Origin of the sequence: Photobacterium proteolyticum, assembly GCF_001939735.1 — a bacterium.
GTDB lineage: Bacteria > Pseudomonadota > Gammaproteobacteria > Enterobacterales > Vibrionaceae > Photobacterium > Photobacterium proteolyticum.
In genome coordinates, this window is sequence record NZ_MJIL01000097.1 from 1 (window position 1) to 57671 (window position 57671).

58 protein-coding genes (1 of these 58 running past the window's edge) are annotated in these 57671 nt (G+C 46.9%); 28 read left to right on the top strand and 30 right to left on the bottom strand.

Annotation, left to right across the window (positions count from 1 at the left end):
- Positions 1-175: 175 nt before the first annotated feature.
- The 3 genes from BIT28_RS25385 to rsuA all read right to left on the bottom strand — a co-directional run bounded on the left by BIT28_RS25385 (position 176) and on the right by rsuA (position 2893).
- Positions 176-826 (bottom strand): DUF2913 family protein, encoded by a 651-nt coding sequence (locus tag BIT28_RS25385; protein ID WP_075767757.1) that lies wholly within the window; start codon positions 824-826, stop codon positions 176-178.
- Between the two features lie 8 nt (positions 827-834).
- Positions 835-2025 (bottom strand): Bcr/CflA family multidrug efflux MFS transporter, encoded by a 1191-nt coding sequence (locus BIT28_RS25390; RefSeq protein WP_075767758.1) that lies wholly within the window; start codon positions 2023-2025, stop codon positions 835-837.
- A gap of 172 nt (positions 2026-2197) precedes the next feature.
- Positions 2198-2893 (bottom strand): 16S rRNA pseudouridine(516) synthase RsuA, encoded by a 696-nt coding sequence (gene rsuA, locus BIT28_RS25395; protein WP_075767759.1) that lies wholly within the window; start codon positions 2891-2893, stop codon positions 2198-2200.
- A 279-nt stretch (positions 2894-3172) separates the two neighbouring features.
- On the opposite strand from rsuA, the gene BIT28_RS25400 reads away from it, so the two are divergent.
- Both BIT28_RS25400 and radD read left to right on the top strand, forming a co-directional pair.
- Complete coding sequence (locus tag BIT28_RS25400) at positions 3173-3667, top strand: GNAT family N-acetyltransferase (protein WP_075767841.1); 495 nt, start codon at positions 3173-3175, stop codon at positions 3665-3667.
- 219 nt (positions 3668-3886) lie between these two features.
- Positions 3887-5629: a DNA repair helicase RadD gene (gene radD / locus BIT28_RS25405; RefSeq protein WP_075767760.1), complete on the top strand. Its 1743-nt coding sequence runs from the start codon at positions 3887-3889 to the stop codon at positions 5627-5629.
- A 122-nt stretch (positions 5630-5751) separates the two neighbouring features.
- On the opposite strand, the gene BIT28_RS25410 is transcribed toward radD, so the two are convergent.
- Positions 5752-7920, bottom strand: coding sequence for a TonB-dependent hemoglobin/transferrin/lactoferrin family receptor (locus tag BIT28_RS25410; protein ID WP_075767761.1), 2169 nt, complete (start codon positions 7918-7920; stop codon positions 5752-5754).
- 403 nt (positions 7921-8323) lie between these two features.
- Here BIT28_RS25410 and rplY point away from each other — a divergent pair, with 403 nt between their 5' ends.
- Complete coding sequence (rplY, locus tag BIT28_RS25415) at positions 8324-8602, top strand: 50S ribosomal protein L25 (protein WP_075767762.1); 279 nt, start codon at positions 8324-8326, stop codon at positions 8600-8602.
- Positions 8603-8676: 74 nt separating this feature from the next.
- On the opposite strand, the gene BIT28_RS25420 is transcribed toward rplY, so the two are convergent.
- Positions 8677-8937 carry a DUF1289 domain-containing protein gene (locus BIT28_RS25420; protein ID WP_075767763.1) on the bottom strand — a complete coding sequence of 87 codons (261 nt, stop codon included), beginning with the start codon at positions 8935-8937 and terminating at the stop codon, positions 8677-8679.
- A gap of 303 nt (positions 8938-9240) precedes the next feature.
- Between BIT28_RS25420 and BIT28_RS25425 the strand changes: the two genes are divergently transcribed.
- A complete protein-coding gene (locus tag BIT28_RS25425) occupies positions 9241-9552 on the top strand; it encodes a hypothetical protein (protein WP_075767764.1) in 312 nt (103 codons plus the stop codon).
- 84 nt (positions 9553-9636) lie between these two features.
- Here BIT28_RS25425 and BIT28_RS25430 read toward each other — a convergent pair whose 3' ends face one another.
- A complete protein-coding gene (locus BIT28_RS25430) occupies positions 9637-12015 on the bottom strand; it encodes a DNA polymerase II (RefSeq protein WP_075767842.1) in 2379 nt (792 codons plus the stop codon).
- Between the two features lie 59 nt (positions 12016-12074).
- Complete coding sequence (locus BIT28_RS25435) at positions 12075-12848, bottom strand: nucleotidyltransferase domain-containing protein (RefSeq protein ID WP_075767765.1); 774 nt, start codon at positions 12846-12848, stop codon at positions 12075-12077.
- A 334-nt stretch (positions 12849-13182) separates the two neighbouring features.
- Between BIT28_RS25435 and BIT28_RS25440 the strand changes: the two genes are divergently transcribed.
- Both BIT28_RS25440 and BIT28_RS25445 read left to right on the top strand, forming a co-directional pair.
- On the top strand, positions 13183-14754 hold the full coding sequence (locus BIT28_RS25440) for an EAL domain-containing protein (protein WP_075767766.1): 1572 nt from the start codon (positions 13183-13185) through the stop codon (positions 14752-14754).
- Positions 14736-15062, top strand: a complete 327-nt coding sequence (locus BIT28_RS25445) for an HI1450 family dsDNA-mimic protein (protein ID WP_075767767.1) — start codon at positions 14736-14738, stop codon at positions 15060-15062. Before BIT28_RS25440 ends, BIT28_RS25445 begins: the two co-directional genes overlap by 19 nt.
- 88 nt (positions 15063-15150) lie before the next feature.
- Here the strand turns inward: BIT28_RS25445 and emrD are convergent, their stop codons facing one another.
- Both emrD and BIT28_RS25455 read right to left on the bottom strand, forming a co-directional pair.
- A complete protein-coding gene (gene emrD, locus BIT28_RS25450) occupies positions 15151-16359 on the bottom strand; it encodes a multidrug efflux MFS transporter EmrD (protein WP_083652159.1) in 1209 nt (402 codons plus the stop codon).
- Between the two features lie 306 nt (positions 16360-16665).
- On the bottom strand, positions 16666-17577 hold the full coding sequence (locus tag BIT28_RS25455) for a LysR family transcriptional regulator (protein ID WP_075767768.1): 912 nt from the start codon (positions 17575-17577) through the stop codon (positions 16666-16668).
- Positions 17578-17689: 112 nt separating this feature from the next.
- On the opposite strand from BIT28_RS25455, the gene BIT28_RS25460 reads away from it, so the two are divergent.
- The 5 genes from BIT28_RS25460 to BIT28_RS25480 all read left to right on the top strand — a co-directional run bounded on the left by BIT28_RS25460 (position 17690) and on the right by BIT28_RS25480 (position 21603).
- Positions 17690-18061 carry a nuclear transport factor 2 family protein gene (locus tag BIT28_RS25460; RefSeq protein WP_075767769.1) on the top strand — a complete coding sequence of 124 codons (372 nt, stop codon included), beginning with the start codon at positions 17690-17692 and terminating at the stop codon, positions 18059-18061.
- 269 nt (positions 18062-18330) lie between these two features.
- A complete protein-coding gene (locus tag BIT28_RS25465) occupies positions 18331-19161 on the top strand; it encodes a phosphate ABC transporter substrate-binding protein (protein WP_075767770.1) in 831 nt (276 codons plus the stop codon).
- A gap of 6 nt (positions 19162-19167) precedes the next feature.
- Positions 19168-20034: a PstC family ABC transporter permease gene (locus BIT28_RS25470; RefSeq protein ID WP_075767771.1), complete on the top strand. Its 867-nt coding sequence runs from the start codon at positions 19168-19170 to the stop codon at positions 20032-20034.
- Entirely contained in the window at positions 20031-20891 is an 861-nt protein-coding gene (locus BIT28_RS25475; protein WP_075767772.1) for a PstA family ABC transporter permease, read from the top strand. The genes BIT28_RS25470 and BIT28_RS25475 overlap by 4 nt, the downstream gene beginning before the upstream one ends.
- A gap of 1 nt (position 20892) precedes the next feature.
- On the top strand, positions 20893-21603 hold the full coding sequence (locus tag BIT28_RS25480; RefSeq protein ID WP_075767773.1) for a phosphate ABC transporter ATP-binding protein: 711 nt from the start codon (positions 20893-20895) through the stop codon (positions 21601-21603).
- A gap of 75 nt (positions 21604-21678) precedes the next feature.
- On the opposite strand, the gene BIT28_RS25485 is transcribed toward BIT28_RS25480, so the two are convergent.
- The 8 genes from BIT28_RS25485 to BIT28_RS25520 form a co-directional block, all read right to left on the bottom strand.
- Entirely contained in the window at positions 21679-22278 is a 600-nt protein-coding gene (locus BIT28_RS25485; protein WP_075767774.1) for a GTP cyclohydrolase II, read from the bottom strand.
- A gap of 354 nt (positions 22279-22632) precedes the next feature.
- Positions 22633-22995, bottom strand: coding sequence for a hypothetical protein (locus tag BIT28_RS25490; protein ID WP_075767775.1), 363 nt, complete (start codon positions 22993-22995; stop codon positions 22633-22635).
- Between the two features lie 105 nt (positions 22996-23100).
- Complete coding sequence (locus BIT28_RS25495; RefSeq protein WP_175577616.1) at positions 23101-24372, bottom strand: alpha/beta fold hydrolase; 1272 nt, start codon at positions 24370-24372, stop codon at positions 23101-23103.
- A gap of 190 nt (positions 24373-24562) precedes the next feature.
- Entirely contained in the window at positions 24563-26623 is a 2061-nt protein-coding gene (locus tag BIT28_RS25500; protein WP_075767777.1) for a heavy metal translocating P-type ATPase, read from the bottom strand.
- On the bottom strand, positions 26620-26922 hold the full coding sequence (locus BIT28_RS25505) for a hypothetical protein (protein WP_075767778.1): 303 nt from the start codon (positions 26920-26922) through the stop codon (positions 26620-26622). Before BIT28_RS25505 ends, BIT28_RS25500 begins: the two co-directional genes overlap by 4 nt.
- A complete protein-coding gene (locus BIT28_RS25510; RefSeq protein ID WP_075767779.1) occupies positions 26912-27220 on the bottom strand; it encodes a magnetosome protein MamC family protein in 309 nt (102 codons plus the stop codon). Before BIT28_RS25510 ends, BIT28_RS25505 begins: the two co-directional genes overlap by 11 nt.
- A 6-nt stretch (positions 27221-27226) precedes the next feature.
- Complete coding sequence (locus BIT28_RS30085; RefSeq protein WP_245823887.1) at positions 27227-28003, bottom strand: YtxH domain-containing protein; 777 nt, start codon at positions 28001-28003, stop codon at positions 27227-27229.
- Positions 27996-28331 carry an HMA2 domain-containing protein gene (locus tag BIT28_RS25520; protein ID WP_083652161.1) on the bottom strand — a complete coding sequence of 112 codons (336 nt, stop codon included), beginning with the start codon at positions 28329-28331 and terminating at the stop codon, positions 27996-27998. The genes BIT28_RS30085 and BIT28_RS25520 overlap by 8 nt, the downstream gene beginning before the upstream one ends.
- Positions 28332-28484: 153 nt before the next feature.
- Between BIT28_RS25520 and BIT28_RS25525 the strand changes: the two genes are divergently transcribed.
- Entirely contained in the window at positions 28485-28844 is a 360-nt protein-coding gene (locus BIT28_RS25525) for an HMA2 domain-containing protein (protein ID WP_075767780.1), read from the top strand.
- 20 nt (positions 28845-28864) lie between these two features.
- Here the strand turns inward: BIT28_RS25525 and BIT28_RS25530 are convergent, their stop codons facing one another.
- Entirely contained in the window at positions 28865-29275 is a 411-nt protein-coding gene (locus BIT28_RS25530; protein WP_075767781.1) for a hypothetical protein, read from the bottom strand.
- A 365-nt stretch (positions 29276-29640) separates the two neighbouring features.
- Between BIT28_RS25530 and BIT28_RS25535 the strand changes: the two genes are divergently transcribed.
- Positions 29641-30546, top strand: coding sequence for a manganese-dependent inorganic pyrophosphatase (locus tag BIT28_RS25535; RefSeq protein ID WP_075767782.1), 906 nt, complete (start codon positions 29641-29643; stop codon positions 30544-30546).
- A gap of 357 nt (positions 30547-30903) precedes the next feature.
- Here BIT28_RS25535 and BIT28_RS25540 read toward each other — a convergent pair whose 3' ends face one another.
- Together BIT28_RS25540 and cydH are read right to left on the bottom strand one after the other, a co-directional pair.
- Positions 30904-32124, bottom strand: coding sequence for a patatin-like phospholipase family protein (locus tag BIT28_RS25540; protein WP_175577614.1), 1221 nt, complete (start codon positions 32122-32124; stop codon positions 30904-30906).
- 105 nt (positions 32125-32229) lie between these two features.
- Positions 32230-32319, bottom strand: coding sequence for a cytochrome bd-I oxidase subunit CydH (gene cydH, locus BIT28_RS29400; RefSeq protein ID WP_139310520.1), 90 nt, complete (start codon positions 32317-32319; stop codon positions 32230-32232).
- A 145-nt stretch (positions 32320-32464) separates the two neighbouring features.
- Between cydH and BIT28_RS25545 the strand changes: the two genes are divergently transcribed.
- The 6 genes from BIT28_RS25545 (at position 32465) to panP (ending at position 38781) form a co-directional block, all read left to right on the top strand.
- Positions 32465-33067 (top strand): hypothetical protein, encoded by a 603-nt coding sequence (locus tag BIT28_RS25545; protein ID WP_075767783.1) that lies wholly within the window; start codon positions 32465-32467, stop codon positions 33065-33067.
- Between the two features lie 389 nt (positions 33068-33456).
- Entirely contained in the window at positions 33457-34938 is a 1482-nt protein-coding gene (locus tag BIT28_RS25550; RefSeq protein WP_075767784.1) for a sodium-dependent transporter, read from the top strand.
- A gap of 2 nt (positions 34939-34940) precedes the next feature.
- On the top strand, positions 34941-35042 hold the full coding sequence (locus BIT28_RS29405) for a MetS family NSS transporter small subunit (RefSeq protein ID WP_139310521.1): 102 nt from the start codon (positions 34941-34943) through the stop codon (positions 35040-35042).
- 234 nt (positions 35043-35276) lie between these two features.
- Positions 35277-35789, top strand: a complete 513-nt coding sequence (locus BIT28_RS25555; RefSeq protein WP_075767785.1) for a hypothetical protein — start codon at positions 35277-35279, stop codon at positions 35787-35789.
- Positions 35790-35991: 202 nt separating this feature from the next.
- Positions 35992-36969, top strand: a complete 978-nt coding sequence (locus BIT28_RS25560) for a DUF2860 domain-containing protein (RefSeq protein WP_075767786.1) — start codon at positions 35992-35994, stop codon at positions 36967-36969.
- A gap of 162 nt (positions 36970-37131) precedes the next feature.
- The gene (gene panP / locus BIT28_RS25565) at positions 37132-38781 is read left to right on the top strand and encodes a pyridoxal-dependent aspartate 1-decarboxylase PanP (RefSeq protein WP_075767787.1); all 1650 of its coding nucleotides are present in this window, start codon (positions 37132-37134) and stop codon (positions 38779-38781) included.
- 472 nt (positions 38782-39253) lie between these two features.
- Here the strand turns inward: panP and torR are convergent, their stop codons facing one another.
- Complete coding sequence (gene torR, locus BIT28_RS25570) at positions 39254-39967, bottom strand: two-component system response regulator TorR (RefSeq protein WP_075767788.1); 714 nt, start codon at positions 39965-39967, stop codon at positions 39254-39256.
- 199 nt (positions 39968-40166) lie between these two features.
- Here torR and torC point away from each other — a divergent pair, with 199 nt between their 5' ends.
- From torC to BIT28_RS25590, 4 genes are all read left to right on the top strand, one after another.
- Entirely contained in the window at positions 40167-41333 is a 1167-nt protein-coding gene (gene torC / locus BIT28_RS25575; protein WP_075767789.1) for a pentaheme c-type cytochrome TorC, read from the top strand.
- 75 nt (positions 41334-41408) lie between these two features.
- A complete protein-coding gene (gene torA / locus BIT28_RS25580; protein ID WP_075767790.1) occupies positions 41409-43940 on the top strand; it encodes a trimethylamine-N-oxide reductase TorA in 2532 nt (843 codons plus the stop codon).
- Positions 43941-44148: 208 nt separating this feature from the next.
- A complete protein-coding gene (gene torD / locus BIT28_RS25585; protein ID WP_075767791.1) occupies positions 44149-44802 on the top strand; it encodes a molecular chaperone TorD in 654 nt (217 codons plus the stop codon).
- Positions 44803-45004: 202 nt separating this feature from the next.
- On the top strand, positions 45005-45571 hold the full coding sequence (locus BIT28_RS25590; RefSeq protein ID WP_075767792.1) for a hypothetical protein: 567 nt from the start codon (positions 45005-45007) through the stop codon (positions 45569-45571).
- Between the two features lie 127 nt (positions 45572-45698).
- Here BIT28_RS25590 and BIT28_RS25595 read toward each other — a convergent pair whose 3' ends face one another.
- Together BIT28_RS25595 and BIT28_RS25600 are read right to left on the bottom strand one after the other, a co-directional pair.
- Positions 45699-46310 (bottom strand): response regulator transcription factor, encoded by a 612-nt coding sequence (locus tag BIT28_RS25595; protein ID WP_075767793.1) that lies wholly within the window; start codon positions 46308-46310, stop codon positions 45699-45701.
- 2 nt (positions 46311-46312) lie between these two features.
- Positions 46313-48079, bottom strand: a complete 1767-nt coding sequence (locus BIT28_RS25600) for a sensor histidine kinase (RefSeq protein WP_075767794.1) — start codon at positions 48077-48079, stop codon at positions 46313-46315.
- A gap of 193 nt (positions 48080-48272) precedes the next feature.
- Between BIT28_RS25600 and BIT28_RS25605 the strand changes: the two genes are divergently transcribed.
- From BIT28_RS25605 to BIT28_RS25615, 3 genes are read left to right on the top strand one after another with little or no spacing between them, the layout of a single operon-like run.
- On the top strand, positions 48273-49868 hold the full coding sequence (locus BIT28_RS25605; protein ID WP_075767795.1) for an FAD-dependent oxidoreductase: 1596 nt from the start codon (positions 48273-48275) through the stop codon (positions 49866-49868).
- A gap of 51 nt (positions 49869-49919) precedes the next feature.
- On the top strand, positions 49920-50318 hold the full coding sequence (locus BIT28_RS25610; protein ID WP_075767796.1) for a cytochrome c3 family protein: 399 nt from the start codon (positions 49920-49922) through the stop codon (positions 50316-50318).
- A gap of 9 nt (positions 50319-50327) precedes the next feature.
- Entirely contained in the window at positions 50328-50894 is a 567-nt protein-coding gene (locus tag BIT28_RS25615; RefSeq protein WP_075767797.1) for a cytochrome c3 family protein, read from the top strand.
- A gap of 49 nt (positions 50895-50943) precedes the next feature.
- Here BIT28_RS25615 and cysS read toward each other — a convergent pair whose 3' ends face one another.
- A complete protein-coding gene (cysS, locus tag BIT28_RS25620) occupies positions 50944-52317 on the bottom strand; it encodes a cysteine--tRNA ligase (protein ID WP_075767798.1) in 1374 nt (457 codons plus the stop codon).
- A gap of 251 nt (positions 52318-52568) precedes the next feature.
- Complete coding sequence (locus BIT28_RS25625) at positions 52569-54314, bottom strand: SgrR family transcriptional regulator (protein WP_075767799.1); 1746 nt, start codon at positions 54312-54314, stop codon at positions 52569-52571.
- A 168-nt stretch (positions 54315-54482) separates the two neighbouring features.
- Between BIT28_RS25625 and BIT28_RS25630 the strand changes: the two genes are divergently transcribed.
- Positions 54483-54662: a hypothetical protein gene (locus BIT28_RS25630; protein WP_075767800.1), complete on the top strand. Its 180-nt coding sequence runs from the start codon at positions 54483-54485 to the stop codon at positions 54660-54662.
- Positions 54659-55048, top strand: a complete 390-nt coding sequence (locus BIT28_RS25635) for a VOC family protein (protein WP_075767801.1) — start codon at positions 54659-54661, stop codon at positions 55046-55048. The genes BIT28_RS25630 and BIT28_RS25635 overlap by 4 nt, the downstream gene beginning before the upstream one ends.
- A gap of 54 nt (positions 55049-55102) precedes the next feature.
- Here the strand turns inward: BIT28_RS25635 and BIT28_RS25640 are convergent, their stop codons facing one another.
- The 5 genes from BIT28_RS25640 to hutW form a co-directional block, all read right to left on the bottom strand.
- Complete coding sequence (locus BIT28_RS25640) at positions 55103-55303, bottom strand: hypothetical protein (RefSeq protein ID WP_075767802.1); 201 nt, start codon at positions 55301-55303, stop codon at positions 55103-55105.
- Between the two features lie 147 nt (positions 55304-55450).
- Positions 55451-55846, bottom strand: coding sequence for a hypothetical protein (locus tag BIT28_RS25645; RefSeq protein WP_075767803.1), 396 nt, complete (start codon positions 55844-55846; stop codon positions 55451-55453).
- A gap of 229 nt (positions 55847-56075) precedes the next feature.
- Positions 56076-56633, bottom strand: a complete 558-nt coding sequence (gene hutZ, locus BIT28_RS25650; protein WP_075767804.1) for a heme utilization protein HutZ — start codon at positions 56631-56633, stop codon at positions 56076-56078.
- Between the two features lie 2 nt (positions 56634-56635).
- Positions 56636-57136: a heme utilization cystosolic carrier protein HutX gene (hutX, locus tag BIT28_RS25655; RefSeq protein WP_175577617.1), complete on the bottom strand. Its 501-nt coding sequence runs from the start codon at positions 57134-57136 to the stop codon at positions 56636-56638.
- Positions 57137-57250: 114 nt separating this feature from the next.
- Positions 57251-57671 carry the final stretch of a heme anaerobic degradation radical SAM methyltransferase ChuW/HutW gene (gene hutW, locus BIT28_RS25660; RefSeq protein ID WP_075767806.1) on the bottom strand. Its footprint extends 953 nt past the window's final position, so the window shows 421 of its 1374 coding nt (coding positions 954-1374); its start codon lies off the right edge, out of view; the stop codon is at positions 57251-57253.

The following is a 57671-nucleotide window of genomic DNA, read 5'->3' on the forward strand; positions in this document are numbered from 1 at the left end:
TCATAGGTTCATCTGGTGATACAGATGGTTCACTCATTAAGCGGTGAACAACGCTTCATACGACTTCAGGTCGCACGGGCAAAAATATGTTAGAAAAGGCAGGCGAGATACAAGCTCAAATCGAGTATTGCCTGCCAGAATATCAAAACGTGTACGAATCAGTACTTATGAAGACTCAAGAAGCTGTCGGCAATTCAGGCAGGTGTGTACCGCCGTTGTGCGGGTAAATAATATATTCACCGTGATACTTCACTTTCGACTTATAGTCGGTGACTTTATACATCAGTAGTCCCGCTTTATAGGCGGTATCGACAAAGAACTGTGCATCACCACGAACATAGAGCGATATTGGCTTAATTACCTCGCCCTGCTCGGAAATCCCTTCTTTAAACTGCTTCGAACATACCACCAGCGAAGCCTGACCATCGGTATGGTGCGTCACTTTTCGGTTTACTTCATATTCTGTTGTTACTAGCCAGTCAGCCTCTTCCAATAGATCATAAAGAGATTCAAGCTGCTCGCTTGTCGTCGCTCTGGCAACGTCCTCATCACGAGGAATACCGGAAAAGGTCTGATAAATATGCTCAAACTGCTGCTTCAGCTGGGCATTTTTCCCCATACTGCGGGCCTGCTGCTGCCAGGCCAGTAGTGTTTTAGCCAGACAGTGATCATAACGCTGCTGTTTGATTGCCTTGGTGACCCAGGCACTCAGGAAGTGAGTCTCACTGACCGGGTTATGAGGCGTTTTACCCGCCTGCTGGGAATCGGCCAGTTCCTGAAGCCCATCAGAGACCAGTTTATAAATTTCTTGATAAAAGTTTGCCATGTGGTGCCTTAAGCGTCTCGGGACATAAACCAATAAAAACCCGCAGATAATACTGCACATGTCGCCATGGTCAATGCCATTGGCCAAACTGTTGCATCTGGCATCATCGCAACCATCCCGCCAACAACGGTTCCAGTACCGAATCGCATCGTTCCTGCCAGTGAAGATGCCGTGCCCGCCATATGCGGATACTTGGCCAGCAGACAGGCCATCGTGTTACTACCAATGATAGAAATGGTACCAACGAAAAGCATGACGGGAACAACGACGCCCCACAAGCCGAGCTCAAAAAGTTGACCACACACTAGGCCGATCCCGGCAATTAGCTGAATAGTCAGGCCAAAACGCAGCATCCAGTGCGATCCCATCTTTTTCACCAGCCGACCGTTAATACTGGTCATCAGGATCAAACACACAACATTCAAACCAAACAGTAGACCGAAGTTTTCAGTGCTGACATGGTACAAATCAATGTAGACAAAGGAGCCAACGGTCAGAAACGTAAACATTCCGGCGAAAGAAAAACCGCTACTGAAAATTAAACCAACCGCAGTAGGTGTGGTGAGCATGCGGGCATAATTTCTCAAAGTCGAGCCAAGATGAAAAGGCAGTCGCTTTTCGACGGGTAGCGTTTCCGGAATTTTACCCAGTACAGCCACAATGACGATAACGGCAAACAGGGCCAGTACCCAGAAGATAGAACGCCAGCCAAACCAAATCGACAGATAACCACCAATCATCGGGGCCGCAAGCGGAGCAATTGTCATCACCAGGGTGATAAATGACATGGTACGGGCGAACTCCTCACGTTCGAACATATCCCGCACCAGAGCCTGAATGATGACCGCCGCCGAGGCACCAGCAAAGCCTTGAGCCGCACGTACCCAAGTTAGCTCGACGATACCCTGGCTCATTGCACTTACGCAGGCTGCAATGGCAAAAAGCACCACGCCAATAATCAGAATAGGCTTACGCCCGTAACTATCGGCCAGAGGGCCGTGCAACAGCTGTCCGATGGCAAAGCCAGCGGTATAGGCAGTCAAGGTAGTTTGTACAGCACTGGGGGAAACAGCCAAATCTCTTGCAATACTTGGCATAGCAGGAAGGTACATGTCTATTGCCAGCGGGGTTAGCGCAGCAATGGCACCCAAAATAAGGATCAATTGCAAGCTCAGCTTCTGACTGTCTTGTGTCGTCATAAATTCTCAATAATGGAGGTTCGAACAGGTAGCCGGATATTGTACGACGAATTGGTAGATATATCTCTTTCCTAATGGGAAATTATCTGTTTCTGTTTACGGGGTTATATACGCCTGCAGACACAAAAAAGGACGGATATACCGCCCTTGTCTGTCGCTCTTTCTGTCTCTGTTACTTCAGAAAGTAGGCTATCTCTTCGTCTGTCAGCGGACGGTACTCGCCCGGCTCCAGCTCCTCGTCTAGCTCAATATTACCCACCTGCTCACGGTGCAAGCCGACAACCTTGTTACCCACCGACGCAAACATCCGCTTCACCTGATGGTATTTGCCTTCCGAGATAGTAATAAGCGCTTCACGCTCACTCAGAATTTCCAGCTTTGCCGGGCGAGTGAGTTCTTTCTCACCGCGCAGCTGTACCCCTTCGGCAAATATCTGAATGGTTTCTTCCGGCAGTGGATCAGCCAGTTCAACGTAATACACTTTCTCGCACTCGTGGCGAGGAGACGTAATACGGTGTGACCATTGACCATCGTCAGTCAGCAATACCAATCCGGTGGTATCGCCATCCAGGCGCCCTGCCACATGCAGCTTCTCCGGGCTTACCTCGTCCAACAGCACAAACACCGTCGGGTTGTAATCATCGACATGGGAGCATACAAAGCCCTGTGGCTTGTTAAGCATGAAGTACCTTGGTCCGCTGAAGCTCAGAGAACGGCCGTTAAACTCGACGTCGCAGTCATCGGTTACTTTCAACGAACCGTTTTTCACGATCTCGCCGTTCACTTCAATTTGTTTGTTTTTTAATAGTTTACCGGCTTCTTTACGGGTAATACCCAAAGTGGTACTTAGGAATTTATCAAGCCTCATTACTGGCTCCGCATGGTGCAAAAACGCGTATCATACCAATTTTATTGAAGCGGACATAGACACAGCTGCATGGCAATCTGCAATCTTTTTTACGAAGAATTTCCGCAACTGAGAGAAAGATCCAGCTTTTCAATCAAACACAAACTAAGCTACAAAAAATAGAACATTTCTGGCTTTTCGTGGTCTTTAATTATGAACATGTTACACATAGGTTACGTATAAACATACAGTATCATCAGAACGGATTTGATGAAAAAACCTAACAACAAAGGTCGTACTATGAACATCTCACTTGTTGCGCCAAGTTTGTCATCAACAGATATGCTACTTAAACTCGTTGAGGAACTCTTTGAATATGAAGTTCTACCGCAGAAAGTCGAACAAACGAGTCAGGCTATCCACCAGCTAATCAGTAACCCGGAACTAGGCCAGGCCTGGTTTATCGAAGTCGAACAAGAAGGCGAGAAACTGATTGCTGGCCATATCATCGTCAGTTATAGCTTCAGCCTCGAATATGGGGGCCGCATTGGTCTCATCGATCAGTTCTATCTCAAGCCAGAATGGCGGCAGCAAGGTATAGGAACAGCACTGATCCCACAAATCGAGCAACACGTGACCGAAGCGGGTGTACATGCCCTGTCGCTCGAAGTAAATATCGGTAATGCCGGCGCCAGAAGCTTCTATGAAAAACACGGCTTCGTCCCTCGCCGACAATTTTGCATGATGACCAAGGTGATCAAGCAAGAAGAAATGCCACTGAACATTGCGTCATAACGCTATAAATTTGAACAAAGCTCTGAACAAAACGATTTAACCACGCGCTATGTCGTTGTTACACACGCTATACCTATCCACCCTATCCCGGCTCACTTAATGGTGGGCCGATACATATCAACAGTTTCCCCCTATCGCCATTGACTACAGCTTTCAGGTACACTCTCTCCCTTGAGAGCAAACTGGCTCATCCGTTGATCTCCATCAGTAGTAGTGAATATGTATACCCTCCGCCCCTATCAGCAAGACAGCGTCAAAGCGACGATACATTATTTTCGCAAACACAGTACCCCGGCCGTACTTGCCTTGCCGACCGGCGCGGGAAAAAGCCTTGTGGTTGCCGAACTTGCCCGTATAGCCCGCGGCCGGGTACTGGTGCTGACCCACGTCAAAGAGTTAGTCGAGCAAAACCACAGCAAATACGAAAGCTATGGCCTCAAGGCCTCTATTTTCTCGGCCGGGCTAGGACGAAAGGAAACGGATCGCCAGGTTGTCTTCGCTTCGGTCCAGTCGATGGTGAACAGTCTTGATCAATTTGCCAATGAGTTCTCCCTGCTGGTCATCGATGAGTGCCACCGGGTACCTGACGACGAAAACAGCGCCTACCGGAGAGTGATCAGCCACCTGCAGGCGATTAATCCGGGGATCAAAATCCTTGGCCTAACGGCAACCCCCTACCGTCTCGGCATGGGGTGGATTTACAAATACCATACCCGCGGACAGGTTCGCACCGAGCAGGACCGCTTCTTTCGCGACTGTATCTTCGAGCTTCCGATCCGCTACCTGTTGGACGAGAACTTCCTCACCGAACCCAAGGTAATGGATATGGCGGTTATGGGCTATGACTTTTCTAGCCTCAAGCCTTCCGCCAGCGGCAATTACCGTGAAGCCGATTTAGATAACGTGCTCGAAAAGTCATCACGTGCAACCCCGATGATCATTGAGCAGGTCATTGAGTATGCAGAAGATCGCCGTGGGGTGATGATCTTTGCCTCGACAGTGAACCACGCCCAGGAAATCATGGGCTACCTCGCCAATGAAAACGCTGCTTTGGTGATCGGTGATACCCCACTGGACGAACGAGATCGGATTATCGAAGCGTTCAAGCTACAAGAAATCAAGTATCTGGTGAATGTCTCGGTACTGACAACCGGATTTGATGCACCCCATGTCGACCTGATAGCCATCTTGCGACCAACAGAGTCGATCAGCCTCTATCAGCAAATTGTCGGGCGTGGCCTGCGTTTGTTTGAAGGAAAAAAAGACTGCCTGATTTTGGAGTACGCCGGAAACTGCTATGACCTCTACCAACCGGAAGTTGGCGAGCCTAAACCAAACAATGATAGCGAAGTGATCATGGTCCCCTGCCCGGCCTGCGGCTTTAAAAATAGCTTTTGGGGCAAGCTCGATCCGGCCGGTTTCCTTGTCGAGCACTACGGCCGTCGCTGTCAGGGCTACTTTGAGGACGATGACGGCGAGCGTGAGGAATGCGGATACCGCTTCAGGGCCAAATATTGCGAGGAATGCGGCGCAGACAATGATATCGCTGCCCGCCGCTGCCATCAGTGCAATGCTGTAATGGTCGACCCTGACAAAAAACTCCGAGATGCACTGAAGCTCAAGGATGCCATGATCATGAAGTGTACCGATCTGCGTCTGGAACCGGGAAAGAACAAGTTCGACAAGCCCCAACTCAAGGTCATTTACTCCAGTGACGAAGGATCCGAGATCAGTGAAGTCTGGCCCTTGGCGACCAAAACCCAGAAAGATAGCTTCCTGAAGAAGTTTATCAACCCACATCTGGTCGATCGCCACCGTCCGTTTACGGATACGGCACCAACCAAAGTGGCCAATAATGAGCACCGCTTACGCCCGCCAGAAGTTATTATTGCCCGTAAGAGTGGTCGCTTCTGGGCAATCCGGGACAAGCTATTCGATCTGGACCAGTACCAAAACAGCTAATAAGCAATCAAGCAATAAAGCAATAAAGCAATAAAGCAATCATCAAACAATGGCGATATTATCTATATACAAGAAAGACCGCACTTAGCGGTCTTTCTTATGTTACAAGGAACAACACTCAACTAGAAACTGTAGTCCAGTGTAACACCCCAGTTACGACCTGGCTGTGTACGACGGTCAACACCTTGAGTTGAAGCCGTCACGCCTTCCAGGTCCTGATATTGCCAATACTTCTCGTCAAAGGCATTGAACAGACCTGCACGCAACGTCAAATCATTCGCAGGACGATAGTATGCCGTCAGATCAACCACAGTGTAGCTTGGCGCTTCCACATTCGGATCACTGCCATCTTCAGGCGCTTCCCAATCATTAGCAGACTTAGCCGCAACCATGGTGACGCTCAGCTCACTCCCCCACATCTCACTTGGCGCGTCATAACCTAGCCCAACAACCGTGGTGAACGGGGCAATCGTGTTAAGCGTATCGCCAGACTTCTTATCTTCACCATCAAGATAGGCCATGGATAGACGCGCATATGAGCCCATCGGCGCACCCACTACCTCATCTAACCACAAGCTTCCCTTGAACTCGGCACCATAGATTTCAGCTTCATCGAGATTCTTGTTGGTTGTAACATCTAAGCCACCTTCTTCAGTTGTTTTACTCTGAATAAAGTTGGTGTAGTCATTGAAGAAAGCAGACAATTCCAGCGCACCGACACCGTTACTCGCACGGAGGCCAACCTCATAAGACTTGCTCTCTTCCGGTTTTAAATTAGGGTTCGATACAATTTTATAGCCGTGAGCTGCATTGTCCTTATCGTAATAAAGCTCATGAATCGTCGGCGCTCGGAAGCCTTCGCTATATTGGGCATAAGTACTGAAGTTGTTGCTCCAATGGTATACCGCCCCCAAACGTGACGTCAGCGAATCGCTATTATGCTCCTCCAGGCCTGATGACGCTTCCGGAGTGGCTTTATAATCGTCATAGCGAAGACCGGCAGTCACTACCAGTTTATCGTTCATGAAGAACATCTGATCCTGGGCAAAAATAGCGCGCTTTTCAGAATCTGACTTAGGCACTTCTGCTGTACCTGGCTTCGATGTTCCGGTATCCAGGAAGTGATCCGTATATTCCAGCTCGAAAGAGTTATCAGATGCCGCAACACCGTAAGTCAGCTCATGACGACTCGCAGCCAGCTGAATTTCTTTTTGTAGCAGAACATCGAACTGAACACTTTCATCAGTCCCGGCTCTTGCACGATTACGGTTTTGATAACGGCCAGTATGATCATAGCTGTTATGCTCTGACTCACTGTGGCTCCAGTTGAGTTTCCACTCCAACGAATCGAAAGCAACATTACCTGCCAACCATTCATGCTCAATCCCTAGCCTTACGCGCTCGTCTTTATCATCGGCACGCACATTGGTATAAACAAAGCCAGGCATGAAACCGCCGCCACCATCATAGCCTTCACGAGACAAGATACGGCCATCCGCACTTCGGGTGTAGTATTCACCGGTAAAACCGACACGATGCTCATCGTTAATTTGATAGAAGATTTTGCCTAGCACATTGTGTGAAGCAATGTTGAACGGGTCGGCTGTACCACGCTCCGGACCTTCAATGTCAGCACCATCACCGTGAGCTTCTGTTTCATTGCCATCGCGGTAGGTGTAGATCAGCAATGACTCAAGGTCACCGGTTCTGTTTGCCACCTCGACCGTCGCTTTGTATTCATCGTTGGCGCTGGCATAACCTGTTTTTACGCCAACATGAGTATCATCGCCCGCTTCCAGAAGGTCTTCCGGATTTTTAGTTCTCAGCAACACGGTTCCGCCAAGCGCATCGCTACCGTATAAGCTCGAAGATGGGCCCTTATTCACTTCAATCGCCGTCAGTGTATCCACTTCAAACGTATTTGAGTTTTTGCGCATTACATCCGCACCCGGATTATATGAAGATGGCTGCTCGACGCCATCTACCATCACTTTTACCCGGCTTCCGCTCATGCCACGTATAGTAAAGTCTTCCATACCAAAACGACCGCGACCATTAACCGTAACACCTGGCTCGTACTTCAAAGCCTGCTTTACATCAGTTGCCAGATTCTGTTCTATTTCTTCAGACGTCACTTTAGAAACGCTTGCTGGCACATTCTTAATGCTCTGCTCCGAGCGGGTACCCGAAACAACAACTTCATCAAAAATGGAAACTTCTTCCTGAGCCTGAAGTGATGGCGAAATAGCCAGCACAACTGAGCTGGCAATGATAGTGAGCTTGAAATTCATAGTCCCTGCTTAAATATAATTTTATCAATTAGAAGACGGGACGGATTGTTGCAAACAATAATGAGAATTACTATCATTATCAACGTGATCTGGTTCACGTTTACTGCTTTTTGGCGTCTTTGGGTGTAAAAATACGCTTGCAATTGCTTAAAATATTCTAGCTGTTTATATATCAGGTGGATATCAACACCAGTATGGATACTACATTCAGAGTGGAGTGAATAATGACTTAAACGAAGAAGGAACGTTCAGACAGCTGCTAATATAGATATTTAAACGACTTTTCACGGATTTATCTTGCCGGATGTACATTCCAATGTTAGTATCCGCGCTCGATTTAGGACATTGAGTAAGGTCGCATTACTCATGTAGTCCGATTTAGTTAACTTAAAGAGTATTTAAGATGAAATTTGAAGCAGTAGTACGTACAGACCTAGGTAAAGGTGCGAGCCGCCGTCTACGTCACGCAGAGCAGTTCCCAGCAATCGTTTACGGTGGCGAAGCAGCTCCGATTGCTATCGCTCTAGAGCACAGCGAAGTTATCAACCAGATGGACAAGCCTGAGTTCTACGAAGCTATCACTCTAGTGATCGACGGCGCAGAAGTTAAAGTTAAGCCACAAGACATCCAGCGTCACGCGTACAAGCCAAAAGTTGAGCACATGGACTTCATCCGCATCTAATTGCGAGTTCATACTCTTCTAAAAAAGCGCCTTTATGGCGCTTTTTTTACATCTATGGGTTAGGTTGTTTGGCCTTACTCGTCGAATAATGACTGCTGTGGGCTCAGGCTCTGCTCAGGCGATGATTGCTGGTTGTCTGCTTTGTTTCTGCGCATCACCCTTATATAGCGCTGTCGACATAGCCGCAGAGTATTTCGCTGCTGATCAGCCGTCATCTTCTGCCAGTTAAAACGCTCATCCCGGCTTCGCATACAACCCTTGCAATACCCCCGTTCATTCACTTGGCATACCCCGACACATGGGCTAGGGATTGAGAAAAACTCAAGTTGCTCCATCCTACCCTCCCGCAGCTAATACCTAAATTGATAATATGCAGAAGCCAACACCACGTCCAATATTGTTTCGCAGTATGAGAAACTGCGCTGCCAGTCAAGTTAACGCTTTATCTCCAACAAATGAAGCGAGGCAACCACAAGTAAAAGGGCTATGGGGTACAATTTAAAGTGCTTGATTATTCAACTGTGTTGCCAAGTGTTCCCCTATTCTGTTACTGTTTCCGGGTTATCAGGACTGATAGCTTGAATATTTATTGACGTAGATTGACTATAAGTCTTTGCTACGTGTACCAGGAGGGAACCATGGATTTTTTTGTACCATCGGCGTCTAGCCCAACACAGGCAGAATCTGTTTTTTCATCAATTGCCAATCATGTCTCTGCACCATCTCAGGCCCAGCGTGTGTTCAAGCTAGAATGGGAACACGAAGGCAGCACCTGCACCTGCGAGATCGGCAAAACGTTACCAGCGGTCTTTCGTACCGATGAAGTTGTGTTGGCTATTTTCGATTGCGGGAATGTATTTAAAATCTGTACACCGAATCGTGGCGCTATCAACTTTGATCCTATCCATGCCGTTAAATCAACCGTGAATAACGTTGAGTTCTTCAACTGATCAAGCCGGATCTTATCCGATCCAAAAAACGCGCTTTCTAGCGCGTTTTTTTGTCATATTATTGTGATTTCATCAATGGACAAATTAAAACAGCCCCATCTGCGGCGCGGTAATGTCATCAAAATGCTTGCCTATAAACGGTAAGATCCCGTCAGCAACCGGTTTTAGCTGCTTCTCAAGGTAATGGTTGTAATCAATAGGGCTCTGCCTGAACTCGTGAGGTTCGGCCCCCGCAATCGTAAACACATACTCAATCACCCCCTTGTTTTGATACTGCAAAGGACGACCTAATTTAGCATTCATCTCATCAGCCATACGGGCTGCTCGCACCTGCGGCGGGATATTCTTTTGGTATTCGTTTAAGTTTCGCCGTAGCCGTTTGCGATACACGAGCAAGTGATCGTGCTCACCGTCCAGTGTCTTATTGGCATAGTCACGGACATATTCATCAGCATCCTGATCGTGGAAAACCATATCGTAAAGCGTTTGCTGAAACTCTTGAGCCAGTGGTGTCCAGTCAGTACGCACTGTTTCCAGCCCTTTGAACACCATTTTCTCCTTACCGTTCTCAACCACCAGCCCGGCGTAGCGTTTTTTCGACCCTGTTTCGGCCCCTCTGATCGTCGGCATCAAAAACTTCTGATAATGCGTTTCGTACTCAAGCTCCAGGTAGCAATCAAGATTATATTCTTCCCGAAGCCGTTGCTCCCAGGCTGCATTGATATCGATTACCAACTGCCGTCCAACAGAATCAGCGTCTTCTTGCACATGACTTTTGCCCAAATGCACAAAAACAGAATCCGTATCACCGTAGATAACCGTATAGCCTTTCTCTTCAATCATGTCTTTGGTTCGTGACAATACTTCATGGCCGCGCATGGTGATTGATGATGCCAGCCGATGATCAAAGAAACGGCATCCAGACGACCCCAGTACTCCATAAAACGAATTCATAATGATCTTAATTGCCTGAGAGAATGCCTTCTCACCGTCACGCTTGGCCTGATCACGCGCCAACCAGAGGTCCTCAATCATTTTTGGCAGAAAGTGCTTTTCACGATGGAAGCGACCGCCACGAAAACCTGCAATGGCCTGCTCGTCACCCTTGCCTTCTTCGAGTTGAAGGCCTTCCACCAGCCCCATCGGATCAATACGGAACGATCGAATAATAGACGGATACAGAGACTTAAAATCCAGTACAAGTACAGAATCATACAAGCCCGGTTTCGAATCCATCACATAGCCGCCAGGACTGGCAATCCAGTTTTCACTATCCAGGCTAGGCGCAACATAACCGGCACGGTGTAGCTGAGGAAGATAAAGGTTGGTAAAGGCAGCAACAGAGCCACCGATGCGGTCAAGTTCGACACCCGTCAACCGACTTCGCTCCACCGCAAAATCCAATAAGTGCGTATGCTCAAATATTCGCGAGACCAGCTTACAGTCCTGCAGGTTATATCGGGCAAGGGAAAGCTTGTCATGGCGAAACATCTGATTAATTTCGTCCATGCGATCATGCACATTATGTATCTGCTTTCCTTCGCCCAGCAATTCCTGCGAGACAGACTCCAGCGACCAGGAACGGAAATTAAACGTCGCCGTTTTCAGCGTATCAATACCGTCTAACACCACCCGACCCGGTATGGTAATGAAACCTTGGTTGGGATTTTGGTTCGACTGACGCCAATGTGGGGGCTGTTTACCCCTTCCTATCCGCAGGCTAAGCTTGTTCCATTCAGCACGTTTGAGCAGAAGCCGAAAATCAAAATCAATCACATTCCAGCCAATAACAATATCGGGATCGAACTGGATAAACCAAGATTCCAGGGCAAGCAGCAGATCTTTTTCGGAGTCAACCCATTGCACCCAGCTGTTTTCTGCTTCGTCCTCAACTGGTGCACCGATCATAATCACACGGCTATCCTGCTCACTATGTAAGCCTACCGAATACAATACGCCCTTCTCAGAGCACTCTATATCCAGAGAAACCACGGAGAGCTTGGGAATATAGTCAGCTGCTTTCGCTTTTACCTGCTGATACTCAAGGTAGCCGGCTTTCTGCTGGCTGTGACCGCTAAACGCAATGCCGCCACGAATGAAACGCTCCATCAAAAAGCGATCGGCCAATCGGATATCGGCCTCAAATACTTCTATCCCTTCAGAACGCAGCAACGTCGTCAATTGCAGGCTATCGCGAACAGTCTGGGCATAACAGGCATACATTGGTTTGTGCTGGAAGCTTTTTAACGGCAGTTGACGCCAACTGACCGATATATTGCCAGCACGAAGAATAGTTTCTGCATTGGCCTGATCATGACTAGTGACAAAACAGACAGGTTTGTCACCTTGGACAATGAGACGACAAGGCCCCTGTTCGGTTTTGACCCATAGCACGATCTCTGTTTGGCCACGTACGTCTCGGCTTTGCCTTGTTAGTACAAAGCCCGTTGAATGAGTTTGCAAAAATACCTCAAGCACAACAAATTAGATTCCGAGGCAGCGCGAGCCTTCCTCATGAAAGGTTAACCAATTTTACGATCGATGCGATCAAATTCAGAGACTATCCACCCGCCAAAAGAGTCCATCATAAACAACGACGCCTTCTTGGGTACCTGCTGGCGACTGGCTAAAATAAACAAGCGCTCTACTTCCAACTCTTTCTCGGGATAATATTTAATAAAAGCCTCGGCACATTGTTCTATAGACAGCGCAAGATTTTGCTCCCGGTGCATCACCAAAGAAAAGCAGCTCCACAGCATTTTCTTACTGATATATTCACAGTAGTCCAAATAATTCTGAACAACCTTGGTCGCCATAATTTTCTTGCGATAGCGGCTCAGCTCATCGCCAATATCTCCGTTCAGCGATTTGGCGATATCCCAGCTAGCTTCAAAAAGTCCAAAACGCGTGGATAAATCATCACCATATAAACAGATACAGCAATGTTTTAACCAGAACCCCCAAGTAAATATTGACTCTATAGACAGAACTTCACCGATCTCGACTACTTTCAAATCAACGATAGAAATAACAGCATGCCGAGAAGCCAGCCGCAAGCGGATAGTGCTTAACACCGACTGTTCTGACGCATTCAGAGGGCGCTTAGCAATGATTGTCAGGTTGAGATCTGATTTTCCGGCGATGGCTTCTCGACGGGCAACACTGCCGAACGCGTAAATACTATGTAGCGTTTCGCCTAATCCGGCTTTAAACTGCTTTACTGCGTCCAGTAATACTGGCATATAGTCATGTTGAAAAGGCGTTTCGCCATCAATTACAGGTAGAGCTCTCGCCACACATTTTTCCTTCAAGGATCTGTCATATTCAATCTTTTTCCGCAGGACTCAACACCTGCAGATGACATTCTATCAAATCATAGCTTTACAGATCGAACAATCTAACTCATTGCACAAAAACAAAACAATTCTTAAACACCATTTAATAGCATGAATATGTATGGTTTATTGGGCGCGTCGTGACATATAATCGGCACAAATTGAATGTACACGCCAATAAAATGACTTAATTCAAGTTATATTAATAAATCTTTAATTCTTATATTCAATCCAACAAAACTCATATATCCTCTCATCCTTCATTTAAACCTTTACTTAGCTATTATCTACCATAATGAAGAAAACACATATCATTAAGCTGCTATTTTTTACTGCTATTATCGGTGTTTTTTTTAATGTCGCATGGGTAAAATATCAAGCTAATAATCGCTCTGAGGAAACTGTCGCCTATCTGATCGATACTATGGACAAGGTTCTGGAAAATGTTGATAACCAACTAAATTCACTCAGTAATATATATCTGCCATGCAGTGAAGAAAGCCGAGATAAGCTTGAAGAGATGGTGTTTAACTCCAGTGTATTACAAGAAATCACCTACATTGAAAATGGTAATATTCTGTGTGGTGACAGAAACATCGATACTCAACAACTATTAACCCCCTTAAAAATTAATCACATTACCAATAACAACCAGCAGGTAATTTATCGCTCATTCAGTCAGCGAAGACATATTGACGGCGTTTTTTTCATACTTCCAGTCAATGCGGGTTGGTATAAAGTTCTATTTGATATCAAATATATGAGATTCTGGCTTAAGCAACTGACAGAGAAAAGGTTTTTGTATAGCTGCATGTTGGATAATCTCACCGAAACGTCGTATCACTGCGAGCAGAATCTATCGAGCCCTATTTTGTACTCCATCTCGGCCAACTCTAAAAAATATCCCTATTCAGTGGTGACTGGTTATACTAATGATATGTTTGTCGGTGTTTACCTTAGTCAACTTCCCTACGCGATTTTAGTGATAATAAGCCTATCTGTAATCATCACATTACTCAGTTATGCATATTTCAACTGGCGATACTCATTACGCAGTGATATTCAGGGTGCTATTAATAGAAAAGAATTTTTTGCATTTTACCAACCTATTGTTAACGCACACACTGGTGAATGGCAAGGTGCTGAGCTACTGGTTCGATGGTTGCATCCTAACGGTATTGTCACCTCGCCAGCTGAGTTTATTCCCGCGGCAGAGCAATCAGGTCAAATTCAACAGATCACACTTCAGCTTCTTGAAAAAGCCGCTTACGAGAAGAAGATAATTAGTGAAATTTCGCCAACATTTTATCTAGCAATAAATGTAACTGCATCAATGATTGCCAACAAGCAATACGTTGACTCATTGATAGCCATGATAAAACAGTATCCTTCATTACAACATGACATAACGCTAGAGTTTACCGAACGTGAAACCTTCGCCAATGTCGACATTGGTGCACTGCTGGCAGGCATGGAAAATCTTCGTAACGTAGGAGTACGCTGGGCACTAGATGATTTTGGTACCGGTTACGCCGGGTTATCGACGCTACAAATGCTCAGTTTCGACACTTTGAAGATAGATCGCACCTTTGTTGCCTCTTCTGTCACAGATGCCGTCACCCACTCTATTCTTGGCAACATCGTTGAAATGGGGCATAAGCTTCAGTGCTATCTGGTCGCCGAAGGTGTCGAAACGGCAGAGCAAGCAACGCATGTTGCACAGCTAGGGATCGAGTTCTGCCAAGGGTATTACTTCGATCGGCCGATGCCGTTCGAGGACTTTATCGCCAAGCTTGAGCTTAGTGGGTATAATGGTGCCTCAATCAATACCAGAGATTTATGTAGTTCATGGAAACTTCAAACCTGATTTCTTACGACGACGTTATTGACGCGGCTTACGACATTTTCCTTGAAATGGCTGCCGACAGCCTGGAGCCTGCTGACGTTATTCTATTCACCGCACAATTTGAAGATCGCGGCGCAGCTGAGATCGTCGAGACAAAAGACGACTGGGCTGGCCATGTCGGTTTCGATGTCGACAAAGAAGTTTTTGCCGAGGTTCGCATCGGCCTAGTCAATAAAGAAAACGATGAGCTGGATGATGTGTTTGCTCGCATGCTTGTTAGCCGCGATCCGGAAAACAAGTTCTGCCATATTCTTTGGAAACGAGATTAATCTTCACGACAACCTATATACAAAAGGCGGAACATACGTTCCGCCTTTTATTTTTCCGCGGTTTCTTATCCGCTATGCCTGCCGTCTCTTACGCCAGAACAGGTGTATCGTGTCGCTGACTGCGGCGAACCCACAACAGGCTTAGCACAACCAATACTGCCATTACGGTCATCACCGCGCCCAGACTATACTGGTCTTCTGCACGCATCAATGATGCTGCCAGAGTTGCCAACCCTGCGCCCAGATTTTGAAGCCCACCAAGAACAGCCCCAGCTGTGCCGGCATGATGCGGAAAAGGCTCAATCGCTGCAGTTGTTGCTGCAGGGAATAAGATGCCCGCACCAATAAAATAAACAAAAGCACCGCCAATCAATGAGCTGACAGTTACCAGCCCAGCCATACCCGGGATCAAAATAGCAAGCGCCCCTGCGGCTATTGCCAGCATCCCCAGATACATTACCCGAGTATTGCCTAACTGTTTAACCAGTACTGCAGACAGCCAAGAGCCAGCCAAATAGCCCGGCAGAGGTAATACAAACAGCCAGCTGACTGTCTTTGCGTCCAGCTTCAGCACACTACCAAGCAATACGCCCGCTGCCGCTTCAAATACTGCAATCCCGGCAAAAGTCGCAATCAGACACAATACATACCCCTGGAAGCGGCGGTTGCCCAAGACATATCGATAGCTCACCAGTACACGTTCAGCGCGACGATTTTCTACAGGCAATGTCTCGGTAAACATGAACATCATTGCCAGGGTCACCAGGGCGCCAAATATCAGCAGGAAAGTATAGCTGGCCTGCCAGCCAAGTGCCGAAGACAAATACCCACCCAACACTGGCGCGATCAATGGCGAGAATATAACACCCATACTTACCAGGCTATTGGCTCGGTGCAAATCTGCGCCATCATAACAGTCTCGCGTCACAGTCCGCGACATAGCACCACTACAGCCCGTCCCCAGCCCCTGAACAAAGCTGGCAAGCAAAAACAGCTCAAACGACGGTGCAAACAAGGCAGCCAACGTACCCACAAGGAAAATACTCATACCGATGATAATCACCGGCCGACGACCAACCCTGTCCGATAGCGGCCCGTAGAAAAACTGTGACAGGCCGTAAGGGATCAAATATGCCGCCATAACGGCTTGCAGATAAGAAGACTTAACAGCAAAGAAATCAGACATTGCCGGAATAGATGGCACATACATCGTCTGTGTCATCTGACCAACCGCAGTCATAATGATTATTAAAAATAACAATTTTGCCATTTTGGCAGAAGAAGATTGCTGAGCCACAATCTGTCCCTCATCACAGAATAAAATATTGAATACTTGTCGTATATTAAGAAAAATCGCCAAGACGCAGGATAAAAAACCGAGCAATAAACCCTTGCCAAACAATTAACTTGTTAGGAGGAAATATTAGATTCGAGCTCTGTTTTTATGAGCGGAGATAGTAATCGGGAAATCACTATCAAGCAAGAAATTACCGTGCTACTCACACGAAACATTATTATGAAATGGATTAGAAAAAATAATGGATAATTCATCCATATTCTTCAATGGGATTGTATAAACAACAAGTATGGTGCGATGTTAAGCCTATGCCGGAGTTGATAACCTGGATTCAATAGCATCAATACACAGTCTTACCAGTAATGGTACCGTGCTATTAAAAGCATGTGTCGCATAAACAGAGGTAGGTACAAGATAGGCGCCCGGAATCGCTTCTTCCAGACAGCCCGCCTGCTCTCGTTCGCTAAATATAAACTCGGGAATAATCCCCAGCCCGGCACCCGCTTCAATCAATGCCAGCGTTGTCGGTAATGAATCTGCAAACCGGGTTGGGTGCATCATCAAGGTCACAGGCTCTGGCTGTGACTGGTGATAAAGATGATGTACGACATATTTGCCCTGCCAGACATTAGCAACATAATTGCAGTCAGCCATATTCTCGGACAGATCTTCGCAAAAATCGAGGGTATCACTGAACTGAGCGATATATTGCGGGGAACCACACAGCACATCCCTGAACTGACCGATTCGACGTTGGCGATAGCTGCTAGAAGCTGATTCGCCAACCCTTATCGCAAGATCGATACCGTGCTCAATAATATCAACCCGGCCGTCGTCTGCGACAAGGTGTGGAATAATAGCCGGGTAAACCGACACAAGCTCACCGATGGCCGGGGCCACAATACTCCCCATCAAGGCATGCGGCGCCGTAATGGTTATTGAACCTGTCGGTGTAAGCTGGCTTTCTCTTGCCCCTTCCCACGCTTCCTGGGCCAGTTGATTCATCTGCTGGCACTTCTCGTAAAAAGCGGCCCCGGCAGCGGTCAGCGTTTGTCTGCGTGTCGTTCTGTTCAACAGTGTAATGCCCAGCTCTTGCTCAAGCACTTTTAAGTGCTGGCTGATCACCGACTTCGACAGGCTCAAATCTTCGGCAGCAGCGCTTATCGAGCCCCGCTCTACCACTTTGGCAAACACAGACATATGGCGAAGGTAGTTCATAGTATTGTTCAGTTTTATCAAACAGTATTTACATATTACTCTGTTTTTCGCCGCTAATATCTAATTTAAGCTTTAATCATCGACTAAATATGAAGCAAAGCAGGAAAAGACGATGACAACTCAGGCTCCGGAAACATTCAAGACTGGCATTGAACTATGGAAAAAGTCTTTCAATCAACAAGATGCAGCTGGATGCGCCGCACAGTACACCGCTGATGCCGTTATGCACGCGCGTCCGTTCGGCACATTCACTGGTACAGAAGAAATTCGTGGCTTCTGGCAACACATCATCGATTCAGGCTATCAGCAGGTTGAATATCAAAACACAACATGGGAGAAAAAAGACAGCAATTGCTTCATTCTTCGCTCTGAGTGGACAATGAACAAGGCCTTCGGCGTTGTACATGAAGAGCATTGGGTCATACAGCCAGATGGCACCGCAAAATTAGCTTACGATGACTTTGAAGTGTTAGGCGAGCGCTGATAACACTTCGCAGCTCCATATATTGCTCTCAAGGTAATTGCTTAGCGGCTATTGTTTTAAGGCTATAATCCTCAAGTTTCTTGAGGATTTTTCTCAAAGTGTCTATTGACCACCATGTCTCTAAATGGAAATCATGATTTAAATCAATAGACATTATGAACCTTCACCCATAATAACTCTGCTTTATCAAGCCAATACACACCATTAAGCTGTTCGCTAATTGTACAGCCATGTCACTGATGTAACTGATAAAAATAAATGGAGATATTATGTGGTTTAAATCTAGTGTTATTAGACTGCTACTCTGTAGTGCATTCGTTTTCGCCTCTCACTCTCAGGCAACGGAACTCAACAAGTTTGATGGCCTTTCCGGAACGGTCAATATTGCTGGCGGTACAGCACACATTCCAGTAATGAAACAAGCAGCAAAATCCATCATGAAGGCAAACCGTGATATAAAAATCACCATAGCCGGTGGAGGTTCCGGGGTCGGAGCCCAGCAAGTCGCAAAAGGGCTCGTCGATATTGGCAACACAGGACGTCCGCTAAAACCCAGCGAAGCTAAGCACGGACTCGTCTCCCTCCCCTTTGCGATTGATGGTGTAGCTGCAATTATCAACCCAGCTAACCCAGTCGAAGGCTTAAGCACCCAACAAGTCATTGATATCTTCTCGGGCAAAATCACCAACTGGAAACAACTCGGGGGCGAAGATCGCGCGATTAACGTCTTTACCCGTGACGAGGCCAGTGGTACCCGTGCTGTTTTTTCGAAAAAACTACTTAACAATATCCCACTGGTCAGCCATGCCAATGTTGTCCCTTCAAACGGTGCAATGAAAACCGCTATCGCCCGTGATCCGGCAGCAATTGGCTATACGAGCGTTGGCTATATCGACCAGACAGTTAAAGCCCCCGATCTAGACAACATCCACCCAAGTAACGAAGCCTGTGCATCTGGCGAATATCCGATCGTTCGAAAGCTGTATATGAACACCAAAGGTGAACCACAAGGTCTCACCAAGGCGTTTATCGATTACATATTCAGCCCTCAGGGCGAATCGTACATTCAGGCTGCTGGCTATATCCCGGTTCGCAGTTAAGCATCGATGAAAGCAACAATAACAACAGAACGGGTACTCTTGATGCTTGCCATCACGGTAGCCGTTCTGATGACCATGCTATTTGGCTTCTTAGGCTTTTTTGCCCTGCCAGTATTTTTCAATGCCGGAGATTCGCTTCTTTCCCTTAGCTGGCAACCCGAACAGGGGCAATATGGTATCTTGCCAATGGTGCTGGGATCAGGAATGGTTGCCATTCTGGCCCTTATTCTGGCCTTTCCGTTAGCCATTGGCATCACTAGCTTCTGCCTGCTTGAGCGTTATAAAACCGTCTCTGTATGGGTACGAAGAATAGTCAGATTGATGACAGGGATCCCCACCGTCGTCTATGGCCTTGCCGCAGTATTCTTACTCGTTCCGCTGTTAAGGGAGACTTTCCGATACGGCTCGGGATATTGCCTGTTGGCAACGGCAGCAATTGTTACACTGCTTATCTTGCCTGTGATGATCCTGATGCTTGAGTCTCATTGCCGCCCGATGGCGGAACAGCTGCGCCTAAATGCCACGGCCTTGGGGTTTACTGATATCCAAACCATATTGTTTATCATCTTACCCAACTCTACGAAGGCGATGGCCGCAGCTGCTTTGCTTGGTTTCAGCCGAGCCATTGGCGATACACTTCTGCCACTGATGCTGGCAGGTAATGCCCCGCAACTAACAGGCAATGTACTCGATTCCATACGAACCTTAACCGCCCATATCGGATTGGTCTTGGCGACCGAAAACGGCAGTTCTGCCTATAACTCACTGTTTGCAGCAGGATTATTGTTGCTCTTAATCAGCACGGCAGTCACTTCTTTGATCAGAAGATTAGAACTTTCACACAGTAGAACCATTACCAAGGAGCAGCTATGAAGCTACGCCTGTTCCACCTATGGTGTTTGTGCTCTACGGTTGGATTGATTACCTGCCTTTCTGTATTACTTGGGTTTATTATTACTCGCGGCACAACGGCCTTTGATTTCACCCTCTTTTTTGGTGATACCGACCCACTGAAGGGCATTTTCGGCATTGAACCTATATGGGATGGTATATGGCCTGCCTGCGTAGGAACACTGACAGTTGTCACCTTCGCACTATCACTTGCTTTGCTCCCAGGAGTCGCGACAGGGATATGGCTCGCGATAAGTCCGGCAACTCGATTCAGCCGGGTATTAGCTTTTGGCATTGATATCCTTGCCGGTATCCCTTCCATTTTGATGGGCTTGTTCGGTTTTACATTAATCCTGTTTCTGCGAAATTGGTTGATCCCTTCTGCTAACACCTGCTTAGTCCTGTCAGCATTAAGCCTGGCAATCCTTATCATTCCCTATTTGGCTGTCGCTACCCGCACGGCTTTACTTGCACTTCCTCCTTCGCTCGAACTTACCGCCCTGTCACTCGGAATGACACATTGGCAAGCTTTACGCTCGGTATTGCTCCCACAAGCAGCCAAGGGAATATCTGGTGGCATTATGCTTGCCGCAGGTAGAGCCGCTGAAGATACAGCCGTGATAATGCTAACAGGCGTAGTCGCAAATGCAGGCTTACCCGGAGGCATATTCGAGCGCTATGAAGCACTGCCCTTTACTATTTTTTATTACAGTGCTCAGTACCAAAGTGACACCGAGCTACAAATGGCCTTTGGTGCGGCACTCACACTCCTGTGCCTTACTGCCACCATCTTTTCTGTTGCTAGTTTTTTGATTCGTACCACTTCACGGCGGCAATAACATGAACTTAACTCTACCCCCTTCAATGGCTGGAAAAATAACTGATCTCAGCATCTACTTTGACAAACAGCCAATCATTTCTAATCTCAGTATCAGTCTGAAAAAAAAACAAATCCATGTACTGACAGGAACATCAGGTTCTGGAAAAACAACCCTGCTAAGAGCACTAAACCGCCTGAATGACTGCTTCAATAATAGCTATACCAAAGGCCAGATCACGCTGTCGCTAGACGGAGAGTCCATGGCTGTAAATACGCTGAAAACACACCAGCTACCTAATCTACGCCGAAAAGTTGGTATGGTCTTCCAGCACCCCCAATTGTTGCCAGGAACTGTCATTGATAATTTGTTGTTGCCACTAAAGGTTGTCAATCACGTTTCAGGGGAGCACGCTCATGCCCAGGCAATTTCGGCACTGCAACAAGCCGCTCTTTGGGATGATGTAAAAGATCGACTTTCGAGGCCGGCTAATACGTTGTCCGGAGGACAACAGCAGCGCCTATGTCTTGCTCGTACTCTTGCTCTCGAACCTGAAATATTACTGCTCGATGAGCCAACAGCATCGCTAGACCCTGATACGACAATTCAAATTGAAGCACTGATCCGTCAGCTAGCCGCCCAATATACGATTGTAATGGTTTCGCATTCCGCGCAACAAACGCAGAAGTTGGCAGATAAAGTAATTCACCTTGAGCAAGGCAGATGTGTTTGATTTACGAGGGAAATAAAACGAAGAATGAAAGATCTCTTGATCACAGCAGTGATCAAGAGACAAAGAAGACTCTAATCAGTCGAAGTTAAAGCGGTGCTTACCACGGCTGGCTTTTGTTCTCAGGTAGCTTTCGTTACCGTCTTTCACATGAGCCTTGGTACCGACAACTTCAGAGATGGTAATGCCCAGCGCTTCAAGCTCATTGATTTTCTTCGGATTATTGGTGATCAGGCGAATATCGGCAATACCCAACGCCTTAAGCATCAGTGCCGCTTCGGTGAAGTCACGCAAGTCATCACCAAAACCAAGGTGATTGTTGGCTTCATAGGTATTCATGCCCTGGCTTTGCAGCTCGTAAGCATCAATTTTATTGTACAAACCAATACCGCGCCCTTCCTGACGCAAGTACAGCAGTACGCCACCCTGCTCGCCCATTTTGTTCAGTGTTTCGTCTAGCTGTTCACCACAATCACAGCGCGAAGAGTGGAAAACGTCGCCCGTCAGGCACTCGGAATGCATTCGAACCAGCGGAGGTGAAGATTGTTTATCAGCGTCCTGAAAAATCAGGGCAACATGTTCTTTACCTGACTCAAGTCCGTTAAAAGAAAGTAGATCGGCTTCGATATCACTGTTCAAGCCGACTTTGAAAGGCACTCGCGCCCGTACATTAACCATGTTGTTCCTAAGTACTTCTGAATTGCCATTACGGGAATAAAAGCCACAAATAGTTCGCTATCACCGAACCGTATCGGGCATGGGTATTATACCTATACCCCATAAAAGCAGATAACCTTACTTTATACCCAACTACCATAATACTCTGATATTAAAGTACTTGTATGGAATTTGAGCATTCCTCTTTATTACTTAGATGATATCTAAAATAATTACACTAAAACAGCACTTCTTGTCACAGCAGTAATCATAGCGACACTATTAGTATGGCCGTTACCGAGAAGTTAAATGTTATATTATAACATTTACGGGTGCTTCTCATTATGCATGATGTGGCAACTGCTGAAAAAGCAGTTAATTTAGCCCGTAGTGACGTTCAAGCCTGGCATGTAAAAACAGACAGGAAGAAAGAAGCGTAAAGCAGATCACCACTCCCATAATGATGGTCATTCGTTGCCAGTCATCACCCATCATCATTCTGGTCATCAACATCTGATACGTGATTTGCATCCATGTTAATGAAGCCACAACCAGGCTAACTTGCATGAAGCGTGCAACAATGGCGCTCTTGACAACCAATAGCAACGGAAAGGACACCAGAGCGGCAAACACATATAAGTTCCCCATTCGCAAAAAATGTGCAGCCAATAACCAGAAACTAAGCACTACCGGAAGCAGTAGGCCAACAAGACTAAAAGTACCTGCTGAGTTTTTCATTTTTCTATCCCAGATATTAAAGTTGTAATATATATACAACTTTAATGTCAAAAAAGCCAGTTAGGCAAATGCGGCAGCATTTGTAACTATTGGTTGCTTATTATATCACTGCGCACTGCCGCGCTGTTCTAGCTCATCAGCAAGCAAAATAAGCCTGTCCAGAATACGTTCACCGTCAGCTCGCAAACCATTATGCTCGTATTCATTGGTCATCCACGCCTTCGCCTTGCCCATCTTGGCTAACGTCTCTCGGCTATAGTCAAACTCTACATACATATCATCGACATACACTGCGGCCGCAACAGGCACCTTATTGCGTGACAGCTGCTCTAGATCATAGAGTACAGGCCAGTCTTTCTTCTCGGCAAGTTGCTCAGCCGCCGCTTTAAGCGGTTTAAGGCTTTCCAACTGATCAAACATCCATGGGTAGACCATCTCGCCGGTAAAACAGAAATCCTTACCTGATTCATAATGACACTGCGGATACTCGGAACGAACTCGGTGGGCCGACCACCGTGAGGCTGTATTCTGACAATAAATGGCCTCATGCAAAATAGCGTAAATCGGGTTGGTCTGATAAGCCTGCTCTGCCAGCATTGCATTAAGGAAACTGTAGCTTAGCTGTGGTGCCCCTCCAGCCTCGACAAATGCGCCTTCCAGCAAGTAATACATTGCCACATTTGCTCCGCTTTGGCCCAGGTTAATCCCGATAAGCTGAAACTGCTCTACAGTAAATACCTGACCATTGGGTAACCGCACATCATTGGCAAGTAGATGATCAGCAATCCGGTTACACATTTGCTGGGCCTGGGGAAACGCATCGAAAAACGCCTTATTCTTATCCAGCACCCGTTTGTATGTTGCGCGATACACCTCATCGGCATGACGCGTCAATGACGGGATCCCTCCGGTAACATAGGCTCTCGACAGGCTATCAGGATAACAAGACAAATAATGCAAGGTACAGAAGCCGCCAAAACTTTGCCCCAGCAAGGCCCATTGTTCGATACCCAGCTGCTCACGAATGGCTTCAGCATCGCGGACGATATTGTCAGCCCTAAACTGAGACAAATAGTCAACCTGCTCGCTGACTGATTGGCTGGCCAGAGTTTGTGCGCTGACAACCTGGCTATTGCCTGTTCCGCGCTGATCCAGCAGCAGCACCCGATATTGCTGTAATGCACGCTTTAACCAACCACTGTTGGCATCGGGACGAGGAGACGGAAAACCCGGGCCGCCCTGCAAATAAACAAGCCATGGCAGTGTCGCATCACGGTTCTCTTTCAAAACGACTTCACGGGCAAAGACCGTTATCGTTTCACCGTCCTTGTTGGCATAGTCAAGCGGCAAAGCAAACTGATGCTGGTGGCATAACATATTATCGACATAAAAAGCTGACTCCACTCTTTTCCCCTTTTATTCGTCTGTTCTATTTTATCTCTATGTGCCTGATTGTATAGCAAGAATGCTAGCTATTGAAAATAGGGAATAAATTATCGACGACTTAAACGACAATGCCCGGCGTTTGCCGGGCATTCATCTATTAATCAGTCGTAAAAGCAGCTACCTAAGCATTTTTGGCTGCCACTGAGCGTGCCAAAATAGCCAAGGTTGTCCCGTTATGTAACAAGGCACTCGCCGCCGGGCTAAGCATACCCAACGCAGCAGCTAACATAATGCCGCTGTTAACGTATTCTGCCAGCTTAATGTTGCTGTTAACCAACGACATGGCAACTTGTGCCAGTTGTCTTGACTCAGCAACACCGTACAGCTCGTCTCTCAGCAGTACAACATCAGCCGCCTGTCTGGCCAGTTCTGTACCTTTGCACATCGCCACACCAACATCGGCTTTCGTCAGCGCCGGAGCATCATTAACGCCGTCACCAACAAACATCACGGTACGGCCGGACTGACGCAGTTCCTCAACAATTTTCGATTTACTCGACGGAGTGGCCTCAGCATAGACCTTGTCCAGCTTAAGCTCATCCCCCAGCATCTGGGCTTTGAAAGCACGGTCACCGGAGATCATAACGAGCTCGCGTATTCCCGAATCACGAAGCACCTGAAGCGTCTGCGTTACATCGTCACGTAAATGATCACGAAGGCCGATCAGGCCTATCAACTTATGCTGATGCGAGATATAGATCAGGTGGCGCCCTTTTTCCTCAAGATCACGAATAGTTGCTTCGAACGGTGTAAAATCAACTTCTTCATGTACTTCAAGGAAATGGCGGCTTCCCATCACCAGACAGTGCTCATTGAGCGTGCTGCGAAGGCCATGGGCAATTACATACTCTACCTCGCCATGATCAATATGCGGCAACTCATTATGCTTCGCCGCATTTACCACAGCCTGGGATAACGGGTGACTACTGTGCTCTTCCACCGATGCCGCAATGGCCAGCAGATCCCTGGCACTATTATCACTGCAGAGCGGGACCACATCAGTCACTTCCATATCGCCGTAAGTCAGTGTTCCGGTCTTATCAAAGACACAGGTATCCACCTTCACCAGCTTCTCGATGGCACTGCCGCCCTTAAGAAGAATGCCGTTCTGCGCGGCACGATACATAATCGACTTAAAAGTAACTGGGGTACTGAGTTTTAGCGCACAGGAATAATCGACCAAAAAGACCGAGGCAAGACGGTTGACGTCCTGAGTCAGCGCAAACACAGCGGCACCGATCCCCAGGGTGATCTTTACACGGCGATCTGCCATGTCCTGAGTCACCTGTTGGATCTCACTTTTCTCGCTCAGCGATTCATAAATCAGCTTGGCAATTTTAGCTGTGGTTGCCTCGCTGCCGACTTTCTCTACTCGTACCTTGATCGAGCCTTCATGGACAGTCGTCCCTGAATACACCACGGCATCAGGCTCACGACGAACAGGCACGCTTTCACCCGTTAGCGTCGACTGGTTGATCAGTGCAGCGCCGGATTCAATCGTACCGTCAATCGGAATTGCGTTGCCAGGCATCAATTCAATCAAATCGCCGGCCACCAGCTCGGAGGAATTACACTGAGTCTTACCATCGGCATCAATGCGCCACACCAGACATTCCTGTGGCCTCATTAACTCTGCCAGCAGTTGATCGCTGCTTCGGCTGGTACGCTGCTCCATGTATTCACCCAGACTGATCAGGCTCTGGGTCATCATTGCGGTACGATAATCACCCCGCCAGGCAGACAAACCAACAGCAACAGCGTCAAGGACCTCGACTGAAACACGCTTATTTCTAAGCTCGTCGATCCCTTCAAATAACGTTGGTGCAATCAAGCTCGCAGTAGCAAGTGCGCCCCAACGTTTGGGTAGCATTGCAGCAGACAGTGTGCCGATAACATTCATCGCCACATCACCGCGGGTGTATTCATGCTCCGAGTCTGATGCTTCTGCTTCGTTGAGATCTAGCACCGATAGACGCGCCTTGATGGTTTTGCAGTCCAGTAGCTGCGTCTCATACGAAATAACCACCGAGCAGGCATGCTCGTTAACCCGAACCTCGCGCACCCCCTGAATGGCCATCAGGCTTTGCTTGATCCAGTCACCGATATCCCGATACGCTTTTAGCGCAGGAACTTTGAATCGGATCCGCCCAGGAAGATGATGTCGAACTTGCAGTCCAATCATTCCTCACCCTTGTGAAGATTGCGGTAGTATTCAAGCTCGGCCTGTGTATCTTCCAGGCGCTCTTTTAGCTCTTCGACTTCACCACGAACCGCTGACCATGCCTTCTCACCTGTCGCGGCGACACCTTGCTGAAATTTCTTGTTGGTAAGCAGGTACGCAACCGCGGCACCAGCAGCCACACCCATAACGAAGTGAGTCTTGGTGTTTTGCTTCTTATATGTTGGCTCAGCTGCAGGCTGTTGTTGGCCACCGTAATACGGGTAGCCATAGTAAGGATTGTATGGGTTATTATTGCTCATTTTTTTTCTGTTCCGCATATTGTTCCATCATGTACAAACCGGCTGCCCCTGCACTAAGTACAGTAAGCATTGAAAGTACCGGTCTGCCTGCCATTTTTTCAGCGATATAGGTTGTCGCACCACTTGCCAGGCCAGTTTTGAGCGAATCTTTAGCGACAGTCGATACCAGCTGATTGGTATCGATCTCACCGGACTGATGCGCCTTCCACTGATTGGCCGCGGACGCCGTGCCACCAAGGATAGCACCGACCAACATGGCTCGACTCGCTGGGTTTAGCTTGTCAGATGAATTGCTCATAGATTTTTACTTTTCAAAATCGTCGTGCGCAGGAAATTCATCATACTCACTCTCTTGGGCAGATGCCTTCTCGTGGCTATGGCGTTCAACTGATTCTCTGAAACCCTCTTTGCCCGCTTCATAGGTATCACGGAAGATTTCTCCGCCTGTAGATACATTCTCCTTAACGGAAGAAGCTGTCTGGGTAGCGGTATCTTTTACCGAGGCACCACCGCTTTTCAGCATATCGCCAGCGTTAGATACCATTCCCATCAGGCCCTTACGGACATTTTCGTTGCTTAGGATTAGTGCAGCTGCGGCACCAACCATTGCGCCTTTCCAAAACTCTTTATCATTCATACCCATAGTTCCTAATATCTGCTTAAACATCCCGGCTTCTTCACCGAGAGCACCTTCGAGCATTGCCTGTGCCTGCTCGAACATTGGATCGTTTTCCTCTGACGCTTGTTGCTCGGTCTGAGGTGGTACCATTCCCGGGTGCATATAACCGGCATGAGGCGGCGGAGCCATTCCAGGATGCATGTGACCATGATGCATGTAACCTGCTGGCGGTGGAGCCACACCAGGATGCATTTGGCCAGGGTGCATGTTACCTGGATGCACATTACCATGAGGATGAGCATGGGGATGCATCATTCCAGGGTGTCCGTGGTAGTACGGGTGCATCATATGGGGCGGATAACCGTAATAACCCGGTGGTGGCACTTGCTGGGCCCACTCCGGCGGCTCACCGTATTGGCCATAAGGGTTGTCAGGCTGCCCCTGGTTTTCTTCATTACTCATGATTCGCTCCGTCTATTTCTAAACAAGCACCAAGTGCATAACAGGCTTGCTCTGCATCTTGTTCGGATTGAGAAAACAATGCATCAATCAAGTGTGGTTTGACGATGGAAGCGTCATACTCAATGAGCAAGCTTCCTGTCGCATTGTTTAGTTTGTAGTTTTTAAACGCCGGTATATTTTGCAAGGCACGTTCTATTTCAGAACTATTGAATGTGGCAAGGTGAGCCAAGATGCCCAACTTGTACTTCAGTCTCACTCGTCCAGGAATATGGTGCCCAACTGTCACCCAGCGTCTTAGCTTTAAAGCTGTATCGATATGTTTTTTCATAAGCGGATTATATATATAAAACTATAAATTCAATCGCTTAAGGTTAGCCTGAAGTTATTTATTCGCTTTTTCTTTGCGCTCCGTCAATTGGAATGATAATGTTGCGAATGAAAATGATTTTTATCTAGATAAGCATCTTGGTTGGCACATTTTATGAACACGTATATTCACAAAACAAATCAACGTTTACGGGTGCGCTCAGACTTCATTCGCCAAAACCCTAAAGCCGTCAAAGAGCTAATTGCTGATTTACAACAGATTGATGCCATAGGTGCAATCAAGCACAAACGCTATGCCGGTTCGGTTGCGATTAGCTTCGACGACAAAGAACTAGATTGCGAGAGCTTGCTCGAAATATTAGATAGTCATGGCTGGACCCGCGCTTCAAGCAAACCCACTTTTATTGAAAATGCAGTGACAAATGGGACTAAGACCTTTGCCAGGGGGATGGCGGTAATGGCGCTAAAACGCCTGGTTGGCCCGTCAGTGAGTCGGGTAATAATGAGCCTATAACAATACTGAGACTAAAGACGCTAAGCGCGAATATTAAACTTCTTTGCTGCGCACTTACAGATGCCGTTATTGAGTGCCGGGCAGCGCTTGCAAGCCGGAGACTTGAGCGGAACTCGTACCAATGTTTGCTTCGCATTCGAAGAGCTCGGCAGTTTTATCGCGGAGCGGAATGATGGTGAGGAAGAGGCAGAGAATTGAAGCTCGCCGCCTTCACGAAACCATGACAAAACCGGATTTAAAGGGGTTGCTAACTCAGAGACAGCACTGAGCATCGCCTGCTGTGAAATATCTATTACCTCTCGCCTGACTTCCTCATCCCCCCCGGCAACGGACGCTGCTGCCTTTCCAAGCTGCTTTAGTTGCTCTGCCGAACGGTTGGGCACTTTCTCTACTTTCTTCTTCAGTTTTTTTAGTGCTTTTTTGGTATTCACGACAATAACTTCTTTCTTCGTTTGTTAACCGCCAAGCTACCAAAATACCAAGGAAAAATACATAGATACCCCAACTGAACATCCTGATTATATAATGTCACTATCACCTCATCTAACACAGGTTTAAACACTTTGTTGGTAAACACTCGCAGATACACCCCATACGTATCGATAACAGGGTAAATAAGGTGCGGAAATAAGCAGCCACATCTTTTTTACACAACTTCAATTGTTATTTCTTGTAAAAGCTCTAAAATTGCACGGTTTACTTTTTCTGTCCTGATCTTGAGCCCAGCTCTCAGGCAGATTTTTTAATTCAGTCTTGCAGCCTCCGATGCTGCAGTCGACGCAGTGAAGGAAACATCATGATTCAAGTAGTAGGGCACAAAAACCCTGATAGCGACAGCATCTGTTCAGCACTAGTAGGCGCAGAGCTCCTTAAAGCACGTGGTCTGGAAGCAAAAGCGGTTCGTCAAGGTGAACTAAACCGTGAAACTCAGCACATCCTGGAACAAGCTGGTGTTGCACAACCAGAAATGTGTACCGGTGTTGCTGGTGAAAAAGTTTGGCTTGTTGACTATACCGATCTGGCACAGGCACCTGACGATATTGCTGACGCAGAAATTCTAGGTATTGTTGACCACCACCGCCTTGGTGATGTGATGACAACAAACCCGCTTGAAGCTTGGATCTGGCCTGTTGGTTGTACTTGTACCATCATGTTCAACCTGTTCAAGATGGAAAACACCGAAATCACTCGCCCGCTGGCTATCCTGATGATGTCAGCAATTCTGAGTGACACAGTAGGTTTTGCTTCTCCAACGTGTACTCAAAAAGACAAAGATGCGGTAGCTGAACTGGCTCAACTTGCAGATGTACAAGATCTGGATGCCTTCATCAAAGATCTGCTGATCGCAAAAACTGACATCGCGGGTCTTTCTGCTGCCGAGCTAGTAGAGAAAGATCTTAAAGCTTACCCATTCAACGATCGCAACGTAGTTGTTGGTCAGATTGAGCTTGCGACTCTTGAGCAAGTAGACAGCATGATCAGCGATCTTGAAGCTGATCTTCAGCGTCGCTGTGACGAAGAAGGCCTGGCAATGGCAGCCCTTATGCTGACTGACATCACCACCAGCACTACACGTCTGCTTTACAAAGGCGAGTGGAATGCAACGCTTGATCAGTTCGCTGACAACGGCATGCTGATGATGGAAAACACGCTAAGCCGCAAGAAGCAGGGTTGGCCGTGGCTACAGAAGGTTCTTGCTTAATTGCAACCTTGCTGAACAACTCAAAAGGGACGCCACGGCGTTCCTTTTTTGATCGAACTAATACCAATCTACATAAGTATTTGATCATTCTTGCTGGTTAAAATCACTTTTAACTGCGTTATGAATTTTGTAATTAGAGTAACTAGTTAGCTGCAATTCATGCCTTGTTCTAAGTAATTTTTCCTGCGCAACTATCTGAACAACTACTTATCCAGATTGGTATAAAGCATGAATCCGCTCAGTATTAGTGCTTGGGAGTCAAGGTCGTCGTTTCATTGAGTATGTCGNAATTTTTCCTGCGCAACTATCTGAACAACTACTTATCCAGATTGGTATAAAGCATGAATCCGCTCAGTATTAGTGCTTGGGAGTCAAGGTCGTCGTTTCATTGAGTATGTCGGCAAAATGATCAACAAAATACCGTCCCACCACCTTTCCTTCTCGATAATCCACTTCAAGATCGTCTTTATCACTCAATAATGCCCGGCTGCGTAATGCTTTTTCCGGTGCTATCTGAATAACTTTCAGACCATCTGGCGGATTAAGCAAAAAACCATTGAGTTCATCATAAGAGCGGTAGTAACGGTTAAGCATATCTATAATTTCTGCACTTTTACCTTTTCCGGTAATCGATAAGAATCGCTCTATATTATCTGCTGACAACAATCGCCAATTACTGTTTCGAGGTGTAATGATTTGGCTGCAGTCATCGCCGGGTTCAATCGACTCATTGCCAGAATCATCATCCGGTTTGTCATTCCACAACTTCCACTGTTCAAGCCGCTGGGTAAGATCACTTCTGATAGCCTTGACCCGATCGATCGACTGATTCAGGCTCAGCCTGTCAATATAGTCCGGCAGCACAGTTTCAATCTTTTCCCGCCAATCATTAAAGGTACTAGTCTCTCCCTCCGGCAGTTGTACCGGCTCAGTCCGAACCACCACCACCAAATCAGCGCCCCGTTGCCAGGCCTCTTTGACGGGTACAGCCGCACTTACCCCGCCGTCTACCCATTCAAGATCACGTAAATTTACAGGCTGATTATAGATCACCGGAATGGCACAGGATGCGCGCAGCACTTCACGCCAGTCACTATTGAACATTGGCAGGTAGATATCCTGAAGCGTATCTTTGCGCGTTGCACAAGCCAACGCGAGTCGATGCCTGAGTACCTGCCGGGCGGTCTTAACATCAAGCTGCAACGAACCACCAGGCGCAACTGTTTCCAATGCCCAGTCCAGATTCATCGACTTTTGCTTGCTCAGGTATTTATATAAATTGAAGAACTCATTGTCTGTGGTGTAATCGACAATAAACTGATAGCCAAACTTGTGTTGACGGCTTATAAACGAAGAAAGATTCAACGCACCTGCAGAGGTGCCGACATAAAGCTCAAACGGGTCAAACCCAGCTTCCAGGAAGGCGTCAAAGACCCCGGCGGTAAAGATACCCCGCTGCCCTCCTCCCTGAACGACTAAGGCAATTCTTTTCTTCCTAGCCCCCAGAAGCTGCGAGGAAAAATTGTTAACAAGTTGTAGATCGGAATCACTTAAACTAAACGGCAGATGATTCACCATAATCTCCCCACATCAAAGAATACGAGAATTTACTGTCGACAGTGTACTATCCTTAGTTTAACCGAAACGGAACATTACTCTTAAAATAGCTAATTTATTAACCTGTTACGCAGTAACTGAGACTATCCCGAAGCTTAACAACACGGTCATGACAACAGCAACAGTGATAAGCGCGAACTTTAGATCAGTTTCCATAATTTATCCCTAGCATTAATGATGTTTTAACATACTTTTAACTCTAGTTTAGGGTGAGTTCAAGCTTATGACTAATTAAAAAGCATCATTTTCGGATTACTGTCACAATAAGTTATATGTTGAATCAGAGGAATAGAGTCAAAAAATGAAGCTATCAATAATTGCAACTCTCATTAGCGCAGTGTTTACCTCCTTCGTTTCAAGCTCAGCATTCGCTGAAAATACCATTTACCTTACTCCCTATATCGGCTATAGCTTCTCAAACCAGATCACTGACGAAAACGGTATCGAGATCCGGCCAGAAAGTGATCCCCATGCTGCAGTTGCAATTGAAACCGATATGGATCTCGGGCGTGTCGGATTATTCGTTAGCCACCAGCCTAATGAATATAGAGATATCCAGGGTGATGGCTCATTCACTTATGTTCACCTTCAAAGCAGCCTTCGCTTTAACGCCTTCACTCACTGGGACTCTTTCTTCGGCGCCAGCCTCGGCGCGACTATCGTTGATGCCGAATGGTCAAAGGACGATCTGCTGTTCTCAGCCGGCCTCCTGGGTGGCCTTGAATACCGCATCAACAACAACACACGGCTTGTTTTTGAGGCCCGCTGGCTCGCAAACCTAATAGATGGCGATACTTCTGCTGTCTGTCAGCTGCCAACAGGCTCTCAAACCTGCCTTATCAGTATTGATTCAGAATGGCTTAGCCAACTTCAAACAAATGTTGGTGTTACGTTTTCTTTCTGAGTATTTGTTCTAAAGGCCGGATTATCTGGCCTTATAGAACCAGACAACCGTTAAGCGCTTAATTTTGATGATTTATCAGTCAATATCGTCACTATAAAAAAATAATATTTCACCCTGCCCAATCTTCTGAATGCAGTTGTTTCTTCTATCTATTACCCCCACCACTTCGATCTTTGTGCGGTATATCGCAATTATCACAAAAGTTAACACCAAGGTATCACTCAGTTAACAAACCTACAGTCTATTGCTTTACATATTTTCTATGGTTAATCTCAAGTTATTAACGTGGTTGTTCAGTCCAGATCCCACGTTTCAGGAAGTAAATTTCTAGAATAAAACACTTTAAATTACTTGTTTCATAGAGTATTGCAGTACATAAGGAGATGTTTATGAAACGCGAACAATGGGGCTCACGCGCAGGATTTATCCTGGCAGCAGTAGGCTCTGCTATCGGATTAGGGAACATTTGGCGTTTCCCATATATGGCTTACGAGAACGGCGGCGGCGCATTTTTTATTCCATACCTTTTCGCCATGTTAACTGCCGGTATTCCATTTATGATTATGGAATTCAGTCTAGGTCATAAACTTCGTGGTGCTGCACCTCGTGCCTTTTCAAAAATGGGCGGCAAGCTAGAGTGGCTGGGATGGTTCCAGGTATTTATTGCCGCGATTATTGCTGTTTATTACGTTGCGGTTATTGGTTGGGCAATTTCTTACCTAAGCTTTTCCTTCAACCAGAGCTGGGGAAGTGATACCAATGCCTTCTTCTTCGGCGAATATCTAATGCTGGGTGATAACTCACCGAGCAAGCTGGGTAGCTTACAGATCCATATCGCAATTCCAATGGCAATTGCGTGGGCAATTACTTTTGCAGCCATCTTTACCGGCGTAAAAGGCGGTATCGAACGTGCAAGCAAGATCATGATGCCGTTACTATTCCTAATGGTTCTTGGCCTGATCACCCGTATCGTCTTTTTGCCTGGTGCACTAGACGGCCTGAACTATTTGTTCCAGCCTGACTTCAGCAAGATCCTGGATGCCAAGGTCTGGTCTGCAGCCTACGGTCAAATCTTCTTCACCCTGAGTGTCGGGTTTGCCATCATGATTGCATACTCTAGCTATCTGCCTGAAAAATCAGATATCAACAACAATGCCTTCATGACAGTTTTAATCAACTGTGGTTTCTCTATCACAGCCGGTGTTCTGATTTTCGGTGTACTTGGTTACATGGCCCAGGAGCAAGCGAAACCGCTAACTGAAGTGGTCTCAGCAGGGGTTGGTCTGGCATTTGTTACCATTCCGGCAGCCATCAACCTGTTACCGGCTCCGTATATCCTTGGTCCACTGTTCTTCCTGGCATTGGTTGTCGCAGGCTTGAGCTCGCATATTTCAATTATCGAGGCCGTCACCTCAGCCATCATCGACAAGCTGAACTGGTCACGTAAAAAAGCAGCTTCTATTGTCTGTGGTACCGGCTTTGTAGTATCAATGGCCTTTGCGACCAACGGCGGCTTGCTGCTACTGGACTTGGTCGATTACTTCATCAACAACGTAGCACTGCTAACAAGTTGTCTGATTGAACTGGCGGTTATTGGTTGGCTGTTCAAGGTTGCCGATGTTCGAAGCTATGTGAACAACATCTCTGAATTCAGTATCGGCAAGTGGTTCGAGGTATGTATCCGCTTCCTGAGTCCTGCGATGCTGGCGGTTATTCTGGCAACGAACCTTGTCAACACATTCAACGACGGATATGGCGGCTATGCGATGTCTGATCTGCTAGTACTGGGCTGGGGACTAGTGGCAGCAATGTTTGTTGTTGCGGTCATTATCAACCTGGCATCTAAACCACAATCTCATCAGGAGGCATAACTATGACATTCGGTGCAATCATCATGATGTTATTTGGTTTGGGCATCACATGGGGCGGAGCAGCATATTGCATCTCTGTCGCCATGAGAAAACAGAACCAGTAACAGTATTCGCTTGATACACATTTCATAGAGGCTCTTCGGAGCCTCTTTTATTTATCTGACTACCCTAACCTTTGCCTACCACTTATTGTCAAACATCACAGTACAGATGCGAGATAAAAACTTTGCTAGCTGTGATTCATTCCCTTAAAGAATCCTTTTCCTTATCTCTATCATATCGTTACAATTGCATGCACAAGCAAATATAATTAACAAAGTCGCACTCAAGGAAAGGCAATGAAGTTACCTGCTATTTTACTCTCTCTCGCTCTACTCCCGTCGTCTGTACTAGCGGCATCTACCAGTTGTGAAAGTGACAAGTACCATCAGTATGTCGATGCTTCCCTATCGTGGTATCAAAGCCTGGTTGAACTGGCCGTGAAAAAAGATCAAAACCTTGAAGACGTCGGTAAATGGTTCCTGGAAGGCCGCAAACACCATTTTGAATTAAACAGAGAAGCCGTTGACTGGTATCTGAAAAGCGACAAACAGCAGTTGGATCTGGAACAACCCATCGAAAGCTGGCTAAAACTAACCCAGCAAGATGTTAAAAACCTTGCCCAACAAGATAATGAACTTGGCCGTTTTGCCAAGAAAGCTTTCGATGATCGTCAAAGCAAGCCACACCCAAAGAACTATGAGCTGCGGAGTGCATTTGCTGATTTGCTGACTCATCCGGGCGACATCGACAAACCCTTAAATGCTTACAATGAAAAAATGACGGCCATTGCAGCCATTGAGTGTAAGTAATCATCTGCATACATCACCGGGAAATCGTCCCCTTCCCGGTGATACTCCATATTCCATGGCGAATATCGAAGAGGCCATACCTAATAGCAAATTAGTGATTTGACCTTTCAATGACATAGCGTATTCTAGATTGGCGTATAAGTGGCTTTTTATTAATAAAGTCATAATCTTAAATCTCTTATGGCTTTGCAAGGAGCAATAAATGAAGCCTATAAAACTCTGTCTCGTTGCCAGCTTTGTCTCGACATCAGTCTTTGCCAACCAGGGGCTACAATGGTCACCGGGCTTTGGTGGTGACATATCAATACTGACAGGCTACACCAGCACCACATCGCAGTTTAATACCGATAATAACGTCACGGCAGATCTGAACAATAACGGCGAGTCTCAGAGTGAGGGCTTCGTCAGTCCGCTAGGGACAATTAGCTACACCATGGCGCAGGCTGACAAGCAAATCTATTTTGGTACCAGCCGGTCCGATGTTGCACTGGGACGATTTCATGTCGAGCTGGGATACCGCCAGCGCATTCCTGACAACGGTCAGATCAGTATCAGCTATGTGCCAGGCCTGCTCTCAAGCGACACATGGGAAGACCCTTTTGTCACCAACAGTCCGCGTACCGAAACTGACAGCACTATAAAAGGCGTACGCCTGCAATATGACCGCATTCTCGGCTCTAACTTTTCTATCGAGCTCTCAGGCGGCAAGCAGGAGGTTGATTCAGAAAAGAGTGGCCAAACCCTGACATCAGAGCAACAGGCATTGCTGGAGCGTGAAGGCGATATCCTGTTTACTCAGCTCAGCTACCTCAAGCCAATCAACCGGGAACAGGTTTTCCGTACTGCTGTCAATTACACGCGTATTGCGGCCGATGGCGACGCCATGGCCAATAATACCTACGGTGCAGAGATCGGTATCATTCAGATGCTGCCAAGTTCGAGCCTGGCCTTGACTCTCAGCTATGATCTGGCTGATTTTGATGAAATCAACCCCGTCTTCAATGAGCGTCAGAAAGACAATCGCTGGGGTGTTTTCCTTGCCTATGAATACCAGGAACCGTTTGGTTGGGAAAACTGGGGATTGGTTTCTCTGGCAGGTTATAATGAGAGTAACTCCAACATTAACTTCTATGACGAAGACGCCTTGCTGATTAGTGCAGGTATCAACTACAAGTTCTGATACAAACTCAAGATTGGTCAATTGTGGCCAATTTTTGCACCTAGCTCTCTATTTACTGTTAAGTTGAACAGAAAGCTAAAATCATTTTTTTCGGGACAAGCATGGCAAATTGCATTAAATTAGCAACAATTTGCCAACTTTCACCTTAAGTAACAGCTAAATATGGCAGTTGATAACAGACAAGCCGATGCTTCCGAAGAGTCGCTGCATCGCATATTTACCGTGCCGGAGGCACCCGATTCGACACTAGGTCGAATTGAGAAAGAGATATCGGAAAACCTCAATGCGTTTTTGCAGACACATATCGCGGCACGCGAAAAGCCGCTAGCAGAGATCGAGAAGGATTTCTCTTCGGCTGACATCCCGGAGAACCCGTCTTTCGTCTCTGAACACACCCATTTTCTGCTCGACAAGCTCGTCGCTCAGTCGGTGCATACTTCCGCCCCGAGCTTTATCGGCCATATGACATCGGCACTACCGTACTTTTTGATGCCGCTGTCAAAGATCATGATCGGGCTGAACCAGAACCTGGTGAAGATAGAAACCTCTAAGGCATTTACTCCGCTTGAACGTCAGGTGCTGGGTATGCTCCATAACCTGATCTTCAATGAGGAAGAAGCTTTCTATCAGCAGTGGATGCACAGTGCCAACCACTCTCTCGGGGCATTTTGCTCTGGCGGTACTATCGCCAATATCACAGCCCTGTGGGTTGCACGCAACAATATACTCAAACCCGACGGTGAATTCCGCGGTGTTGCGCAGGATGGTTTGTTCCGTGCGATGAAGCACTACGGCTATGATGATCTGGCTGTATTGGTATCAGAACGTGGTCACTATTCATTGAAAAAAGCCGCTGATGTCCTAGGTATCGGCCGTGATAGTGTCATCTCGATCAAGACCGACGACAATAACCGGGTTTGCCTCGATGAGCTAAACAAAACACTCAACTCACTCAAAGCGCGTAACATCAAGCCCTTTGCTATCGTCGGTGTCGCCGGTACGACGGAAACGGGCAATATCGATCCGCTTGAACAACTTGCTGATATCGCCGAACAGCACGGTTGTCATTTCCATGTCGATGCCGCCTGGGGTGGCGCTACCTTGATGTCGAACAAGTACCGTACCCTTCTGAAAGGTATTGAGCGCGCCGATTCGGTAACGATTGACGCCCATAAACAGCTTTATGTCCCTATGGGCGCGGGTATGGTCATTTTCAAAAACCCGGCCTTGATGACGGCTATCGAGCACCATGCCGAATATATTCTGCGCAAGGGCTCAAAAGACCTGGGCAGCCATACCTTAGAAGGCTCTCGCAGCGGAATGGCCATGTTGTTGTTTGCCAGCATGAACATCATTAGTCGTCCTGGCTATGAGATGTTGATAAACAACAGCATCGAAAAGGCCAAGTACTTTGCCCAGCTGATTGAGTCACACCCTGACTTTGAATTGATTTCAGAACCTGAGTTGTGTCTACTGACCTACCGATACGTTCCGGAAACCACCCAACGTGCGCTTAAAATCGCCACGCCGGCGCAAAGAGAAGAACTGCTGGACGCACTGAACGACCTGACGAAGTTCATTCAGAAAAGACAGCGTGAATCAGGTAAGTCATTTGTCTCGCGTACTCGCCTTACTCCGGCGAAATGGGACAGGAAGATCACGACGGTGCTTCGAGTTGTCCTCGCCAACCCGCTGACTACAGATACAATCTTGAACGATGTACTTTGCGAGCAACAAGCGCTTGCAGCTGAAAGCGAGTTTAGTTTTCCAAAAATCGTCTCATTGACTAAGACAATTTTAGATAAACAATAACAGCCGCGAAACTGCTAAAATGAGAGATAAATAATAGCCAGGAAATAACACCTGGCTATTTTTATTAATGCCAAGCGCTCATTTTTTACCCACCCAGCCGCCTAAAATTCACCCACCTCAATCTATTGACAACATTTCGCAACCCGCAATATAAACAGCTAACAATCAAATAAGTGAACAACTCGACATTTATTTCTATGTCTAACATATAAATTTATTTAAAAAACACACGACTTGCATATTGATTTTTAAAATTTAAACCGTTGTGACATCAATACTTTCAATAAAAAGCACAATTAGTTCACAACCTGTTTGTTAATAAAAATTAACAACCATTGACCAAGATCAATAAAAGCACCTTTATCAAGCCGATAAAAAAGCCGATACACAGGGTATATCGGCTTTTATATTTCAAATTGTTTCAGCCTGCCGGAATAATAATTTGAATATTCATTCGACAATCATGGCTGGTTTAGTCACCAGCAAACATATAACCTTCACCGTGCACGGTGACAAAGATTTGCGGATTTTTCGGGTCTATTTCCATCTTTGATCGCATTCGTCTAATCAGTACATCAATGGTGCGATCATTAGGTGCCTCGACGCGATGGCTGAGCATATTCAGAATACGTTCGCGGCTTAGAACCACATTTGGGTGAGAAGAAAATGCAACCAAAAGCTCGTACTCAGCCTTAGTGAGTTTTACAGGAACACCGTTATGGGTCAGTGCTCGCTTGTTGATATCGAACTGCCAGTCACCAAAGCGAATGATACTGTCTTCCTGCATTTCAACCATGGTTTCGTCGCGCGCTTTTTCTACTAAAGATATGCGCCACAACAAGTTTTTCACTCGGACAAGCAACTCGCGTAATTCGAAAGGCTTGGTAACGTAATCATCAGCGCCCATTTCCAAGCCGACGATACGATCAATACTATCGGTACGTCCGGTAACCAAAATAATACCGACTTCTGAGCGGCTTCTCAGTTCACGGGTTAATAACAGGCCATCTTCACCTGGCAAGTTAATATCAAGCATCACCAAGTCAATTTTCTCGCTCGCCATGATCTCACGCATTTGATCACCGCTCTCGGCCTGGCTTACTTTGTAACCTTCATTTTCAAAATACCCGACAAGCTTAGTGCGGGTAACAATCTCATCTTCTACAACAAGTACGTGATGACTCATTTTTATCTCTTTATTTATTTCGGCAGTCTTTAAAACGGTAGCACAATACGCGGTTATTAACAATTTGTCATAAAGCCGACTATCCTGTTAACCGCCACCCATATCCTTATTCATATCGCGGAATTAAGATTAAACCATAAAAAATTATACGTCACCGTTATTTACGGCAGACACTCATTCTTTTATGGAATCTTCCACTATGAAAAAACTTTGGCAAAAGTTGATTAAACCAAGCAGCAAGTATCCAATTCTTGCACTGGTTTTAGTCGGTATCGGTATTACACTTGCGGGCACTTTTGTGGTCCACAAGGGCTTTCAAGTCACTTCGACTATCGAATTCTGTACCTCTTGCCACACCATGCAGCAGAACTACGACGAATACAAAGAAACTGTTCACTTCAAAAATGCTTCTGGTGTTCAAGCAATCTGTGTTGACTGTCACCAACCGAAAGACTTCCCGGGCAAAGTATTCCGCAAGCTCGAAGCAGCCAAAGATCTCTACCACCACTTCGTGACAGGTAAGATTGATACCCCTGAGAAATTCGAAGACCACCGTCTCGAAATGGCCCAGGCGGTTTGGGATCGAATGAGTGGCCAGAAATCCAAGACCTGTAAGAGCTGTCACTCTTACGACGACATGGATCACAGCAAGCAATCTGCTAAAGCGGCAATGGAAATGAAGAAGGCCGCAGCTGCCGACATGAACTGTATTGAGTGTCACAAAGGTATTGCACACGAACTACCGAACATGGCAGGCGGATTCCAGAAAGACTTCCAGGAGCTTCAGGCAACCGCTAACTCCCAAGGCGCCGCTGCCGAGACACTTTACTCGCTGGGTGAGAAAGATCTATTTGCCTCTGCGGATGCTAGCAGCAAAGCCGAAGGTAAGCTGCTTCCAGCCTCAGAAGTGACAGTGCTTGAGCGCAAAGACAACATGCTGAAGATCAAGGTTGACGGCTGGCTTGAAAAATCCGGCAAAGGCCGCGTAATGACCGAGTACATGGGTAAGCGTGTCTTCAAGGCAACCATTCGTGGCGATGTTAAGGCAACCCAGCAGCTAATCGAAGAACAAACTGACAGCGCCACTGACATTGTATGGCAGCACGTGTCTGTTGAAGCTTGGATCACAGCCGAAGACATGATCGACAACATCCAGCCAATCTGGAACTACGCAGAAGATATCTACGGCTCGACCTGCAATGCCTGTCACGCCGCCCCAGACCCAGGCCACTTCACGGCGAACGGTTGGATCTCAGGCCTGAACGCAATGAGTGCCTACTACCGTCTTAGTAAAACCGAAGAACGCACTCTGCTGAAGTACCTGCAGAACCACGGTAAAGACACCGGCGGCGCTGGCGCACACTAATTCCTGATACGCGGTGGGGCAACAAGTACTCCCCCATCGCCTTTCGAAAAAGAATTTTAATTTAAGGATTTATCTATGGCGACTCAAATTCTAAATAAAGGCGTTTCTCGCCGTCGCTTCCTATCCGGTATGGTTGCAGCAAGTGCTGCCACTGTAGTGGGCACAAGCCTGCTTGCTCCACGCAAAGCCATGGCTGCTACTGACACTAAAGCTACATTCACCGGAGACGTACTTTCAGGCTCTCACTGGGGTGCATTCCGTGCAAAAGTCGAGAATGGCGTCTGGGTTGATACTGTTCCGTTCGAGAAAGACAAGCACCCGACAACCATGATCAACGGCGTCCGTGAAGTTGTCTATAATCCGGCTCGTGTCAAATATCCAATGGTCCGTATCGACTGGCTGAAACACGGCTACAAGTCAGATACGACCCAACGTGGCGACAACCGTTTCGTTCGTGTGCCTTGGTCTCAGGCGCTTGACTTCTTCTACCACGAAATGGAGCGCGTTCAGAACTCATACGGACCTAGCGCACTATATGCTGGTCACACCGGTTGGCAGTCAGTCGGTAAACTGCACTCTGCCGGTACTATGATGAGCCGCGCAATCGGTCTTCACGGCACATACCTGGGCAAAATGGGTGACTACTCAACAGGTGCGGCGCAGGTTGTCCTGCCATACGTTGCCGGTGCGATGGAAGTCTACGAGCAGCAGACATCATGGCCGTTGGTACTTGAGCACTCAGACACCATTGTTATCTGGGGCTCGGATCCGGTTAAAAACCTACAGGTTGGCTGGCTAGTACCGGACCACAGTCCGTATGCCTACTACCATCAGCTTGCCGAGAAAGTGAAGAACAACGAGATCAAGGTGATCTACATTGATCCAGTTCGTTCTGATACTCAGAAACTTGTCGGCGGTGAGCAGGTGCCTGTTAACCCGCAGACTGACGTTCCGCTAATGCTGGCTATCGCTCATACCCTATACAGCGAGAATCTGTACAACAAAGACTTTATCGCTGACTACACGACAGGTTTCGACAAGTTCGTTCCGTACCTGACAGGCGAGAAAGACGGTGTTGAGAAAACACCGGAATGGGCAGAAAAAATCTGTGGCATCAAGGCCGACGAGATCCGCGCCCTTGCTCGACAGATGGCTTCCGGCCGTACTCAGATCATCGGCGGCTGGTGTCTGCAGCGAATGCAGCACGGTGAGCAGTACGCGTGGATGCTGGTTGTTATTGCTGCGATGCTTGGCCAAATCGGCCTGCCGGGCGGTGGCTTCGGCTTTGGTTGGCACTACAACGATGCTGGCTCGACAACGTCAAACGGTCCGTTGATGTCTGGCTTTAGCGGTGTGACTGGCGTTGATCCTATCCACAACGGTTCATTCAAAGGCTACTCGACCTACATCCCTGTAGCGCGCTTCGTTGACTGTATTGAAAATCCAGGCAAGACCATTCAATGGAACGGCCACGATGTGAAGTACCCTGAAATGAAGATGGCGGTCTTCTGTGGTAACAACCCGTTCCATCACCACCAGGATCGCAACAAGATGATCAAGGTGTGGCGCAAGCTTGAAACGGTTGTGTCTGTTGATCACCAGTGGACGGCGACCTGTCGTTTTGCCGATATCGTTCTGCCGGCAACAACAACGCACGAACGTAACGACATCGAACAGTACGGTAACCACTCGAACGCAGGTGTGATTGCCCTGCCGAAAGTTGTCGAGCCTATGTTCGAAGCGAAAGACGACTTTGATATCTTCCGTGAACTGTGCCGTCGCTACGACCGCGAAGAAGCCTTCACCGGCGGTAAAACGCAAATGGAATGGATCGAGCAGATCTATAACGGTGCTCGCCTGCAGGGCCGCGGCCTTGGCGTGCGTATGCCAAACTTCAAAAAGTTCTGGGAAGGCGAAGGCTTTGTCGAGTTCCCGGCTGGTAAAGAGTGGGTTCGTCACGAGTCTTTCCGTAAAGAACCGGATCTTGAGCCTCTAGGTACAGCCTCGGGTCTGATCGAAATCTACTGTAAGACAATCGCAGAAATGGGCTATGACGACTGTCAGGGCCACCCAATGTGGTTTGAGAAGAACGAGCGCAGCCACGGTGGCCCGCGTTCTAACAAGTTCCCGATCAACTTGCAAAGCACGCACCCGAAACACCGCCTGCACTCGCAGCTGTGTTCATCAACCGAGCACCGTGCAACCTATTCAGTCGCAGACCGTGAGCCGATCTACATCAACACGGAAGACGCAAAAGCACGTGGTATTAAGTCTGGTGATATTGTTCGCGTATTTAACGACCGCGGCCAGGTGCTTGCCGGTGCTGTTGTTACCGATGACTACAAGTCGGGTGTTTGCCGTATTCATGAGGGCGCATGGTATAGCCCGCTGGAAGGTGGCAAGGCGGGTACAATCTGCACCTACGGTGATCCAAACGTTCTAACTCAGGATGTGGGTTCATCGAAACTGGCACAAGCTACATCAGCGGCATCTGCACTGGTCGATATTGAAAAATATACCGGTAAGGTACCGGCTGTAACTGGCTTCAGCGGCCCGGAAGAAGTAACGGACATTAACCCGTTATTCCCGGCGATGGATCTGGCGTAAGCTGACTTTGGCTGCCGGGGGCTAATTGGCTCCCGGTACCTACTAAGTTTACAGGTACGGCCCGTTTTTATTACCTTTTATACCTATAAAGAGCCTATTCTCATATAATCATTCATTAAGTTAATGTTCTATCTGAATATGTTTTATGCAAACCGGCAGGATGACATTTTAAACCTTATAAGCCGGAACGCTTTACTCTGGAGTGCCCATGCAAGAGTTTATTGCTTTCAACGAACAACGTGCAGAAATTTACTGGTGGATGTCTTCTCTTCTATCTCGTGAACTCACACAAGAAGATATCACTGAATATCATGGCGGAGAGATGTACACATTCTTGTCCGGCCTTGGTATGACACCGGAGCTGAAACAACCTGTCGAAGCATTTCGTGATGCTTTGAAAAAGCTAGAGGCCCGAGAAGATGCGCAACTTGAGTTGGCGGCAGATTTTTGTGGCCTGTTCCTAAGCACACCTAAAACCGGTGCCCTGCCCTACGCGTCTATGTATGTTGGCGAAAGTGGCCTGCTAAATGACAAGCCGGCGCAGGATATGAACAAGCTAATGACGGAATACAATATTGCCCAGCGTAAGGAGTTCAACGAACCCGCTGACCACATTGCCGTCGAGTTAGACTTCATGGGCAACCTGATCATTCTAGCCAACCAGCAGGAAGACGAGCAAAAAGCAGAAGATGTCATGCAGGCACAGCATAAGTTCCTTGAAACCATGTTACTGAACTGGTTGCCTGCCTTTTCCCAGGCATGTAGTGCCCGAGATAAATTTGGTTTCTATGCTGCGGCAGTCGATCTGCTGCTGGCATTCTGTAAATTAGATACCGCCTTCCTGGCGGGTGAAGAACAATAATCCAATCAGCCTATCACCAAGGCTGAAATCACTATCTCATGTTGCCGGCAGATGGATTGCCGGCTTTTTTCTACCGTTTTCTCACCATACCGCCTCCCACTATCTGTTCAGCTAACGCACAGCTTTCATGACATTTAACTGACATTTCTCACTTTGCGCTCCGTTAGATTAAAGACATACAGACAACAAAGAGATATCAGTAATGCATAATATCAATACTATTACGAAACCATCCCCTGCCATGAAGAGCTGGTTTATTAAAATGTCTTTGCCTCTGGTACTTTTATCCATGATGTTGCTGGCTCCGCAGGTAAATGCCAGCAATGTATCAGCTGATTCACCGACAGCAAAAAAAGAGACGGTAAACAGAATTAACGCAATTCAACGCGATCTCACCAGTATCCGGCAGCAAACCCTGCAAAAGAACCCTGAGCTTGCCGAACAGGCCAAACAACTTGAGCATGACTTTAAGAAAAAGGCCGATGAAATTGGTTATGAGCCAGAAGAGTTCATTACCAAGGCCCAAGAGATCCAGGAACAAGTAAGAGACACTTCGCTCAGCGACGAGGAGCGCAGCGAACTTATTCAGGAATTTGCCGCTGCCAAGCAAAAAATGGCCGAACAGCGCCAGGCTATTCTTGACGACAAAGAGCTAATGGCCAAACAAGACAAGCTTCAGGAAGACATGCTAGTTGCAATGAAGGCGCAAGATCCGAAAACAGAACAGCTTGTCGAAGAACTCAACACGCTCGTAAGAACCATTCAGTAGTGCAACACACTCTGAACCTGTAAAAACAATGCAACCTGTCAGTTTTAATCCCTTGTTCTGACAGGTTGTATCTAGGCTTGCTGAAACTTGGCAATTCAAAAACCAATCATACCACCACCAAAGTGACCTAACTCAGTAGTTCAAGGATCCTTTGCCCTTCAAATGCAAGTTGAATGCCCGAGGACACCCCCATCTTCTTAAATAAATTATGGCGATGAATTTCGGCTGTTCGTAATGCAATACATAATTCATCAGCAATTACTTTGTTTGTTTTACCCTGAATAATGAGTGGAATAAGGTCTTTTTCCCGCTCTGTCAAGGTAGCGACTTTCGCTTTCAAATCGTCGCTACTCTGTCTTGACATTGAAATGCTAAGAGCCAAATCCTGTGCCTGCGTAACCGCATTACAAAGCTCCTCGCCATTAACAGGCTTTTGCAGTAAATCATTGGCACCACGTTTAAACGCAAGTTTAGTAATTTCCACATTGGCATGCCCGGTAAGAAATACAATAACCAAACATGTTTGATGTTCACATAGTGTTTTTTGCAACTCCAGACCATCAATACCTGGCATATTAATATCTAACAGCACGACACCGGGATTGGCCGTATCAACCTGGCTTAAAAAACTCTCGGCATCCGGAAACGTATATACATCCAACCCTTCCCCTTCCAATAACCAGGATACCGAATCGATTATGGCAATATCATCGTCGACCAAATAAACCGGACAAGACATAATTATTCCTCTTCTACTGTTAGTGGCAAGGTGATAAGAAAACGAGTCCCCAATGCTTGTTGGTAAGCGCTGATGGTACCATTATGCGACTCGATGATCCGCTTGCATATCACCATCCCAAGCCCCAACCCTTCAGGCTTGCTGCTTTGGAAAGGCATAAATAACTGCTGTAGTTGTGCATCAGAAATACCACAGCCACTATCTGAAAGCTCAATAGTTAAGACCTGCTCATCATCATCAACACGTATAGCAATCTCCTTTGGGTTACTAGAAGAAACTTTTAGCGCATCAATACTATTTTGAATAAGGTTGGCAATCACTTGCTGGATCAATACGGGATCGATATAGATACGCGTATTGCAAATATCCGTGTTCAGCTGAATATTCTGGCGTTTAAGAGTGTGCTGAAAAGTCAGCAATGTATTGTTAATCAATGACCTAATTGAAACACTTTTTTTTTCATGACTATGGATTTTCATGAAGTTGCGCATTCGCTGGATGATTTCGCTAGCATTCAGTGTCTGCTGTTCAATCTTTTCTAGCGCTATTAAGAGTTCCTGCGGGTCGAGCTTTGAGCGTTCAACTCTCCGTTTACAGCCGGTGGCATAGGTACTGATTGCCATTAATGGCTGATTCAGCTCATGGGCTACACCCGAGGCCAACTCGCCACTCAATAAGATACGCTGTGCCTTGTAAAGTTGATTTGTCTCTCTCTCCAACTGATTAGTTGTCTGCTTGTGCTGCTCAATCTCTTCACGGAGCTGGGCTGATCGGACATGAACAAGATAGTTAACACGTAAGTGATAGCAGACAAACAGTAATAGCAAGCCAGTAGCAACCATGAGCCAGCCCCGATATTGCATCCAGATGCGGGTCAAGTACGAAGGCTGGAGACTCAGCCCAATCTCATCCATCAACTGGTAGATAGCACTGTCATCAATAGGCACAGACCAACCACCATAGAGGCCAGACACAGCTATTTGGCTTGTCGGAGGTATCGTGAGCAGAATTCTGGCAATATGGTTAGCATAGTCTGCCGGTACGTGCTTCATACGCGCCAGAGTCCAGTTTGGGTAGAGCTGGCTAGATGTATGGCAAGTAAAAGCAGATTCTGGCACCTGCCGGCGCACCACTTTTAATGCATTCGCGGGAATAGTGCCATCCCGTACTTTCCTTTCTAACAGGCAAGTCGGTGCGATAGCAAAGTCAGACTCACCCTTTAGTACCTCAGTTAACAAATTCTGCTGTGGGTAACCAATAAATGACAGCTTCTTTAGATCCTCCTTCTCAACCCCCTCGGACATAAACTCCCTGAGCATAACTTTAAAGCCACCAAAAGCATTCTCGCTAACCGACACAATGGAGCGATTACGTAACGCTTTAAGAGTTACAATTTCCGGCTCGTCTGCCCGGGCTATCAGAGCGGAACCAATAGCATGTCTAGCATCACCATGGAACGGATTAAGATTGAGCATTTTCACTGCCTGGTGATTGTACTTATACATCAGGAATTTAATGCCGTTAGTTAAGGTGAAATCAATAAGGCCACTACTTACCAGGCTATCTAAAGTCGGAATATCAGCAGGTACTATCACAAAGTGATAGTCCGGTAATGCATAGTTGAGGTAGTCAATAGTCGGCTGCCAGCGCGTTAACGTATAGGCAGGTCCGTTAAATGCGAGCACACCAATTCTGACCAGTTTCTGCTCGGCAAAAGTCGAAAAACTGAGAAACAAGCTCACTGCGAATATCAGAAGGTTTGTTTTCAATGGCGTAGCCTCAGCAATCGTTTGTTCAAATCTGTGTTTAGCCTCTCATATTGATAGAAAGCTTTTTTGCTGTAGATCAATCATCAAGGGGAACTGCGGTTTACCACTATAGAGGTACTCGCAGCCACTGCGCACAATACTCCATATCTTATTGAGAACAACAGTACGCAGCAATGTACATGGAGCAAAAGTTATGTCTGAAAGTAATTCACGTCGTAGTTTCTTAAAACTGGGTTTAGGTGCAGCAGCCATAGCCCCGGTATCAGCGCTTGGCCTGTCATCAGCAGCTTTTGCTGCCACTAATCCTAACAACATCCAGTGGGATGACGAGATGGACGTACTCGTCATTGGCTCTGGCATGGCCGGAATGATTGCAGCGATTCGCGCAGCAGAAACCGATGCAAACGCAAAAGTTGTTGTAGCAGATAAAATGTCACGGCTGGGTGGTTCATCGCTGATCTCGGGCCTGAATATGGCTGTTGTCGGTTCTGATCTGCAGCAGAATATCGGGGTTACCGATGATTCATGGGAGTTGCTACTAAAAGATATTGAACGAGAAGCAAAAGGCTACAACCATCGAGAACTAACCGAAGTAGCAGCAAAAGGGACGTTAAAACTGTATAACTTCCTCAAAGAGCATGGTGTGAAATATGACATGTCGATCGGTGGCGGAACGGGTGTCAAAAAGCTTGGTGGTCACTCAAGAGCTCGTTGCGTCTGGCCCCAAGGTGGGGGTACCGAGGTTATCAAAAAACTACAAGGGTACTGTAGTAGTCAATTAACCAATGTTGAGATACGCAAAAAAATTCTTCTTGACGAGATCCTGCGAAATGACGAAGGCCGGGTCATTGGCGTAAAAGTCCGTGAAAAATATCGCTTTAGCAGAAAACATGACGATCTGGGTGACAACGACAACCCGACCATCAACGGCTCAGGCAAGGTGAAATACTACAAAGTTAAGCGTGGTCTGGTAATGGCAACTGGCGGCTATAACCAAGACCGTAAATTCCGTGGTGATGAAGTCGGTACTATGTATAACGCAGCTTCAACCACCCAGCCTGGTGCAACAGGGGGCGCAATCAAAGCGATGATCAAGGCCGGATTTAAGCCAATCCATATGACCCTGTTCCGTTTTGCTTTCCCTATTCCAACCGAAGATATTCGATGGGGTATTCTGGTAAACCCTCGTACAGGTGAGCGCTTTGTTGATGAGTACAACAACAATGATCGTCAAGCTATTGGCATGGCGATTCTCGAAGAACGCCGCCACATTGATGGTGAGCACACTGTGCTGATTTATGATCAGAAAGGGGCTGAGCATTACCATGACCAACAGCGTTTCCATCTGTCTCTTGAAGGCAAAAACGGTATCAACGGTACTATTTGGAAATTCGATACCTTAGAAGCGCTGGCTGATAATTTCAAAATGAATACCAGCCTGCTTAAAGCCAATATAGATAAATACAACAAAAATATGGCGCGTGATCAGGACGAGTTCCATAAGCCCAAAGCCATACTAAAAGAAGCCTCTTCTATCTCTCAGCCGCCTTACTACGCAATGCAACTTAACCCTCGTTACAACTATGCGCAAGGAGGAGCAATGATCACGCCGAAAGCAGAAGCGGTTGATGTGGTAACGGGTGAACCGATCAAAGGGGCATTCGTATGCGGAGAAGCATCTGCTGGTACCTACGGCTATATCCGCTTAACGGCATGCTCAACAATCGATTGTGGGACATTCGGTATGGTAGCTGGTGAAAACGCTGCAAAAACAGAGCCTTGGGCATAAGACTTTCTCTGGGTGGCGAAAGCCACCCTTCACCCGACAAAAGTATTGCTTATGAAAACCATCTTAACTGCAATGTTATCGTTACTGCTTACAGTAACGGCTTCTTGGGTGTACGCCGATGCTGAACCAGACTGGAAATCATTGGCAACTGAGTACACCTTAAAACCTCATCATCAGAAGCTGAAGTTTGACTGTGTTATGTGCCATCAGGGAAATGATCCTGAAGCGTTTGAACCGTTGGAAACAGAAAGTTGCCTGTCATGCCATGGCAGCGCAAAGATAGTGGCCGATCGTCTTCAGTTTATGGATCCCAATCACACTAACCCGCACAACTCTTTTCACGACGGGCTATCACTGGATTGCTATGAGTGCCACGCCGAGCACGAACCATCAACCAACCTTTGCGCCGATTGTCACACCACCACCTCTTGGATGGGCAAGGTGCCATAAGGAGATACTATGAATAGAAAGTGGTTTATTGTGATCCTGCTGGCGATAGGTGGATTACTTGGAACGGGTGCCAGCCTTGTTACAGCTGAAATCGCCCACAGTACAGGTGATGCGGCGTTTTGCGGCTCCTGCCATTCAATGGAACCAATGGCGAATACCTTCAAGCTTGATGTTCACGGAGGTAACAACAACCATGGGTTTGTAGCGCAGTGTGTTGATTGCCACCTTCCGCAAGACTCAGTTTTCGCTTACATGCTGGATAAAACTAAACACGGTATCAACGATATCTTGGTCGAAAACTTTACTAATACGGAGGAAATTGACTGGATAGCTCGCAGGGAGGAACGAGAGCGGTTTGTATTTGACAGTGGCTGCTTAAACTGTCACCAAGCGTTATTAGACAGGAAAGAAGCTGAAAACCCCAAATCGTTGCAAACACATGCTCACTATAAAAATCAGTTGGCATCAGGGGATCCTATCCAGTGTGTCTCTTGTCACGTGACCGTTGGACATAACGGAATGCTAAGAAGTGAACTGAACAAGCGCTATCCCGAATACTCTTTTGAGTCCAAATAACCTGATATAAGCCGCCATATTTTCTTCTATGGCGGCTTTTTACACTACGCTAACGCGGCGTGATGGTAAACGACTGATCCGCACTATCGTTAACTTGATAGCCGTAAGCCAGAATCTGGTCTCGAATACTATCTGCCTCATCATATAGGCCTTGTTGCTTCATAATCTGTCGCTGCTCAGCAAGCCGCTGTACCTCATCCGGGATAGCCACCTGAATGACCTTTTCAAGCTCCAGACCAAAGGCTTGATCGAAATAGAGTAATGTTGCTTTTTTATCTGCCGGGGCAATGTCACTGTCAATCACATTCCAGACCAGAGCGAGTGCCTGAGGCATATTCAAATCACGGTTGATATACCCCAGAAATGCCACTTTATACTCGTCATCAACCTTGCCACCAGCTGGCATGTCGGCGACCTTCCCTCTTAACCGGCGCAATGCCTTTTGGGCACCGGCCAATCCTTCCCATGAAAAGCTCAGGTGGCTGCGATAGTGGCTGGTCAGTGTCAAGTAACGATACGCCAGCGGCTCATAGCCTTGCTCAATCAGACTCTCCAGGCGCAGAGATACCCCGGACTTGGAGATCTTCTCATTGTTAATATTCAAGAAGTAACCATGCATCCAGTAATTTGCCTGCACCTTGCCATTTTTAGCCTGGCACTGGGCGATTTCATTGGTGTGGTGGACCGGAATATGATCTTCACCACCGATATGGATATCGAACGTTTCTCCAAGGTATTTCTCGGCCATCGCTGAACATTCAATATGCCAGCCAGGAAAACCGATCCCCCATGGACTTTGCCACTCCATTTGCCGCTTCTGCCCGCTACTGAACTTCCATAAGGCAAAATCCGTCGGATGCCTTTTCTCGGCCATATCAACGCGTATACCCGCTGCCAGCCCTTGCTTGTCTAACCGGGCAAGCTTGCCATAATCCGGCATTTTTTCTGTATCGAAATAGATACCGTCATTGGTTTGATAGGTGTAGCCTTTCTCTTCCAGTGACTGGATAAAAGCAATTTGATCTTGGATATGCTCTGTTGCCCGGCAGGTAATAGAGGGTTTTAAAATGTTAAGCCGTTCCAAGTCGGTAAAAAAGGCGCTTTCAAATAAAGTAGCAATCTCCCACGCCGACTTGTGCTGGCTTCGTGCCCCTTTTTCCATTTTATCTTCGCCGCTGTCGCCATCTGACACGAGATGGCCAACATCTGTGATGTTCATGACATGGTTTACCTGATAGCCGTTCAGTTGTAACACGCGCTTTAAAGTATCCACGAACAAATAGGTACGCAAATTCCCGACATGGGCGTAGTCATAAACGGTCGGGCCACACGCATACAGACCAACCTTGAGCGGTTCAATCGAATTAAACGGGGTCAGCTGCCGGTTCAGCGTGTTATAAAAATGCAGTGTCGTTTGTGCCATCGTTCATTTCCTTATAAATACAAAAAGGCCGCGGATGTAAACATCAACGGCCTGGGAGATAGTGCGATATATTCGTTAGCGGATAGCTTTTCTAGGCGATAGATTTGCTAGGTGATAGCTACACGAAAGCGGCCGTAAATTAAGTATTTACAGCAACAACATAGAGGGTGAGTAAGTGCAGTCATCATCGTCATAATAGTTTCAAACTAAAATAGATAATCTGCAAAATCAACCGTTTATTTCTCAATACTTTAATCTTCAGACCAGACGTCCTTAATTGCCGGCCAGCCCCAGGCAGTCATAGACACTCCCTTTAGTATGCCCTCGAAGCGCAGTGTCTGCCGGTGGTGGAACAAAGGCATTAACCAGTGCTCATTGAGCATCACAGTAGCAATAGCATCCAGCTCGCTAAGATACTCATCCAAAGGACTGTGCTGGCGAATGTTCATCAACACAGAGTCTAACCATTGGCTATCATCAGGGGACATACACTGATGGAGCACAGAATTAGACAGCATCCAGCGAAATGCTGAAGTAGGACGATTGTCATCCAGGTTCAGGCTGGTCAGGACAAGGTCCTCACCTAAAGCCTCCCTGCGGGCCTTGTCATGAAAGTCATCAAACGCATACACTGTTACCTGACACTCAATCCCAGCCTGTCGCAAAATATCGCTGATGGCTTTCGAGCAGTCAACCAGGGCCTTATGATCGAAAACAGCAATGGTTAGCCTTTTAGGCAACTGCTGTTGTGCAGCCTTTGGCCTGTAGATTCTGGTCCAGCTTGGGAGCAGATTGCGAGCAGGAACCGCCTCTATGTGGGTGTTGAGCTGTCGCAACTTCGCCATCAGATCATCCGTTGACAGAAGCTGGGCAAGGTATTTCCGTTGCAGCAATTGGAGCCCGGACTGATGGTTAAACAGCATCAGCAAACAGCCGTTTTCAATTCTGGTCTGCTGGCTCTCTTCGCTCCCCTCGCCCTCCCCACTGATGGAAACATAATGCGAGCAACTGGACTGGCTTTCTTGAGCAATATCAGCCTGAAGTACAGTTTTACCAAATGCGCTGCTAGCTTGCGCAGACACTTGCCATACCGTGACAGAATCAGTCAGTGCCCGGCATCCGTAATAGTTATCAAACGCCTGTAGGTGTAGCCGCTTGCCAGAGTGCTCCTGAACCTGAAATGCACCACTTCCGACGATCATGGCTGCCTGTTCGAGTTGCTTAGCAGGCTGGATCGAATACCTGACATCAGAGACTAACCCGGCAAGGCCAGGATCTGGCTGGCTTAACGTGAACTCGACGCAATGCGGATTAATCACAGAAACGCTGTCCATATGAGCCAGCTCTTTTTGATATTCAGGCAGTGCCTTGAGGTCTCTAAACAGCTCGGCGACTTTTTCTGCATTAATCTCCTTACCGTCATGAAACGAAAGCTGCGGACGCAAGTAAAAACGCCATCGACATGCCTCTTCATGATAGGTCCAGTGATGGGCTAACTGCGGGGTAAGGGTCCCATTCTCATCACAGGAAGTCAGACAGCTATAGACCTGACGCAGAAAAAAACGCTCACTGTTTCTCTGCGCTACATGAGGCAGTATCGGTGAAAACGGACGACGGTAGGTAAGCTGAATATGCAGCAACCCCTCACGCCGAGAGGCACCTGATGTCGTCTGTAACAACTGGCCAAAGAGCACTTGGTCATTATCGATAAGTGCCAGTGCTTTTTCATACTTTCCAGTCGAGATATGCTGCTTGGCAAGATCGGCTCTCAGTTCATCAGGACTGTATTTAAGATGAAGTAAAGAGCGTTGGTTACGCCCCACCTTTGGCACCCACTCCAGCCAACCGACAGTGTGCATTTCCTTCAGTAACGTTCTGCTGTGCCGGGGGCTGGTAAACATAGCTTCCGCAACATCATGAAGGGTAATTAGGATCTCCTTTCTCACCCCGAGCTTAGCCGTGCGTGTATAGTAAAGCAGTAATTTATCCTTCAACAAAACCAGCCCCGCCCATCTCTGTTACTTCCTCATTTTCATTAATTTCGAGCTAACTTCTACATTAAACCAGAAAAATCGCTGATAACAGGAAGAAATCCAAAAATTAATGTCTGTGTTTTTGTTCCTAGTTTAAATGAATAATATACCCAAACAGTGGAGGACGAAGATATGTTAGCCAGTATCAAAAGTATCATTCATCAGAAAGCAGGCGGTACAGCATTAGCTGAGTACTATCGTTCACGGTTGAATACCGCGCATAGTGTTCTTGAGCAAGAAGCCATTCTTTATATGTCCTCACTGCTGTCACTTTACGACTGGGATACCCAGGATAATCAGGAGCGGAAATGAAGATTGAACATGTCGCGATTTGGTGTAATTGCCTTGAAACCATGAAACTGTTTTACCAGCGTTATTTTGACGCCAAGTGCAGTGATATATATAAAAACCCGGAAAAGAAGTTTTCATCATATTTTTTGACGCTGCCAGACGGGCCACGCATTGAGCTGATGAATATGGACTCTTTTCAGGTGCTACCTGCCGATCCTTATATTCAGTTCACCGGACTGGCGCATATTGCTTTTTCTCTGGGCTCTGAAGAAAAAGTGAATCAAATGACTGAGAGATTTACCGCTGACGGTTTCAAGCTCCTGGACGGTCCGCGCTGGACCGGTGATGGTTACTATGAAAGTGTCATTCTAGACCCGGAAGGCAATCGTCTGGAACTGACCGTGTGACAACAACTCCTCACCGCAATAAACCTATTGCGGTAAGTCCTCTCATTGATCAAGCTATGAACAATCATCTTCATAATCACTTAGATTGATTCCCATTTCTTCTGCCACTTCGGCCCAATACGGCTCGGCTTCGCAAACACAGCAGTCACACCAGGGTGCTATCCCTTCGTGCATGTTCTTGCGTTTATTGCGATCCAATTGACGGGAAACTTGGCGTGCTCTCTCCTTATCGAGACCAACAGACACACTTGCCATAAGTTACCTCCTCCCACCTTTACGGGGATATCAATGAAAATATAGCCCGACTCCGGCAAGTAGGTGATCACTTCCGCGATAGTGGTAAGGACATAAAAAAACCGGAACGATAATTCATTCCGGTTTCAGTGTGTCATACAATGTTGCTTATAGCTCTATCGCTTTATTCTGACTAAGCAATTTCATCCCCTGAATATGCTTGACGAACCATTTAACGATTGCCAATGCAGCAATCACAAGCCCAACAACCGGAATAGCGCTTAGTAGCTTATCGAGAAAATCACTCTGTACCCAGTATTCAGCACCGGCAACCATACCGCTGGTCGTAGCAGCCGTTACACCCAATACCACAAAGAAAGTGAAGAATAAGAAGAAGGTACGGATGATGGTGTAATAATGGCTGTATGTCAGCTCATCGGTGCCCTTATTCAACTTATAAGCAGAATAAATAACAGCAACAATGCCTGATATCATAAAAGTCAAAGGGGTTAGAAAACTGGCGATATACGCAAAGCGCACACCGCTTTTAGTATCACTGGACATAAATGAAACTCGTTTTTTTTGTCATCAATAGAATAATTATCACACGTTTTTTTTGCTCAGCAAGCGAGCCCTCGTATTACGATGATCCGGATCAAGCGATTCCGTCAGAGTCCGTAATAACGACCTAAACGAACAAAGACCTGTCGATTGCCAAGCAGCGATATGCTGCATGAATAACCACCCAGGCCCTTGTTCTTAATTCTTGTTAGTTCTTGTTAGTTCTTGCTAACTATAATTCTTCGTTTGGTGTCGTGATCTCGCTGCCGTCCTTGATTCGTTTATGCCCTTCCTGCAAATGAACAAAATCAACCAGATCGTCACCGCTTACCTGAAATGCCTGGCCAAACCCCTTCACAAACAACCCTTGAGTTGGCTCAAGGCGGAACAAAGTAAAGTCTTCCAGGCCACTTAAACCATCGACTACCTCACCAAAGCGCGCTTTCAATCCCTCTACAGCAACAAGCCAGCGTTCACTGTTTCGTTCTACTACAACCACGTTTGCCTCAAAGGTCAATCGCTTGCGTGCATAGATGGTCTTCGATGTCCCCTCATCTTCAATCATCATCAATGATACCTGCGGATTTTCAAGCAGGTTACGGGCATGTTTGGCAATTTGGCTGATTAACACATAGTAGCCATCTTCCAGCAGGGCAAACGGCGCATAGCTAACGTTAGGCTTGCCTTCGGCATCCACGGTTGCCAATTGCAGTGTCAGACATGATTCTCGAAACTCTTTGATTTCAGGGCCAAGTCGATTTTGAAGGCGTTCTTGCTTTACTTCATTCATGTTTACTTTTCTCCAAGGTATTTTTGTTTTAATTGTTTGAATTTTTCGATTTGATCCGGAAATAGCTGACGTTGCTTGTCACGCCCCAGATAGACTTTAAAAACACATTCACCGGCTTGAGCAAAAAAACCGATAAAATAACTTTCCTGTCCCATGAACGATTTACTGACCAACGCAATATCTGTGACAAGGTCTAAACGCAAGTGACCGTGTAACTCCCCTGGTTTCCCCATTAAGTTGTAATAGCCACGCGCTTCCTTGCCTTTCGGAAACGGCGCTTTCACCTCAAAAATTGACCCCATAGAGTGAACAATAGTCGTGACTTGTCCCCAGGCTGGTAAATCTTCAAGAATAACTTTTGCATCCTCTCCCGGCACAGGCACAACCAGTTCGTCAGGAAATGCCATTACTACCTCACCTTCTGTTACACCTAAAGTCTCAGCAATAGCCATTGCATGCAGCTTAGGATCGGATGCCAGTAGTTCAGCAACTTGGGACTTCATTGCTTCAAAAGACTTGTTCTCGAACACAGTATTTCTCCAGATAAGGTCATTTCTAAGCTAACTCAGGACGCCGTATTCAGAACACCTTTGATAACTTATTTATATAGCTAAATATTAGGCGGCTTTCGACAATGGGTACTTTTGCAATACTTCTATCATTGCCTGCGCCAGCGACACTGACCAGAACTCTCCAGCCAATGTAAGTGACAAATAGTCACCTTCAAGGTTTACCAATCCATTGCGCTGCCAGATAGCAAACAGCGGTCGGCAATAATGGAAAATGTCCCAGCCGAACTTGTTACTCAATTCAGCAGCAGACAAAAATCCCCGATCAAAGCTCGCTTTGACTTCAGAGTGCAGCGCAGCCTGAGAGGCAACACGCGTCATCATGACTACCGGGATTTGCTCCGCTTTCACAGCAGCAATGTAGTCATCCAGGTTCCGTTGCTGCATAAGGCCAAAGCCACCCAAATTACCGCCGGCGCCTGCACCCAATGGCAGTACTTCGGCTGACGTTTTCGCCAGGCTGTTGTAA

Excerpts from the sequence above, each read along its gene's own strand:
- BIT28_RS25385 (WP_075767757.1), bottom strand. The coding sequence starts at position 826 with ATGGCAAACTTTTATCAAGAAATTTATAAACTGGTCTCTGATGGGCTT.
- BIT28_RS25390 (WP_075767758.1), bottom strand. The coding sequence starts at position 2,025 with ATGACGACACAAGACAGTCAGAAGCTGAGCTTGCAATTGATCCTTATT.
- rsuA (WP_075767759.1), bottom strand. The coding sequence starts at position 2,893 with ATGAGGCTTGATAAATTCCTAAGTACCACTTTGGGTATTACCCGTAAA.
- BIT28_RS25400 (WP_075767841.1), top strand. The coding sequence starts at position 3,173 with ATGAACATCTCACTTGTTGCGCCAAGTTTGTCATCAACAGATATGCTA.
- radD (WP_075767760.1), top strand. The coding sequence starts at position 3,887 with ATGTATACCCTCCGCCCCTATCAGCAAGACAGCGTCAAAGCGACGATA.
- BIT28_RS25410 (WP_075767761.1), bottom strand. The coding sequence starts at position 7,920 with ATGAATTTCAAGCTCACTATCATTGCCAGCTCAGTTGTGCTGGCTATT.
- rplY (WP_075767762.1), top strand. The coding sequence starts at position 8,324 with ATGAAATTTGAAGCAGTAGTACGTACAGACCTAGGTAAAGGTGCGAGC.
- BIT28_RS25420 (WP_075767763.1), bottom strand. The coding sequence starts at position 8,937 with ATGGAGCAACTTGAGTTTTTCTCAATCCCTAGCCCATGTGTCGGGGTA.
- BIT28_RS25425 (WP_075767764.1), top strand. The coding sequence starts at position 9,241 with ATGGATTTTTTTGTACCATCGGCGTCTAGCCCAACACAGGCAGAATCT.
- BIT28_RS25440 (WP_075767766.1), top strand. The coding sequence starts at position 13,183 with ATGAAGAAAACACATATCATTAAGCTGCTATTTTTTACTGCTATTATC.
- BIT28_RS25445 (WP_075767767.1), top strand. The coding sequence starts at position 14,736 with ATGGAAACTTCAAACCTGATTTCTTACGACGACGTTATTGACGCGGCT.
- BIT28_RS25455 (WP_075767768.1), bottom strand. The coding sequence starts at position 17,577 with ATGAACTACCTTCGCCATATGTCTGTGTTTGCCAAAGTGGTAGAGCGG.
- BIT28_RS25460 (WP_075767769.1), top strand. The coding sequence starts at position 17,690 with ATGACAACTCAGGCTCCGGAAACATTCAAGACTGGCATTGAACTATGG.
- BIT28_RS25465 (WP_075767770.1), top strand. The coding sequence starts at position 18,331 with ATGTGGTTTAAATCTAGTGTTATTAGACTGCTACTCTGTAGTGCATTC.
- BIT28_RS25470 (WP_075767771.1), top strand. The coding sequence starts at position 19,168 with ATGAAAGCAACAATAACAACAGAACGGGTACTCTTGATGCTTGCCATC.
- BIT28_RS25475 (WP_075767772.1), top strand. The coding sequence starts at position 20,031 with ATGAAGCTACGCCTGTTCCACCTATGGTGTTTGTGCTCTACGGTTGGA.
- BIT28_RS25480 (WP_075767773.1), top strand. The coding sequence starts at position 20,893 with ATGAACTTAACTCTACCCCCTTCAATGGCTGGAAAAATAACTGATCTC.
- BIT28_RS25485 (WP_075767774.1), bottom strand. The coding sequence starts at position 22,278 with ATGGTTAATGTACGGGCGCGAGTGCCTTTCAAAGTCGGCTTGAACAGT.
- BIT28_RS25490 (WP_075767775.1), bottom strand. The coding sequence starts at position 22,995 with ATGAAAAACTCAGCAGGTACTTTTAGTCTTGTTGGCCTACTGCTTCCG.
- BIT28_RS25495 (WP_175577616.1), bottom strand. The coding sequence starts at position 24,372 with ATGTTATGCCACCAGCATCAGTTTGCTTTGCCGCTTGACTATGCCAAC.
- BIT28_RS25500 (WP_075767777.1), bottom strand. The coding sequence starts at position 26,623 with ATGATTGGACTGCAAGTTCGACATCATCTTCCTGGGCGGATCCGATTC.
- BIT28_RS25505 (WP_075767778.1), bottom strand. The coding sequence starts at position 26,922 with ATGAGCAATAATAACCCATACAATCCTTACTATGGCTACCCGTATTAC.
- BIT28_RS25510 (WP_075767779.1), bottom strand. The coding sequence starts at position 27,220 with ATGAGCAATTCATCTGACAAGCTAAACCCAGCGAGTCGAGCCATGTTG.
- BIT28_RS30085 (WP_245823887.1), bottom strand. The coding sequence starts at position 28,003 with ATGAGTAATGAAGAAAACCAGGGGCAGCCTGACAACCCTTATGGCCAA.
- BIT28_RS25520 (WP_083652161.1), bottom strand. The coding sequence starts at position 28,331 with ATGAAAAAACATATCGATACAGCTTTAAAGCTAAGACGCTGGGTGACA.
- BIT28_RS25525 (WP_075767780.1), top strand. The coding sequence starts at position 28,485 with ATGAACACGTATATTCACAAAACAAATCAACGTTTACGGGTGCGCTCA.
- BIT28_RS25535 (WP_075767782.1), top strand. The coding sequence starts at position 29,641 with ATGATTCAAGTAGTAGGGCACAAAAACCCTGATAGCGACAGCATCTGT.
- BIT28_RS25540 (WP_175577614.1), bottom strand. The coding sequence starts at position 32,124 with ATGGTGAATCATCTGCCGTTTAGTTTAAGTGATTCCGATCTACAACTT.
- cydH (WP_139310520.1), bottom strand. The coding sequence starts at position 32,319 with ATGGAAACTGATCTAAAGTTCGCGCTTATCACTGTTGCTGTTGTCATG.
- BIT28_RS25545 (WP_075767783.1), top strand. The coding sequence starts at position 32,465 with ATGAAGCTATCAATAATTGCAACTCTCATTAGCGCAGTGTTTACCTCC.
- BIT28_RS25550 (WP_075767784.1), top strand. The coding sequence starts at position 33,457 with ATGAAACGCGAACAATGGGGCTCACGCGCAGGATTTATCCTGGCAGCA.
- BIT28_RS29405 (WP_139310521.1), top strand. The coding sequence starts at position 34,941 with ATGACATTCGGTGCAATCATCATGATGTTATTTGGTTTGGGCATCACA.
- BIT28_RS25555 (WP_075767785.1), top strand. The coding sequence starts at position 35,277 with ATGAAGTTACCTGCTATTTTACTCTCTCTCGCTCTACTCCCGTCGTCT.
- BIT28_RS25560 (WP_075767786.1), top strand. The coding sequence starts at position 35,992 with ATGAAGCCTATAAAACTCTGTCTCGTTGCCAGCTTTGTCTCGACATCA.
- panP (WP_075767787.1), top strand. The coding sequence starts at position 37,132 with ATGGCAGTTGATAACAGACAAGCCGATGCTTCCGAAGAGTCGCTGCAT.
- torR (WP_075767788.1), bottom strand. The coding sequence starts at position 39,967 with ATGAGTCATCACGTACTTGTTGTAGAAGATGAGATTGTTACCCGCACT.
- torC (WP_075767789.1), top strand. The coding sequence starts at position 40,167 with ATGAAAAAACTTTGGCAAAAGTTGATTAAACCAAGCAGCAAGTATCCA.
- torA (WP_075767790.1), top strand. The coding sequence starts at position 41,409 with ATGGCGACTCAAATTCTAAATAAAGGCGTTTCTCGCCGTCGCTTCCTA.
- torD (WP_075767791.1), top strand. The coding sequence starts at position 44,149 with ATGCAAGAGTTTATTGCTTTCAACGAACAACGTGCAGAAATTTACTGG.
- BIT28_RS25590 (WP_075767792.1), top strand. The coding sequence starts at position 45,005 with ATGCATAATATCAATACTATTACGAAACCATCCCCTGCCATGAAGAGC.
- BIT28_RS25595 (WP_075767793.1), bottom strand. The coding sequence starts at position 46,310 with ATGTCTTGTCCGGTTTATTTGGTCGACGATGATATTGCCATAATCGAT.
- BIT28_RS25605 (WP_075767795.1), top strand. The coding sequence starts at position 48,273 with ATGTCTGAAAGTAATTCACGTCGTAGTTTCTTAAAACTGGGTTTAGGT.
- BIT28_RS25610 (WP_075767796.1), top strand. The coding sequence starts at position 49,920 with ATGAAAACCATCTTAACTGCAATGTTATCGTTACTGCTTACAGTAACG.
- BIT28_RS25615 (WP_075767797.1), top strand. The coding sequence starts at position 50,328 with ATGAATAGAAAGTGGTTTATTGTGATCCTGCTGGCGATAGGTGGATTA.
- cysS (WP_075767798.1), bottom strand. The coding sequence starts at position 52,317 with ATGGCACAAACGACACTGCATTTTTATAACACGCTGAACCGGCAGCTG.
- BIT28_RS25630 (WP_075767800.1), top strand. The coding sequence starts at position 54,483 with ATGTTAGCCAGTATCAAAAGTATCATTCATCAGAAAGCAGGCGGTACA.
- BIT28_RS25635 (WP_075767801.1), top strand. The coding sequence starts at position 54,659 with ATGAAGATTGAACATGTCGCGATTTGGTGTAATTGCCTTGAAACCATG.
- BIT28_RS25640 (WP_075767802.1), bottom strand. The coding sequence starts at position 55,303 with ATGGCAAGTGTGTCTGTTGGTCTCGATAAGGAGAGAGCACGCCAAGTT.
- BIT28_RS25645 (WP_075767803.1), bottom strand. The coding sequence starts at position 55,846 with ATGTCCAGTGATACTAAAAGCGGTGTGCGCTTTGCGTATATCGCCAGT.
- hutZ (WP_075767804.1), bottom strand. The coding sequence starts at position 56,633 with ATGAATGAAGTAAAGCAAGAACGCCTTCAAAATCGACTTGGCCCTGAA.
- hutX (WP_175577617.1), bottom strand. The coding sequence starts at position 57,136 with ATGAAGTCCCAAGTTGCTGAACTACTGGCATCCGATCCTAAGCTGCAT.